This window comes from Sphingobium yanoikuyae (assembly GCF_034424525.1).
Classification (GTDB): domain Bacteria; phylum Pseudomonadota; class Alphaproteobacteria; order Sphingomonadales; family Sphingomonadaceae; genus Sphingobium; species Sphingobium yanoikuyae.
Genome location: NZ_CP139979.1, coordinates 4,739,287 through 4,795,912 on the forward strand (window position 1 = coordinate 4,739,287; position 56,626 = coordinate 4,795,912).

The window sequence follows — 56,626 nt, forward strand, 5'->3', positions numbered from 1 at the left end:
CTGCTAGTGCTGGGCGGCGCGCGATCGGGCAAGAGCCGCCATGCCCAGGCAGCGGCGGAAGCGCTGCCCGGCGCGCACGTCTTCATCGCCACGGCCGAGATTTGGGACGCGGAAATGGCCGACCGGATTGCCCGGCACCGGGCCGATCGCGGGCCGGAATGGGAAACAGTGGAGGCGCCGATCGAGCTGCCGGGCGCGATCGCGGCGGCGCGGGGCAAGACCGTGCTGGTCGATTGCCTGACATTGTGGGCCAGCAACATGCTGCTGGCGGATCGGGATGGCGAGGCCGCGGCCGACGCGCTCTGTGCCGCGATCCTGGCCCATGACGGGGCGATCATCCTGGTCGCCAATGAAGTGGGATTGGGCATCGTGCCCGACAATGCGCTGGCGCGGCGCTTTCGCGATCTGGCCGGCACGTTGAACCAGCGGGTCGCGGCGGTGGCGGGTCGGGTCGTTTTTGTCGCGGCGGGCCTGCCGCTCGCGCTCAAGGGGTGAAGGGGCGGCGAACCGCCCCCTCGCTCGATTAGTCGCGCAGCAGTTCGTTGATGCCGGTCTTCGACCGGGTTTGCGCATCGACGCGCTTGACGATCACGGCGCAGTAGAGGCTGGGGCCGGGCGTGCCGTCGGGCAGCGGCTTGCCGGGCAGCGAGCCGGGGACGACGACCGAGTAGGGCGGCACTTCACCCATGAACACTTCGCCGGTGGCGCGGTCGATGATCTTGGTCGACATGCCGATGAACACGCCCATCGACAGCACCGACCCCTTGCCGATGCGCACGCCCTCGACGACTTCCGACCGGGCGCCGATGAAGCAGTCATCCTCGATTATGACCGGGTCGGCCTGCAGCGGTTCCAGCACGCCGCCAATGCCGACGCCGCCCGACAGATGGACATTCTTGCCGATCTGGGCGCAGCTGCCGACCGTCACCCAGGTGTCGACCATCGTGCCTTCATCGACGAAGGCGCCGATGTTGACGAAGCTGGGCATCAGGATGACATTCTTGGCGATGTGCGATCCGGCGCGGGCGAAGCTGCCCGGCACAGCGCGGAAACCGGCGGCGCGGAAGGCGGCCTCGTCCCAGCCGGCGAACTTGCTGGGCACCTTGTCCCACCAGTGGCCGGCGCCCGGACCATTGTCGATCATGACATTGTCGTTGAGGCGGAAGGAAAGCAGCACGGCCTTCTTCGCCCACTGGTTGACCTGCCAGCCGGCTTCGGTCGGCTCGGCAACGCGCAGTTCGCCCTTGTCGAGCAAGGCCAGCGCCTTGTCGACCGCCTGGCGGACGTCGCCCTGGGTCGACAGGTTGATATTGGCCCGGTCCTCCCAGGCGGCGTCGATGATCGCGATCAGGTCTTGGCTCATGGTCTTTCCCCAAAAATATCCGCCAGGAACGGCGTCAGATGGTCGGTTTCAAAATCGATGAAATCGGGATGATGGTCGTGATTGCCGGCTTCCGATCCGTTATTGACCCAGATGGTGGTCATGCCGATCGCCTTGGCGGGCTTCAGATTGCGGGCCATGTCCTCGAAAAAGGCAGCGCGGGTCGGGTCGACGGCGTGGACGCTGCACAGTTCCGCATAGCCCGACGGATCGGGCTTGGGCACATAACGGCAGGCATGGATGTCGTGGATCAGCTCGAACGCGCCGGCAAGGCCCAGCCGGTCGAGCACGCGGCCGGCATAGGTCGCGTCGCCATTGGTGAAGATCAGCCGGCGGCCGGGCAGGGCGGCGATATGGGCGTTGAGGGCAGTGTCGACCGCCAGCCGCTCCATCGAGATGTCATGGACATAGTCGAGAAATTCGCGCGGCTCGATGCCATGATGGTGCATCAGCCCCGACAGGGTCGTGCCATGCTCCATGAAATAGCGTTTCTGGACGATCCGCGCCTCGGCCGGGTCGCAGCCCAGCAGGCCCTGAATATATTCGCCCATCTTCACGTCGATCAGCGCGAACAGGTCCGCCTTCGCCGGATAGAGCGTATTGTCCAGATCGAAGATCCAGGTGTCGACATGGGCCAGGTCCGCGCGCATGGCCGGGCCCTAATCCCCGGCGGGGATTAGGGCAAGGGCGCAAAGACCCCATGGATCGGCCGCATCAGCCGCAGCCGGGCGCTTCGCTGTCGTGATAGAAGTCCTGGACCGCAGCCCAGGCGTCCTCGGCCGTCTCGACCCAGGTCAGCAGGTTGAGGTCATTGTGCGAAATCACGCCCTCATCGGCCAGCGCCTCGAAATCCACCACCTTGTTCCAGAAATCCTTGCCGAACAGCAGGATCGGGATCGGCTTCATCTTGCCGGTCTGGATGAGCGTCAGCAGTTCGAACATCTCGTCGAACGTGCCGAAGCCGCCGGGGAAGACCGCGAGCGCGCGGGCGCGCAGCAGGAAATGCATCTTGCGCAGCGCGAAATAGTGGAACTGGAAGCTCAGCTCTGGCGTGACGAACAAATTGGGCGCCTGTTCATGCGGCAGCACGATGTTCATGCCGATCGTGGTCTGGCCGACATCGACCGCGCCGCGATTGGCCGCTTCCATGATCGAGGGACCGCCGCCCGAGCAGACGACGAAGTGGCGGCAACCCGCGGCGTTCACCGGATATTGCGCCGCGATCCGCGCCAGCTTGCGCGCTTCCTCATAATAGCGGGCCTTCTTGCCCAGATTTTCGGCAATCTTCTTCTGTTCGGGCGTGGTGGCCGCGTCGATGCGCGCCTGGACCTGATCGGGTTCGGGAATTCGGGCAGAGCCGTAGAAGACGAAGGTGGATTCGATCCGCGCCTCGTCCATCAGCAACTGGGGTTTGAGCAATTCGAGCTGGAACCGTACCGGGCGCAGATCCTCGCGCAGCAGGAACTCATTGTCCTGGAAGGCGAGCTTGTAAGCGGCGCTGCTGGTCTGGGGGGTTTCGATCGCCTTTCTGGCGTCGTCCGCTTCCTGGCGTGCGGGGCGGAATTTGCGTTCTTCAATTTCTTTCTTGGTCATTCCCAACAAGCTAGGCGCGGCAGGTGACAATGCCAAGACCGTTAGCGGGAAAATCCGCCAAGTTGGCTATTTCCGCTCAGCGGCAATAGCCGCCGCCTTTGTGATTCCCGCTCAGCGGCAGAAACCGCCGCGACCGCCCATGTCGAAATGGAAATGGTCATGATGGGCGGCGTTATAGTCGGGCGACAGCACCGTGTTGAACCGCTTGCAGGCGCTGGCATGGACCACTTCCAGAAACTGGCGGGTGCGCTTGTCGCCATGCCAGTCCTTCTCGACGCTGATCCGCCGCCCGTCGCTCAGGACGAAGGCGGATACATCGATCGCATTGCTGTGGGCATGTTCGCTGAGCTTGCCGCTGCCCGCGATCGGCCGGCAATTATAGGTGCCGAATGTCTCGATCTTCTCGATCTCCGCGCCCAGGATCAGCCGGGCGGCGGGCTGCACGGCATAGCGCGACCAGGCGGCGAAATTGGCGGCAAGGTTGCAGGTCATGGCGCCCAGGCCCGAGGTCGGCACACCGATGTCGAGCAGTTTGACGCTGCCGATCGCGCTGCATCCGCCACCGAAATTCTGATCGGGCAGGGGGGTGAAGGCGACCGACTGGGATTGCAGCTTGGCGAAGCATTGCCGGGTTTCGAGCGGCGGCGGCGCGGGCGGGGTGGTCGGGCGCGCGCTCTTCACCGGTTTGGATGCACGCGCGACTCGCCCCTTGGGCACCAGGTCGCCACTGCAGGCGGCCAGCATGCTCGCCATCGTCGCGGCCAGGGCCGCGCTGCGCCATACCGAATATTTCGTCGCCCGCTCTACCATCAATCCCGCATTTACCACGGCTTTCCGGGCCGATGGGTTAACGGCGCTGTCATTTCGTCGCATTTTGCTGCGGCTTGACTCTTTTTCGGAAATCTTTAGGGCGGCCGACGGGCCACGCGGTCCCAACGCCGCGCGTGCTCTCTGCAAGGAGACGCATTACATGACTGATCTGACTGCCGTTGACGCCACCATTGCGCCTGTCGCAAAGCCTGCCAACCGTCCGGCTCGCCCCTTTTTCTCTTCCGGTCCCTGCGCCAAGCCTCCGGGTTGGGATGCCGCCAAGCTGGCCACCGAGTCGCTCGGCCGTTCGCACCGCGCCAAGATCGGCAAGACCCGCCTCGCCTACAGCATCGACCTGATGCGCGAGCTGCTGAACCTGCCCGACACTCACCGCATCGGCATCGTGCCGGGTAGCGACACCGGCGCCTTCGAAATGGCGATGTGGACGATGCTGGGCGCCCGCCCGGTGACGACGCTGGCCTGGGAAAGCTTCGGCGAAGGCTGGGTGACGGACGCCGCCAAGCAGCTGAAGCTCGATCCCACCGTGATCCGTGCCGACTATGGCCAACTGCCCGATCTCACCACCGTCGACTTCTCGAACGACGTGCTCTTCACCTGGAACGGCACCACCTCGGGTGTGCGCGTGCCCAATGCCGACTGGATCCCGGCCGACCGCGAGGGCCTGACCTTCGCCGACGCCACCAGCGCGGTCTTCGCCTATGAGATCGACTGGACCAAGATCGACGTCGCCACCTTCTCCTGGCAGAAGGTTCTGGGCGGCGAGGGCGGCCATGGCGTGCTGATCCTTGGCCCCCGCGCGGTCGAGCGTCTGGAAAACCACACCCCGGCCTGGCCGCTGCCCAAGGTGTTCCGCCTGATGGCCAAGGGCAAGCTGGCCGAAGGCGTGTTCAAGGGCGAAACCATCAACACCCCGTCGATGCTGGCTGTCGAGGACGCGATCTTCGCGCTCGAATGGGGCAAGTCGCTGGGCGGCCTCAATGGCCTGATCGCGCGCAGCAACGCCAATGCGGCGGCGCTGGGCAAGATCGTCGCCGAACGCGACTGGCTCGGCCATCTCGCCGTCGACGAAGCCTCGCGCTCGACCACCAGCGTCTGCCTGACCGTCGAGGGTGCCGACGAAGCCTTCATCAAGGCCTTCGCCGGCCTGCTCGAGAAGGAAGGCGCGGCCTATGACGTCGCGGGCTATCGCGATGCCCCGGCCGGCCTGCGCATCTGGTGCGGCGCGACCGTCGAGACCGCCGATATCGAGGCGCTCGGCCCGTGGCTCGACTGGGCCTACGCCCAGACCAAGGCTGCCTAACTTCATTTAAATTCCGATCGCCCTGAGCGAAGTCGAAGGGCTCGGCCGACCGATAGGGAGGCCACTTCGCTTCGCTCAGTGGAGGGCTTCGACTTCGCTCAGCCCGAACGGTTACAGATATTCCAGAAGGATATTTCCATGCCCAAGGTTCTCATTTCCGACAAGATGGACCCCCGCGCCGCCGCGATCTTCCGCGAGCGTGGCGTCGAGGTCGACGTCATCACCGGCCAGACGCCGGAAGAACTGGCCGCGATGATCGGCGCCTATGATGGCCTTGCCATCCGCTCCTCGACCAAGGTGACCAAGGCGATCCTGGACGCCGCGACCAACCTCAAGGTCATCGGCCGCGCCGGCATCGGCGTCGACAATGTCGACATCCCGGCCGCCTCGGCCCAGGGCGTGATCGTGATGAACACGCCGTTCGGCAACTCGATCACCACCGCCGAACATGCCATTGCGATGATGTTCGCGCTGGCCCGCCAGATCCCCGAGGCCAATGCCCAGACGCAGCAGGGCCTGTGGCCCAAGAACGGCTTCATGGGCGTGGAAGTCACCGGCAAGGTGCTGGGCCTCATTGGCGCGGGCAATATCGGGTCGATCGTCGCCAGCCGCGCGCTGGGCCTCAAGATGAAGGTCGTTGCCTTCGACCCCTTCCTGACGCCGGAACGTGCCGTCGAAATGGGCGTGGAAAAGGCCGATCTCGACACGCTGCTGGCGAAGGCCGACTTCATCACGCTGCACACGCCGCTGACCGACCAGACCCGCAACATCCTGTCGAAGGAAAATCTGGCCAAGACCAAGAAGGGCGTGCGCATCGTCAACTGTGCCCGTGGCGGCCTGATCGACGAAGCGGCGCTGAAGGATGCGCTGGATTCGGGCCATGTCGCGGGCGCCGCGCTCGACGTGTTCCAGACCGAGCCGGCCAAGGAATCGCCGCTGTTCGGCACGCCGAACTTCATCTGCACCCCGCATCTGGGCGCATCGACCGACGAAGCGCAGGTCAATGTCGCGCTGCAGGTGGCTGAACAGCTCAGCGACTATCTGCTCGATGGCGGCATCACCAACGCGCTGAACGTGCCGAGCCTGTCGGCCGAGGAAGCACCCAAGCTCAAGCCCTATATGGCGCTGGCGGAAAAGCTGGGTAGCCTGATCGGCCAGCTCGAAGGCGATGCCATCACCGGCGTGGCAGTCGAGGTCGAGGGCCATGCCGCCGAGCTGAACCAGAAGCCGATCACCGCCGCGGTGCTGGCCGGCCTGATGCGCGTCTATTCGGACACGGTGAACATGGTCAACGCGCCCTTCCTGGCGAAGGAGCGTGGCCTGGACGTGCGTGAAGTGCGCCATGACCGCGAGGGCGACTATCAGACGCTGGTGCGCGTCACCGTTTCGACCGAAGCGGGCGACAAGTCGGTCGCCGGCACGCTGTTCGGCCATGCCCAGCCGCGTCTGGTCGAGCTGTTCGGCATCAAGGTCGAAGCCGATCTCGACGGCCACATGCTCTACATCGTCAACCAGGACGCGCCGGGCTTCATCGGTCGCCTGGGCTCGAAGCTGGGCGAGTCGGACGTCAATATCGGCACCTTCCACCTGGGCCGTCGCAACCAGGGCGGTGAAGCCGTGCTGCTGCTGTCGGTCGACGGCACCGTCACCGAACCGCTGCGCTGGGCGATCTGCAACCTCGCCGGCGTGAAGCAGGTGAAGTTGCTGCGCTTCGCCTAAGCTGACCTAAATATCTGCCGTTCGGTTCGAGCAGCCCTTCGACTGCCTGCAAGGCAGGCGCTCAGGACAGGCTTCGAGCTTGTCGAGAAGCGTTGTCGAGAACAGTTCTCGACAAGCTCGAACCGAACGGGGGTAGGGGATGGCCTAACCCCAAAATTCCGCTAAAGGGCCTGTCCCATGACCATGATCCCGCCCGGCCTTCTTCCTGAAGGACTTTCCGATCGCCTGCCGCCGCAGGCCGAAGCTTCCGCGCGCCTGGCGCGCCGCGTGCTCGATACGGTCGCGACCCATGGTTATGAACGGGTCATGCCGCCGCTGGCGGAGTTCGAGGATACGCTGACCCAGCGGCTCAAGTCGATGCGCGCGCAGGATCTGGTCCGCGCCGTCGATCCGGTGTCGCAGCGCACTTTGGCCTTCCGCCCCGACATGACCGCGCAGGTCGGTCGCATCGCCGCCACCCGCCTGCGCAGCGCGCCACGTCCGCTGCGCCTGTCCTATGCCGGGCCGGTGATCCGCCAGAAGGCGAGCCAACTGCGCCCCGAGCGCGAGAAGATGCAGCTGGGCGCCGAACTGATCGGCAGCGACAGCGCCGCCGCTGCGGTCGAGATCGTCAATATCGCGATCGAAGCGCTCACCGCAGCCGGCGTTACCGGCATCACCATCGATTTCACCTTGCCCGACCTGATCGACGCGCTGGCTGCTGGCCCGTTGCCGCTGGGGGCGGAGGAACTGGAAGCCGTGCGCGCCGAACTGGACGCCAAGGATGCCGGCGCGCTGGTGGCGATCAGCCCGGCCGCCGCCGCCTATCTGCCGCTGATCGAGGCGACCGGCCCCTTCCATGCCGCGATGGAACGGCTGGAGGCGTTCAGTGCGCAGCTGGGCGGCGCCATCGACAGCCGAATCGCGGGCCTGCGCGCCATTGCCAAGCCGATCGGCTGGGACATCACCCTGACCCTCGACCCGACCGAACGGCACGGTTTCGAATTCCAGAACTGGTTTGGCTTCTCCATCTTTGCCGAGGGTTTCATCGGTGAGATCGGCCGTGGCGGCAGCTATGCCATTGCTCGTGCTGGCGAAACGGATGAGCCCGCCATGGGCTTTTCGCTCTATCCCGATCCGCTGATCGACGCGGGCTTTGGCGACGAACGGCCCAAGCGCCTGTTCCTGCCGGTCGGCCATGATGTCGTGCGCGCGGCAGCGCTGCGGGCCGAGGGCTGGCACACGGTTGCGGCCCTGGCGGACGGCGAAGATGGCGCTGCCCAGCGCTGCTCGCACTGGCTGGATGGCAGCGAGCCCCGCGCCTACTGACCGAACAGGCGACGCAGCCAGGCGTCCACGATGCCGGTGCCGGCATAGTCGGCATCGCCCATCTCGCGGTTGATCTGCATATGGCCGCGCAGCCCGCGTCCGGGGAGCGCATGGATATCCACTGGCGTGCCGGCCTTGCGCAGCGCGGCGGCGAGCGCATTGGACTGGGCGGTGCCGTCGACCCGATCGACATGGAGCAGCAGGAAATCGGGGGCATTGGGCTTTGCCGCCTGCAAGGTCGGCGATAGCGCCTTCTGCCGCGCCGGATCGGTGCCGAACGCCTGTTCATAGGTTTTCGCCATGAATCGGCCGCCCTGCGCCATCTGCGTTGGCACGTCATAAGCCGCGCCATCCAGTGCGATGATGCCGCGCACGGCATCGGGCTTCAGCGCGGCCTTGGCGAAATAGCGCATATCGGTGCCGACCAGCGCGACGAGGTGCGCGCCGGCGCTATGGCCCATCAGAATGATACGGCCGGGGTCGATGCCCAGCGTTACCGCCTGGCTGCGCAGATGGGCGACCGCGTCTGCGACGTCCTGTGCCTGCTGCTCAACCGTGGCATCGGGAACCAGCCGGTAATTGATCGAGGCGAAGGCATAGCCCAGGCCGGTATAATGGGGGGCCTTGGCCGCGCCGGTGGCATTGTCCTTGCTGCCGCGTTTCCAGCCGCCGCCATGGACGAAGATAACCAGCGGTGCCTTCGTGCCCTTGCCCGGCCAGAAGTCGATCGCCTGTAGCGGATCGCGGCCATAGGTCATGGCCTGCGGTGCGGCGGCGGTCTGGGCCTGCGCGGCCAGCGGCGTGCCCGCGAGCAGGGAGAGAATCAGGATGGGAATCAGCCGTCTGCGCATATGGATCGTCCTTCGCTGCCCCTGCGACGCCATGATCGCGAGGGCGCATCGCGCCGTAAAGTCGGCACCTGGTATCAAAGTGTAATGTGTCTCCAACCTTGACGCATCGGCCATGCCCGGCTAACGCGCGCCCCGCACAGGGCGTACCCCGCCCATCCTATTCCACCGGCATGCCGAGTCCCGTCGAAGGGCATGGCCGGTCCGCGCGGCGGGCGGAGGAGTGTATCCATGGCAAATGTAACCGTGATCGGCGCCCAGTGGGGTGACGAAGGCAAGGGCAAGATCGTCGACTGGCTGTCGGAGCGCGCGGATGTCGTCGCCCGTTTCCAGGGCGGCCATAATGCCGGCCACACGCTGGTCGTCGGCGAGAAGGTCTACAAGCTCTCGCTGCTGCCGTCGGGCATCGTGCGCGGCACGCTGTCGGTAATCGGCAATGGCGTGGTGCTGGACCCCTGGCACTTCCGTGACGAGGTCGCGAAGCTGAAGGGCCAGGGCGTCGAGATCACACCGGAAAACCTGCAGATCGCCGAAACCTGCCCGCTGATCCTGCCCTTCCATCGCGACCTCGACGGTCTGCGCGAGGATGCGTCGGGCGCCGGCAAGATCGGCACCACCCGTCGCGGCATCGGCCCGGCCTATGAGGACAAGGTCGGCCGCCGCGCCATCCGCGTGTGCGATCTGGCCCATCTCGACGATCTCGACCTGCAGATTGATCGGCTGACCGCGCATCATGATGCGCTGCGCGCCGGCTTCGGTGAAGCGCCGATCGACCGCGCCCAGCTGATGGCCGACCTGACCGAGATCGCCGCCTTCATCCTGCCCTTCGTCAAGCCCGTCTGGCTGACGCTCAACAAGGCGAAATCGGAAGGCAAGCGCATCCTGTTCGAAGGCGCGCAGGGCACGCTGCTCGATATCGACCATGGCACCTATCCCTTCGTCACCTCGTCCAACACGGTGGCGGGCACGGCGGCGAGCGGCACCGGCCTTGGCCCCAATGGCGCCGGCTTCGTGCTGGGCATCGTCAAGGCCTATACCACCCGCGTCGGTTCCGGCCCGTTCCCGACCGAGCAGGAAAATGACGTCGGCCAGCGCCTGGGCGAGCGTGGCCATGAGTTCGGCACCGTCACCGGCCGCAAGCGCCGCTGTGGCTGGTTCGATGCGGTGCTGGTGCGCCAGTCGGTCGCGGTTTCGGGCGTGACCGGCATTGCGCTGACCAAGCTCGACGTGCTCGACGGCTTCGAGGAACTGAAGATCTGTGTCGGCTACAAGATCGGCGACCAGAGCTTTGATTATCTGCCTGCCCATGCGCAGGACCAGGCCAAGGCCGAGCCGATCTATGAAAGCATCGCTGGCTGGAGCGAAACCACGGCCGGCGCGCGCAGCTGGGCGGAGCTTCCGGCACAGGCGATCAAATATATCCGCCGTATCGAGGAACTGATCGGCTGCCCGGTCACGCTCGTGTCGACCAGCCCGGAACGCGACGACACCATCCTCGTCCGCGATCCCTTCGCGGATTAAGGGGCATGGCCGGCGAACGCTTCGAGCGGCACAAGCAGCCCTGGACCCAGGATGAGGTCCAGAAACTGCACACGCTCGCCAAGAAGGGCATGGCGCTGAAGGCGATCGCCAAGGCGCTGACCCGCAGCGAGGAATCGGTGAAGACCCGCGCCAAGCAGGACGGGCTGTCGATCGCCAAGCTGCGCTGAGAGATTGAGAGGCCGGGCGGAAACGTCCGGCCCTTCCTCATTTCGGGGCGTGGCGCTCGACCGGCAGGATGGCCCCGTCCTTGGCATAGGTCAGCGGGGCGATGGTGATCGAGCGCCGATGATCGCCACCGCCGGGCAACAGCCTGTCATGATAGAAGAGCCAGCTCTTGCCGCCCCGCTCGACGATCGCCTGATGATTGGTCGAGATCGGTAGATAGTCGAGGATCACCCCGCCATAAGCGAAGGGGCCGAGCGGCGAGGCGGCGGTGCCATAGATGATCTGGCCGGGCCAGCCGGTCGAGAAGCAAAAATAATAGCGGCCGTCATGGGCGTGGAGATAGGGCGCCTCGCCATATTTCTTCTTGGGGTCGCTGGCCGGCAGTCCGGTGACGACGACATCCATGATCGGACCATCGACATGGATCATGTCGGGCTTCAGCCGCACAACCTTGGGCACGCGGGTGCCGAAATAGAGATAGGCCTGTCCGTCCGTGTCGATGAAGACGGCGGGGTCGATCGGCTCGGCGCCGGCATTGGCGTCGCGCGCCTTGTCGATCAACGCGTCGCCGCGCGCGTCGCGATAAGGCCCCTGGGGGCGGTCGGCCACCGCAACGCCGATCCGGTCGCCGCCGATCGGCGCATAGAAATAATAGCGTCCGTTGCGTTGGGCGACTTCAGGGGCCCAGGCTTTGGCATCGGGGCGTGCCCATTGGAAGGTGGTGACGTCGAGGAAGGCGCCGTCATCCTGCCAGCTTTTCATGTCGGTCGAACTGTAGAGGCGCCAGCTTGTGCTGTCCCAGTAGCGGCCGGAATTGGATGCGTCGTCGGTGGCATAGAGATACCAGCGATCGTCGAACCAATGCGGCGACGGATCACCGGCAAAGCGCGGGCTGATCGGCTTGCCCGGTTCGACCTCGCCATTGGCCATCAGCAGGCCCATGCAGGCCAGCAGCGCCATCCTCTTCATCCGCATCCTCCCTGATCGATATCTGATATGATGATGGCGTTCCGCCATGTGAAATGCAATTTCGCATCATGAAATATTGAAAGATTAGAAGGCCGGCTGGACCCGATCGGGGCGGGATGCGACAAGTCTGTCGACATCCAGACAGGAGGCTCCGCATGGCACTCGACATCCTCGTCCTCTACGGTTCCTATAGGCGCAGCCGGCTCGGTATCCGGCTGGCCGACTATTTAATCCGCAGCTTTGAGGGGCTGGGGCACAAGGCGGAACTGGTCGATGCCAAGGCGGTCGGCCTGCCGATGCTCGACCTGCGCTATAGCGACTACCCGGCCGGCGAGGCGCCCCCCGCCATGGCGCATCTTGCCGAGCGTCTGTCCGCTGCCGATGCCTTCGTCTTCGTCGCGGGCGAATATAATCGCGGCATGCAGCCGGGTCTCAAGAATCTGGTCGACCATTATCTCAAGGAGTTCGACCGCCGGCCGGCCGCGATCGCCAGTTACTCGATGGGGCGTTTTGCCGGGGTGAACAGCCATGCCGACTGGACGGTGACGCTGTCCGCCATGGGCATGGCGGTGATGCCGGAGCGGCTGAGCGTCGGCCAGATCGGGCAGGTGCTGGACGAGCAGGCCCGGCCCCAGGGGGAGGGCGGCGCGGCGCTGGATCGGGGCTTTGCCGGTTTCGCCGACACGCTCATCTGGTGGGCGCAGGCGGCGAAGGCACGGCGCTGATCTCCTCGCGCGCCGATATCACCGTCGCGGCCACCAGGTCGCCGGTGACGTTGAGCGCGGTGCGGCACATGTCGAGCAGCCGGTCGACGCCCAGCACCAGCCCGATCCCCTCGGGCGGGATGCCGACCATCGCCAGGATCATCGCCACCACCGGCAGCGACCCGGCGGGCACGCCTGCCGTGCCGACCCCGCCCAATATGCAGACCAGCATCACCATCAACTGCTGGCCAAGGCTGAGGTCGACATGGAAGAATTGGGCGAGGAACAGGACGGTGATCCCCTCGAACATCGCCGTGCCATTCTGGTTGGCGGTGGCGCCGATGGTGAGGACGAAGCGGGCGATGCGGCGCGGCAGGTGCAGCTTCTCTTCCGCAACGCGGATGGCGGTTGGCAGGGTGGCGTTGGAGGAGGCGGTGGCAAAGGCCATGACGCTTGCTTCCTGCACGGCGGCGAAGAAGCGCAGCGGCGATCGGCGCGCCGGCAGGCCGATCAGCAGCGAATAGATGCCGAACATCTGGATCGCGAGCGCCAGCAGCACGACCCCGACATAGGCGGACAGGCGCAGCAGCAAGTCCCAGCCGAACTGGGCGGCGAGGTTGAACATGAAGCAGGCGATGGCGATCGGCGCCAGGCGGATGACGATCGATATGAGGCGCATCGTCACCGCGAACAGACCCTCCATCGCGTCGAGCAGCAGCTTCGTTTCCTTCGTCTGCACCAGCACCAGCCCGATGCCGAAGAAGAGGGCGAAGACCATCACCGCCAATATGTCATTGTCGGCCATCGCCGCGATCACATTGTCGGGGACGATCGCGATCAGCGCCTGCATGCCGGTGGGCGTGTCGGCACCGCGATCGAGGATCGCCTTGGCCCCCTGGCCCGCATCGGCCAGCAGTGCGCGCGCCTGCGCCGGATCGACGCCGCTGCCCGGTTGCAGCAGATTGACCAGCGCAAGGCTGATGACGACGGCTATGCCCGACACGATCAGCGTGTAGAGAAGAGTGCGCAGCCCCACCCGGCGCAGCGAGCGCATCTCGCCCATTTCGGCGATGCCGACGATCAGCGCGGAGACCAGCAGCGGGATCACCAGCATGAACAGCAGCCGCAGGAAGATTTGGCCGATCGGGCCGGTGAGATAGCGGGTGACCGCATCGATCCAGGGCGCGCCGGGGGTTACGGCATAGGCGACCAGCCCGGCGGCGAGGCCGATCAGGAAGCCGGCCAGCATCTGCCATTGTAGCGAGAAGGCCGCGCGCCGGCCCGCCAGTTCTTCTGTGCCCGAACCACTCATGACCTCTCCTCTTCCTCCCGACCAACGAGCCATGCGGAAGCGGGTTGCGCGGCCGGCAATATTTCGTTTCGTTAGGGCATCGACGGAGCATAGCCGCATGCTCGGGCGTTGGGCCGGTTCACCAGAAGGAGTCTTGCATGATCGTTGATGCCGTCCCCAGCATGCGCCGGATCGCATCGGAAGTGTGGAAACCGCTGACCGCGCTGTTCGTGTGGGACTGTGCGGTCACGGCCGCTTATTATCTGTTGCCGTTCAAGGCCCCTTCGCTGCCGCTCACCATTTTCGGTTCGGCCCTCGCCCTGTTCCTGGGCTTCCGGTCGAACAGCAGTTACCAGCGCTGGTGGGAAGGGCGCACATTGTGGGGGGCGATGATCAACGCCTCACGCAGCCTGGCGCGTTCTGCGCGCAATTTCCTGCCCGACCCGGAGGCCCGCGACCTCAAGCGCGAAATCGTCAAGCGCCAGATCGCCTATGTGAATGCGCTGCGCTGCCAGTTGCGGCGCCAGACGATCGGCGAGGATGTGACCAAATTCCTGCGCGAGGAGGACAAGGGCAAGGCGCTGGCGCGGGCCAATCCGGCCAATGGTCTGCTCGACAGCACCGGTCGGCGGATCGACATGGCGCGGCGGGAAGGCTGGATCGATACCATCCAGCAGACCCAGATGGAAAAGGTGCTGGTCGACATTGCCAATGCCCAGGGCGGGATGGAGCGACTGAAGAACACGCCGCTGCCCTTCCAATATCGACTGCTGCCGGTGGTCTTCACCCATCTTTTCTGCATTTTGCTGCCGATCGGGCTGGTCGAGACGCTGGGCCTGGCCACGCCACTGGGATCGACGGTGGCGGGGCTGATGTTCATGGCGGTGCTACGGATCGGCGATGATCTGACCGATCCCTTTGCCGACAGCGTGCATGACGTGCCGCTGACCGCGATGTGCCGGACGATCGAGATCGACCTGCTCCAGTCGATCGGCGATCCGGCGCCAGATCCTGTCACGCCGGTGCGTGGTGTCCTGTGGTAAGGTAACAAAAAGCCCCGCCGGCATGATGCAGGCGGGGCTTTTTCTTTGGCATTGAAGCGCGGGCTTATCCCTTGCGGTCTTCGTCGACCATGTCGGAGGCCAGTTCCAGCCCGGCCCGGCCATGGGACGGGGTATGGGCCGGCGCCTTGGGATGGGGCACGTCGACCGGCTCCTCCACCTCCAGCATACCTTCCCACTTGGTGATGACCGAGGTGGCAATGGCATTGCCCAGCACGTTGGTGGCGGTGCGGCCCATGTCCATGAAATGGTCGACCGCCAGGATGAAGGCGACGCCCTCGACCGGCAGGTCGAACTGGCCGAGCGTGGCGGCGACCACGACCAGCGAGGCGCGCGGCACGGCGGCGATGCCCTTGCTGGTGACCATCAGGACGAGCAGGATCGTGATCTGGGTCGCGATCGGCAGGTCGATGCCATAGGCCTGGGCGATGAAGATGGTCGCGAAGGTCGCATACATCATCGAGCCGTCGAGGTTGAAGCTGTAGCCCAGCGGCAGCACGAAGCTGTAGATGCGGCGCGGCACGCCGAACCGGTCGAGCTGTTCCAGCATCTTGGGATAGGCGGCTTCCGACGAGGCGGTCGAGAAGGCGATCAGGATCGGCTCGCGGACATAACGGATCAGCTTGAACATCCGCTTGCCGAGGAAAATCGCACCCGCGCCGAACAGCAGCACCCACAGGCAGATGAGGGCGATGTAGAATTCGCCGACCAGTGCGCCATAGGTCTTGAGCACGCCCAGGCCCTGCACCGTCACCGACGAGGCGAGGGCGCCGAACACGGCGAGCGGCGCGACCCGCATGACATAGCCGGTGACCTGCAGCATCAGTTCGACCAGCGCTTCGATCACGGTGATGATCGGCTTGCCCTTTTCGCCGATGGCGGTCAGCGCCACGCCGACGAACAGCGAGAAGACGACGATCTGCAGGATCTGGTTGTCCGCCATCGCGCCGATCATCGACGTCGGGAAGACGTGCAGGATGAAGTCGCGGAAGTTGAGCGCTTCGGTGTTGACGCCAGCATCCGCGCCCGACCGGACGAGGTTGAGGCCGGCACCCGGCTCGAAGAAATTGACGAAGATCAGGCCCAAGGTCAGCGAAATGAGGCTGGCGATGATGAACCAGGCGAGCGCGCGCCCGCCGATCCGCCCCAGTGCCGCGCTGTCGCCCATATGGGCGATGCCCGCGACCAGCGTGGAAAAGACCAGCGGTGCGATGATCATCTTGATCAGATGAAGGAAGATGTCGGCCAGAAGGTGAAAATAGCCCGCCACATCCTTGGCCAGCGCTTCATCCCCGCCGACCCAGAGATTGGCCACGAAGCCCACGATCACGCCCAGGACCATGCCTGTCAGGATGTAGGCCGTCAGTCGATTTCGCATTATATTCCTCTAGCCAGCGAGCGGTCCGCCCGCGCATTCATTCTGTTCTGCTGGGTGGTGACACCTAACAGGCGCCCGGCCAGCCCGCAATCGGGCAGGCTTGGACTGTGCGGGGATAGACGAATGAGCCACCATATTCCGCGCCCTGTTTTACGGCAGGACAATGGCATGGTGCTCGCTCAGGGGTAGAGAAGCCCCTCGTTCCAGGCATTTTCCTGGCGGGAGAAGACGCGCCGTTCATGCAGGCGATGCTCGCGATCCTGCCAGAACTCGATCCGTTCCGGGGTCAGGCGGAAGCCCGACCAGTGGGGTGGGCGCGGCACCGGGCCACCTTCGAACCGGGCGCGCACCTCTTCATAGCGATCCATGAAGACGGCGCGCGAGGGCAGCGGGCGGGACTGGTCGGAGGCCCAGGCGCCCAGCTGGCTGTCGCGGCTGCGGGTGGCGAAATAGGCGTCGGCGGTGGCGTCGTCGACCGGGCCGACACTGCCCTCGATCCGGATCTGGCGGCGCACCGACTTCCAGTGGAACAGCAGGGCGGCATGCGGATTGGCGAGCAGGTCGCCCGCCTTGCGCCCTTCGAAATTGGTGTAGAAGATGAAGCCGTCGGGGCCATGGCCCTTGAGCAGCACCATGCGGACCGACGGGCGGCCCTGTGCATCGGCCGTGGCCAGCGCCATGGCGTTGCTGTCATTGAGTTCGGTCTCGCGCGCCTGCGCATACCACTCGTCGAAAAGGGCGAAGGGATCGGTCATGCCCCTGCCTTAGATTCCCGGCACCGCACTGTCGATACGGATGCGCCGCAGCTTGAACGAGGCCCGGCCTTCGGCCACATAGGGGCGATATGGCCGTGATGCGGCAAATACCGGTTTCAGCATAACAGGATGATAGATGGCGGATCCCTATTCCACTCTGGGTGTGGCGCGCAGCGCGAGCGAAGCGGAGATCAAGTCCGCCTATCGCAAGCTGGCCAAGCAATATCACCCCGACAAGAATCAGGATAATCCCAAGGCGGCAGAGAAATTCTCGGCCGTGACCAACGCCTATGACCTGCTGTCGGACAAGGACAAGCGAGCCCGCTTCGACCGGGGCGAGATCGATGCCGATGGCAATCCGACCGCGCCCTTCGGCTTTGGTGGCGGTGGCGGCGGGCGTGGCCGTCCCGGTGGGTTCGAGTTCAACGAGGGCGGCGCCGATTTCGGCGATATTTTCGAAGGCCTGTTCGGCGGTGCGGGCCGTCGCGCCGGGGGAGGCGGCGGCTTCGGCGGCTTTGGTCGCGGCGCGCCGCCCGCCAAGGGGGCCAATGTCGCCTATCGGCTGGCGGTGCAGTTCGTTGATGCGGCGACGCTGGCGCCGCAGCGCATCACCCTGCAGGACGGCAAGACGATCGACCTGAAGCTGCCCGCCGGGGTCGAGACCGGCACGCAGATGCGCCTGACCGGCAAGGGGCAGCCGGGCGCGGGCGGTGCGGGCGACGCGATCGTCACCATCGAGGTGAAGTTGCATCCCTTCTTCAAGCGCGACGGCGACAATGTGCTGCTCGATTTGCCGATCACCATCAACGAGGCGGTGAAGGGCGGCAAGGTGAAGGTGCCGACCGTCGATGGCCCGGTGATGCTGGGCGTGCCGGCCGGCACCACATCGGGCAAGACGCTGCGCCTGCGCGGCAAGGGCTTTACCGGCAAGGACGGCCAGCGCGGCGACCAGCTTGTGACCTTGCTGATCGACGTGCCTGCCGATGATCCGGTGATCCTCCAGCTGGTTGAGGATTGGCAGGATGGTCGCGCGGTGCGGACCCATCTGGGCGTCTAGGACGTTCGGCAAGGGTGCCGCTGCCTTCCCCCTATAGTCCGGAGTCGCGCCGCCATATGGCGGCGCAGGCGCAGGAGAAATTCCATCGCCAGATCGATCGGGTCCGGCCGGGATCGCGCAGCTTCGAGATCGCCAAGCGGGTGATGGTAGGCGTCTATAGCGACGGGTTCATCCATGCGGGGAACCTGGCCTATCTCTCGCTGATGACGCTGTTTCCCTTCTTCATCGTCGCCGCCGCCGTCGCCAGCGTCTTTGGCCGCACGTCGGACGGGCTGTCGGCGGTGAATGCCTTTCTCTATACCGTGCCGCGCGGCGTTGCCGATGTCGTGCGCCAGCCGATCAGCGATGTGTTACAGGCGCGTTCCGGCAATCTGCTCTGGTTCGGCGGTCTGGTGGGGCTCTGGACCGTGGGCAGCCTGATTGAGACGATCCGCGACATATTGCGCCGCGCCTATGGGACGAAGAGCACCAAGCCCTTCTGGCGTTATCGGCTGGCGTCGGTCGGGATCACGCTGGTCAGCGTGCTGGCGGTGATGTTCGCCTTTTCGATGCAGGTGATGATAACGGCGGTGGACCAGCTGCTCCACCGGCTGCTGCCCTTCGCGGATGAGGCGATCGCCTGGGTTTCCTCGGCCAAGCTGGTGCCGATGGCGATATTATGCGTCGCGCTCCACTCGCTCTATGTCTCGCTGACCCCGTCGCTCTACCGTGACAAGCGCTTTCCCAAATGGCCCGGCGCCGTCGCCACCGCGCTGTGGTGGTATGCCGTCACTCTGCTATTGCCGGTCACATTGTCGATGCTGGGCGGCTATGACCGGACCTATGGCAGTCTGGCCGGTGTCATGATCACCCTCATTTTTTTCTTTCTCGTGGGGCTTGGCGTGGTAATTGGCGCCGAATTGAATGCGGCACTGGCGGAATTTCCGGAAGACGAAGCAGCCGGCACCGTGCAGGACAAAGGGAACGGAACGACGATATGACAGGCTTGATGGCGGGAAAGCGCGGGCTCATCATGGGGCTGGCGAACGACAAGTCGCTGGCTTGGGGTATTTCGCAGCAACTGCATGCGCAGGGCGCGGAACTGGCCTTCTCCTACCAGGGCGAGGCGCTGGCCAAGCGCGTCAAGCCGCTGGCGGAACAGCTGGGTTCGGACTTCCTGATCGACTGCGACGTATCCGACATGGCGAAGCTGGACGAGGCCTTTGCCGAGATCGAGGCGCGCTGGGGCAAGCTGGACTTCGTCGTCCATGCGATCGGCTTTTCCGACAAGAATGAGCTACGCGGCCTCTATGCCGACACCAGCCTCGACAATTTCCTGATGACCATGAACATCTCGGTCTACAGCTTCGTCGCCGTCGCGGCCCGCGCGCGCAAGCTGATGAAGGAAGGCGGCAGCCTGCTGACGCTGAGCTATTATGGCGCGGAAAAGGTCATCCCCCATTACAACGTCATGGGCGTGGCCAAGGCGGCGCTGGAAACCAGCGTCAAATATCTGGCGATGGACCTGGGCCCGGAAAATATCCGCGTCAACGCGATCTCGGCCGGACCGATCAAGACGCTGGCCGCCAGCGGCATCGGTGATTTCCGCTACATCATGAAGTGGAACGAGCTGAACTCGCCGCTGCGTCGCAACGTGACGATCGACGATGTCGGCGGTGCCGGCCTTTACCTGCTGTCGGACCTCGCTTCGGGCGTGACGGGTGAGATCCACCATGTCGACGCGGGCTATAATGTCATCGGCATGAAGGCCGAAGACGCGCCCGACATCGCGCTGGACAAGTAAGAACGACGCGACCGGATTGGAACGGATATGAGCTTCAACACATTCGGTCGCGTCTTCCGCTTCTCGACCTGGGGCGAGAGCCATGGGCCGGCGATCGGCGCGATGGTCGATGGCTGCCCTCCGGGCCTGGCATTGAGCGAGGCGGACATCCAGCCCTGGCTCGACCTGCGCAAGCCGGGCACGTCGAAGTTCACGACCCAGCGGCGCGAACCCGATGAGGTGCGCATCCTGTCGGGCGTGTTCGAGGGCAAGACCACCGGCACGCCGATCAGCCTGATGATCGAGAATACCGACCAGCGATCGAAGGATTATTCGGAAGTCGCCAAGGCCTATCGCCCCGGCCATGCCGACTATACCTATGACGCCAAATATGGCTTTCGCGACTATCGTGGCGGTGGGCGCTCCTCGGCGCGCGAAACCGCCAGCCGGGTTGCGGCCGGTGCGGTGGCGCGGCTGGTCATCCCGGAAGTCGATATCTTCGCTTATGTAAGCGAGATCGGCGGCGACGCGATCGACTATGGCAATTTCGACGCGGCGCAGATCGGCCAGAATCCCTTCTTCTGCCCTGACGCCGAAGCCGCGGTGCGCTGGGAAGCGCTGGTCGATGGCGCGCGCAAGGATGGCTCGTCGCTGGGCGCAGTGGTCGAATGCGTGGCCAGCGGCGTGCCGGTCGGCTGGGGCGCGCCGCTCTATGCCAAGCTGGACAGCGAACTGGCGAGCGCGATGATGAGCATCAACGCGGTCAAGGGTGTGGAGATTGGCGACGGCTTCGCCGCTGCCCGGCTGCGCGGCGAGCAGAATGCCGATCCGATGCGGCCCGGCGCCGATGGCCCGGTCTTCCTGGCCAATCATGCCGGTGGCATCGCTGGGGGCATTTCGACCGGCCAGCCGGTCAAGGTGCGGATCGCCTTCAAGCCGACCAGTTCGATCCTGATTCCGGTCGAGACGGTGACCCGCGAAGGCGATGCGTCGGACATCATCACCAAGGGCCGTCATGACCCATGCGTCGGCATTCGCGGCGTGCCGGTGGTCGAAGCGATGATGGCGCTGGTGCTGGCCGACCAGAAGCTGTTGCACCGCGCCCAGTGCGGGGCCGACTGACGCGCCGAACCGCGCCAATCGCGCGCCGAATATGCAAAAGATGCGAGACGACTCACCCATGTTACGCTAGGATGACATGGTCACCCGCGGGAGGGTGAGCGGCAGAGCGTAAGCCTGGGGAGCGTCAGCACGCTATGCGTGGATTGACGGTCAAAACGTCCCCTGACGCCGCGACACGGGCCAGCCATGCAACCATGGCTGGCCCATTTCGTTTCACCTCCGTTAGAGACGCGATCACGCGATCGAACGGGGGCAAGACGAGATGCATTTCATCACCGCGCTATTGGGCATTTACCGCGCGGAAATCGGCCTGGTCATTCTCGCCTGCATGTTCGTCGCCTTCGTGCGCGAACGCTATTCTCCGACCGTCGTTTCCGTGCTGGGTGCCTGTGCCTTCGCGCTGCTCGGCCTGCTCGACGAGAAATCGCTCTTCTCCGTCTTTTCGAACAGCGCGCCGCTGACCGTGGGCGCGATGTTCGTGCTGTCGGGCGCGCTTATCCGCACCGGCACGATCAACCGCATCGCCGATCTGGTCATGGTGCGGGCGCAGAAGCATCCGCGGCTGGCGCTGGTGGAGGTTGCGGTGGGCACGGTGCTGCTGTCCGCCTTCCTCAACAACACGCCGGTCGTCGTGCTGCTGATCCCGATCATGTTCCGGCTGGCGCAGGCGACCGCCTATCCGGTCAAGAAGCTGCTGATCCCGATGAATGCGGTGGCGGTGATGGGCGGCTGCGTTACCCTGATCGGCACATCGACCAACCTGATCGTCGCGGGCATCGCGGCCGAACAGGGCATGCAGCCCTTCGGCATTTTCGATATCACTCCCTATGGCCTGGCCGGCACCATTGCCGGCGTCATCGGCCTGGCCTGCCTCAGTTTCCTGCTGCCCAGCGACCCGCCCTCGATTGCCGGCGAGAATGGCGGCAATGTGCAGGAATATCTGACCGAACTGGTCGTGACGCCGGACAGCGAGGTGGTCGGGCGGGAGATTGGCGAGTTGTCCGTGCTCGGCCGCTCGGTCACCTTGATCGGGCTCAAGCGGGCGGGCGAGATACGACGCCACGACCTGGAGCAGGAGGAACTGCATATCGGCGACCGGCTGATCGTCCGCGCCGATGGCACGGCGATCATGACCCTGCGCGAATCGGGCGATTTCGAACTGGGCATTGCCGCCGATTCCGAAACCTCCGCGCGCGAGGGCACGGTGATCGAAGCGATGGTCGCGCCCAGTCATCCCTCGATCGGCGAGCGGTTGATCGACATTCCCTTCCTCCATGCCCTGCGCGTCCGGTTGATCGGCATCCATCGCGCCCGCCATCTGCCCGGCCCGGACCTGGCCGATACGCGGGTGCGCGGCGCGGACCGGCTGCTGGTGGCGGGCAGCGATGACGCGATGCGTTCGCTGAAGGACAATCCCAATCTGATCGGCGTCGACATCAGCCGGACGCGCGCCTTCCGCCCGCGCAAGGCATGGATCGCGATCCTGGCGATGGCCGCGGTGGTGATCCTGTCGGCGCTCGACGTGATCGGCATCGGCCTGGCCGCCTTCATCGCGGTGGGCGTGATCCTGGTCACCCGCTGCATCGATGCGGAGGAAGCCTGGGCGGCGATCGACGGCGATGTGCTGATCCTGATCTTTGCCATGCTGGCGGTCGGCCTGGCGCTGGAACAGGCGGGCAGCGTCGCGCTGATGGTCGGCTGGATCACGCCGCTGATGCAGGTCGCACCGCAATGGAGCCTGGTCTTCATCGTCTATTTTGCGGCGCTGATCCTGTCGGAACTGCTCAGCAACAATGCGGTCGCGGCGCTGCTGACCCCGCTCACCATCGCGCTGGCGCATCAGCTGGGAACCGATCCGCGTCCGTTGGTGATTGCTCTGATGATCGGCGCATCGGCCTGTTTCGCGACGCCGATCGGCTATCAGACCAATGCGCTTGTCTATGCTGCGGGCGATTATCGCTTCGCCGATTTCGTGCGCATCGGCGTGCCGCTCAACTTGATCGTCGGGGTTGCGGTTTGTTCGGCGTTGGTCATTTTGGGCTAGCGTCGCGCCGTCTATCGCCGTTCGCCCTGAGCGAAGTCGAAGGGCTCACCCGACCGACGGGAGGGCACTTCGCTCCGCTCAGTGGATGGCTTCGACTTCGCTCAGCCCGAACGGGATTTTAAACGTACCTGCCAAGGGACCAATTGCCCGCATCCGGCCCTGTCGGCACAGATGCGGGCCCGGCATGAAGGCGGCGATCCATCAGGAGTATCGCCATGACCCGCCTTCGCTTCACCCAGGTCGACGCCTTTGCCGACGCGCCCTTCACCGGCAATCCGGCGGCGGTGATGCCGCTCGACGCCTGGCTCGACGATGCGGTGCTGCAGGCGATCGCGGCGGAAAACAACCTGTCGGAAACCGCCTTCACCGTGCCGACGCCGGACGATGCGGAGGCCGATTATGCGCTGCGCTGGTTCACCCCGGAGGTCGAGGTGAAGCTGTGCGGCCATGCCACGCTGGCGAGCGGGCATGTGCTGATGCAGGGCGATACCATCCGTTTTCGCACGCGCCATGCCGGGGTGCTGACCGTGACCCGTGCGGGCGAGGGCTATGAACTGTCGTTGCCGGCCTGGACCAGCGCGCCCAGGCCGCTGCCGGAGCTGGCGGCGGGGATGGGCGGGGACATCGTCGAGACACGCTGGCGCGAGGGTGGCTATGCGATCTTCGTCTATCGCGACGCCGATGCGATCCGTGCGCTGGAGCCTGATTTCGCGACCCTGCGCAAGCTGGGCGACAATCTGCTGATGGCGACCGCGCCGGGCGACGACAGCGACATCATCAGTCGCGTCTTCGTGCCTGGCGGCGGGATCGACGAAGATCCGGTGACCGGATCGGCCCATGGCCTGCTGACGCCCTATTGGGCCGAGCGGCTCGGAAAGGATGCGATCAGCGCCTATCAGGCGTCGGCGCGGGGTGGGCGGCTCGGCTGCCGGCTGGAGGGCGACCGGGTGGTGATGACCGGCGCCTGTCGCACGGTGATCGAGGGCATATTCACCCTTTAACCGGGGAAGAGGCCGATCAGCCGGGCCAGTTGCGCCTTCACGGCGGCGCGCTGTTCCTTCTTGGGCGACATGCCGATCCGCACGATTGTCAGCCGCTGGCCGGGCGCGACCAATATATATTGGCCATTATGGCCGACGCAGCCGAACAGGCTGGCCGAGGCGAGGCCGGGCATCAGCGCACTCTCGCGGCTGTCCCGGTTGAGCCAGAGATGGGCGCCATAGGCCGCATTCCGGGGCGAGGGCGCGCGCATATAGTCGACCCATTTTTCCGGCACGATCTGATGGCCGTTGGGGGAGCGGCCATGGTTGCGCAGCAATTCGCCGAAGCGGCCATAGTCGCGCGCGGTCATGTGCATGATCGATCCGCCGATCAGCGCGCCATTGGCGTCATATTCCGGGGTCAGGCTGGACAGCTTGCCCGGTGCCTTCAGCCGGCCGTCGATGAACATCTGCATCGCCCGGCGGCGGACGTCGGGATGGGGGCTGTTGGTCAGCATCCGGGTCATCAGGTCCGACAGGATCATCGTGCTGCCGGTGGAGTAGGAAAATGTCTCGCCGGGAACATGCGCGAGCGGCTTGGATTCGGCATAGGCCGCCATGTCCTGCGCGCCGTCCATGAACAGCATGCGCACGGTGTCGCCGTCGGTGATCGGTTCGCCATCCTCGGCATGGTCGAGGCCCGAGGTCATCGACAGCAACTGGCGCAGGGTGATGCGGCCGCGCGGATCGCCCGGCTGGCTCCAGGCCGCGACCGGCACTGGCGAATCGAGCGCCAACCGTCCGTCCGACACCATCAGCCCGACCAGCACCGCGGTCACGCTCTTGGCCATCGACCAGGACAGCAATTTCGTGTCGGGGGTGATGCCGGGGGCATAGCGTTCGGCAATCACCTTGCCATCGCGCATGACCAGCAGGGCGCGGGTTTCGCCCATCTCCTTGTCGTCGAACAGCGGATCGATCGCGCCGCGCAGCGCGCTCGCGCTGACCACCGCGTCGGTGGACACGCTATAGACGGGCTCGGGCGCATGGGCCGCGCGCCCCGCCAGCGTGCCGGCGAGGACGAGCGCCACCAGCCCGGCACCCATGGCAAGGCGCTTTACGATTCGCTTCTCGATCTGCATAAGCCGGCGCCCTTAGCATGGAGGCGGGAAGAAGGACCATGGCGGTTCGTGGTAAATGGTGGATCGTCGCCGGACTGATCCTCTTCGCGCTGCTGGCGGCGCTGGCGTGGAACTGGTCGACCCTGCGTGCCCGCGCGCAGCTCGGATCGGCCTATGGTGCGCGGCTGACCTGCTCCTGCCGCTATGTCGAGGGTCGCGCCATGGGCAGCTGCCAGGGCGACAAGGAGCCGGGCATGGCGATGGTGCGGCTGACCGACAAGCCGGAGGAGCGGGCGGTCGAGGCGCATGTCCCGCTGCTGGCGTCGCGCACCGCGCGCTTCAAGCCGGGCTGGGGCTGTCTGCTCGACCCGGCAGGCTAAGCGCGTGTTTGAGAAATCGCGAAAGAGCGATTTCTGATACGGCACCAGCCCGCTCCCCCACCCGGCCACCCATAGAATACTGCCGTTGGGTGGCCGGGTGGGGGAGCGGGCTGGTGCCGGAATGCGCCATCTGGTGCATCTCAAACAGACACTCCGCGCTACTGGCACCTGTGGCCCTGACTCGCTAAGGCCGGTCCATGCCCCGCGACATTCCCACGCTGCTCCACGATATTTTCGGCTTCACGACGTTCCGCGGGGTGCAGGAACAGGTGGTCGGCCGGGTCATGGCGGGGCAGCCGACCCTGGCGATCATGCCGACCGGCGCGGGCAAGTCGCTCTGCTACCAGCTGCCGGCCGTGGCGCTCGATGGCTGTTGCGTCGTGGTCTCGCCGCTGATCGCGCTGATGCATGACCAGCTGCGCGCGGCGACCGCTGTGGGCATCCGCGCCGCCAGCCTGACCAGTGTCGATGCCGACTGGCGCGAGACGCAGGACCGGCTGCGCAATGGCGAGTTGGACCTGCTCTATGTCGCGCCGGAACGGGCGAGCGGCGAAGGGTTCCGCAATCTGCTGCGCTCGGCGAAGGTCGCCCTGTTTGCGATCGACGAGGCGCATTGCGTGTCCGAATGGGGGCATGATTTCCGCCCCGACTATCGGTTGCTGCGGCCGCTGCTCGATGAATTTCCCGATGTCCCGCGGCTGGCGCTGACGGCGACGGCGGACGCGCATACGCGCAAGGACATATTGGTCCAGCTCGGCATTCCTGAGGATGGCCTCATCATCTCGGGCTTCGATCGGCCCAATATCCGCTATGCCGTCCATCCGCGCGATGGACTGACCCGGCAGCTTGCCGATCTGCTCGCCGCCAATCCGGGGCCGGGCGTGGTCTATGCGCCGACCCGCGCCGCGACCGAGAAGCTGGCCGAGACGCTGGGGCGCGGTGGCCGGGCGGTGCGTGCCTATCATGCCGGCATGGACCCGGCCCAGCGCGCCGCCAACCAGGCCGCCTTCATCGCCAGCGAGGATATGGTGATGGTCGCCACCGTCGCCTTCGGCATGGGGATCGACAAGCCTGACGTGCGCTTCGTCGCCCATGCCGGCCTGCCCAAGTCGATCGAGGGCTATTATCAGGAATCGGGCCGCGCCGGCCGCGATGGTGAGCCGGCGATCGCGCATCTCTTCTGGGGGGCGGAGGATTTCGCCCGTGCCCGCCAGCGCATCATGGAGCTGGAACCGGCGCGCCAGCAGGGCGAGCGGGCGCGGATCGCGGCGCTGGGGGCGCTGGTGGAAACCGCGACCTGCCGCCGGGCGATCCTGCTGCGGCACTTTGGCGAGAATCCGCCGGCGACCTGCGGCAATTGCGACAATTGCCTGACTCCGCCGGCCAGTGTCGACGCGACAGAGACCGCGCGCAAATATCTGTCGGCGGTCTATCGCACCGGCCAGAGCTTTGGCGCGGGCCATATCGAGGCGGTGCTGAGCGGCGCCGTCACCGACAAGATTCGCGAGCGCGGACATGACAAGATTTCCGTCTATGCGATCGTCGATGGCGATGAGACGACGCTGCTGCGGCCGGTGTCGCGGGCGCTGCTGGTGCGGGACGCGCTGGAGACGACGGAGCATGGCGGGCTGATGCTCGGCCCCAATGCCCGGCCGATCCTGCGCGGCGAGGAGGAAGTGCGCATCCTGGTGCCGCCGCGGCGCGAGCGGAAGAAGCGCAATGCCCGCAATGGCAGCGATGCCAATCCGGTCGGCGATCCGCTGTTCGATGCGCTGCGCACCTGTCGCCGCGAACTGGCGCAGGATGCCGGGGTGCCGCCCTATGTCATCTTCCATGATTCGACGCTGCGCGAGATGGCCGAGCAGCGGCCGGCGACCATCCATGAGCTGGGCATGGTGAGCGGCGTCGGGCAGAAGAAGCTGGACGCCTATGGCGACGCCTTCCTGGCGGCGATCCGGCCCTATCTGTAGCGGATGAGCGTGTGGCCCCGTTTCTCGATAGGCTCGAAACGAACGGATGGCGGGGCATCGATGCCGGTTGGGCGTGCAGACGCTTGAATCCTGTGGCGGGCGGGCGCATGGCGGGGGCGAAGGAGATTTGCCTATGTTCCGCCAGCTGACCGACCGCCTCTATGTCTCGCCCCAGATCAGCGTCGATCAGGTGGAGACCGCCAAGGCGCTGGGCGTGACCATGATCATCAACAACCGTCCCGATGACGAGGAACCGGGCCAGACCAACGGTGCCGCGGTCGAGGCAGCGGCGATCGACGCCGGCGTCGCCTATGCCGCCGTGCCGGTCGCCCATGGCGGCTTCGCCCCCTGGCAGCTCGACGGCATGGCCGCCGCGATCGAGCAGGCGGGCGAGGGCAAGATCCTGGCCTATTGCCGGTCGGGCACGCGCAGCACCCTGCTGTGGGCGCTGACCCGCGCGCGGGCCGGTGACGATGCCGACGCGCTGTCGGCGCAGGCGACGGCTGCGGGCTATGATCTTGGCCCGGTGCGCCAGATCATGGATGCGTTGAAGCCCGCCTGAAAATAGGATTTCGTCCGCTTAACTTCGCATATTTCCCGCACATTTCGACATTTCCTTACGCAAGTAGGAAATCATGTTGCGAGGGGACGCCGGACGATGGGAAAGAGCCGGGCGCAGCCTAACATGGGCCCGGCTCTGTAGGACAGGGCGGGGGAGCGGGCCGGAACCGGCTTTCTCAAGCGGACGCTCAGCCGCACTCCACCGTGACATGTTCCATGCGCGGCAGGCTGCGCACTCGTTCGCGGACCTTCGGCCCGTCGGCGCCGGGCGCCAGGCTGATGATCGCGGCATGGGCGTGCGGGCCGATGCGCCAGACATGGAGGTCGCGGATGGTGGCGCCTTCGGCTTCGACCAGGCCGCGCACCCTGGCATCAGCGCGGGTTCGGCGGTGTCGAGCAGGATGGCGGCGGTGTCCTTCATCAGGCCCCAGGCCCAGCGGGCGATGACCACCGCGCCGAGCAGGCCGACCGCCGGGTCGAGCCACCACCAGCCGAGATAGCGGCCAGCCAGCAGCGCGGCGATCGCCAGCACCGACGTCAGCGCGTCGGTCAGCACATGGACATAGGCGGCGCGCAGATTATTGTCGGCATGGCCCCCCTTGTGGTCGTGATCATGGTCGTCATGCGCGTGGCTATGCCCATGATCATGGCTGTGGTCGTGGCCGAGCAGCAGGGCGCTGACCAGATTGATGACCAGGCCGATGATCGCGACCAGGGTCGCCTCGCCAAAGGCGACCTGCACCGGCTCGAACAGGCGCATGCCCGATTCGACCGCGATGAACAGCGCGGTCAGCAGCAGCAGCAGCGCGGAGGCGAAGCCGGACAGGTCGCCGACCTTGCCGGTGCCGAAGGTGTAGCGCGGATTGCGGGCATGGCGCCTGGCATAGCTATAGGCGGCGGCGGCCACCGCCAGCGCGCCGGCATGAGTCGCCATGTGGAAGCCATCGGCCAGCAGCGCCATCGACCCGGTGATCCAGCCAAAGGCGATTTCCACCACCATGGTCGCGGCGGTCAGCCAGACGACCCACAGCGTGCGCCTGGCATTCTTGTCATGCCCGGCGCTCAGATAGATATGGTCGAAATAATGGCGTTCCTCGCCATCCTGGTCGGTCGGCGGCGGGGCGGCCGGGGCGGGATGATGCGCATGGTCATGGTCGCATCCGGCGCCATGATGATGGTGCGCATGGGCGTGATCGTCGTGCATCGTCATTTCCCGTAGCGGCGGATCAGCGCCAGCATTTCTTCGGTGGCGGCCGTGCGCGCTTCGTCGGTCAGGCCGGGGCGGGCGACATGTTCGCGCATATGCTGCTCGATGAGCTCCTCCATCAGGCTGCCGACCGCGCCGCGCACCGAGGCGACCAGCTGCAATGTTTCCGAGCAGCCGGCATCGCCCGCCAGCTGGCGCTCGACGGCGCTGACCTGCCCCGCAATGCGGCGCACCCGCGCCAGCAATTTGTCCCGATCCGCGATGATGTGCATAGGATACCCCCCTATACTATGTGGATAAGTTGAGCAAGGCGTGGGGGGATGGAGCGGGGGCGCCAGTTGGAGCCGAGAATCGACGCGACAGTCGAAGTTCACAGTGTCGTGCGGGTAAATTCGGGCCAATGCGCCGGCCAAGCGCCTGCCACGCGCCAATGAAGCGACAGGCGCGCGACAACCGGGTCAGGATGACGCGCCTTCGACGCGACAGGGAGAGGACAACGAGGCGACAGGAAAACGACATTTGCGCGCCGGTCGGGCGACAGCGGCTTGGCGGCGAGGGCTGGAAAGTGGAGCGGGTGTCCATCGCCCAGGGTAGATCAGAGAAAGGCCGGGTAGGAAAGCGGGATGCCGGGCCAGGCCCGGCATGACGGACGGGAGGATGGCAACTAACGACCAGACGCAGGCACTTGATCATTGCTATCCGCATCCCGAAACCTGCCGCTCATCAAAATGGCAGGTCGAACGCCGAATAGCCAAATCTGGTGGAAAGCAGTCATTGAGTGATGGGCAGCATCCGACTACCCTTAGTCGTAATGACGACCGCAGAACTATCATCGACCGTCCATGACGCGATCCAGCATTTTTGCGCCGATGGTGATGCACTCGCCTCTGCTGGAAGGTATGAAGAAGCCATCGCCGAATATAATCGAGCATGGGAGATCGTTCCCGAACCAAAGAGCCAATGGAATGCGTCCACTTGGATTTTGGCGGCAATCGGTGACGCGGCGTTTCTCGCAAACTACAACACCTCAGCGAAAGAGGCGCTGGAATACGCGATGGTTTGTCCCGACGCGGTAGGCAATCCATTCCTTCATCTTAGACTGGGTCAGGTGCTACTCGATATGGGTGAGCATGATCGCGCTGCCGACGAGTTGATGCGGGCTTATATGGGTGCTGGAGCGGAATTGTTTGCCACCGAAGATCAACGATACCTGTCCTTTCTTCGCACCAGAGCGGCGCTAGACTGAACGACCGACTTGGGGTGAATGTTGCCGAACGATTTTTCTTCGCGCAGCGTCAGCTATGGTCGATTATCTCCTCCAAACCGGACCATCGCCTATCCACCCCAGTCAGACAGTTGGCCGCGTCCACAACCTGGCAGACCGCGCTGCCCCTGCCGGCCAGCGCCGCGCCCGTCCCGGCACCTGTCGTCCCGCGCGGATCACCCAGCCCAGCTTCTCGCGCGCCGGCGTCACCACGCGATGGTCCCAGGCATGCTCGCCCCGCCGCGCGACTTCGCGCGCGATGTCGCCATAGATGCCCGCCGCCGCCAGCACTGCCCAGGCCGCCCGCGCCGGCAGCGCGCCGGTGCCATGGCGCGCGCTGTCCTCATAGGCCGCCGCCATGTCGGCCAGCCGCCGGCCCAATATCGCCAGCTTCGGCCGCAGCCAGGGCTTCATATGCTCGCCGGGCGGCATGTCCATTTCCACCAGCCATTCGACCGGCAGGTAGCAGCGGTCGGCCAGTTCATCCTCGCTGATGTCGCGGGCGATATTGGCGAGCTGGAAGGCGATGCCCAGGTCACAGGCGCGGTCCAGCGTCGCCTCATTATCGGGATCGACCCCCATCAGCACCGCCATCATGCAGCCCACGGCGCCCGCGACATGATAGCAATAGCGCAGCATGTCTGCCTCGCTGCGCGGCCGCCAGTCGCGCGCATCGAGCGCAAAGCCCTCCAGCAGGTCATGGGCATAACGGTGCGGGATCGCGCATTCGCGCATGACGACGCCAAAGCCGTCAAAGGCCGGGTCGCCGGTCGGCTCGCCGCGCAGCGCCGCATCGGTCAGCACCCGCAGGGTCGACAGCCGCGCCTGCCCGTCGGCGACGCCGCGCATCGTCCCGCCATGGTCCTGCCCATCGGCGATATCGTCGCATTTGCGGCACCAGGCATAGAGCAGCCAGGCCCGCTCGCGCGTCACCGGGTCGAACAGCTTCGACGCCATGGCAAAGCTCTTCGAGCCCCGTGCAATGCTGTCGCGGGCATGGGCGATCAGGGCGGGGCGATTCCATTCTCCCCTCCCGCCTGCGGGAGGGGCCGGGGGAGGGCCTGTTAAGTCCATGAAGCGGACATGCCCTCCCCTAACCCCTCCCGCAAGCGGGAGGGGAATATTATTTCAGAGCCGTGCGGCCTTCATCGCAAAGATCGTCTCATGCGGCTGATAGGCGACCATCTGGTCCAGCAGCCCCTCGATGCTGTCATCATGGATCATGATGCCGGCATGCTGCGGCCGGATGAAGCCGGCTTCCACCATCTGCCGGTTGAAGCCGATCAACTGGTCATAGAAGCCTGCGACATTGAGCAGGCCGACCGGCTTGTTGTGATAGCCCAGCTGCGCCCAGCTGATCGCTTCCCACAGCTCGTCCATCGTGCCGACGCCGCCCGGAATCGTGACGAAACCGTCCGACAGGTCGGTGAAGAGCTGCTTGCGCTGGTGCATGGTCTGGACGACGTGCAATTCGGTGCAGCCGCGATGCGCGACTTCGGCGCCGACCAGCGCCTCGGGGATCACGCCGATCACCTCGCCGCCCGCTTCCAGCGCCGCATCCGCCACCGCGCCCATCAGGCCCAGCCGCCCGCCGCCATAGACGACGCCGATTCCGCGCTGTGCCAGGGTGCGGCCGACATGGCGCGCCGCGTCGATATAGGTGAGGTCGGCCGGCGTCGCCGAACCACAATAAACAGCCAGTCTTTTCATCATCTTCCAGTCCCGAAGCGCCGCGCGCTCCTCAAGCCATGTCCTGCAGCATCAGCGCCGCGGTCGCCTTGGCGCTGCCCACCACGCCGGGGATGCCCGCGCCGGGATGGGTGCCGGCCCCTACCAGATAAAGGTTGGGAATGACATCGTCGCGATTATGGGCGCGGAACCAGGCGCTCTGGGTCAACAGCGGCTCCACGCTGAAGCCGCTGCCCAGATGGGCATTGAGGTCGCGGCCAAAGTCGCTCGGCGCATAATGGAACTGGGTCACGATGCGCGATCGTATGTCGGGGATCAGCCGATGCTGAATCTCGTCCAGGATGCGCTCGGCATAGGCCGGCGCGAAGCGGTCCCAGTCGATCGGCAGCTTGCCCATGTGCGGCACCGGGGCGAGCGCATAGAAGGTCGAATAGCCTTCCGGCGCCATCGACGGGTCGGTGACGGTCGGGTGGTGCAGATAGAGCGAGAAATCGGCCGGCAGCACGCCATGGCTGTAGATATCGGTCAGCAGCCCCTCATAGCGCGGGCCGAACAGGATCATATGGTGGGGAATACCCGGCCAGCTGCCCTTGATGCCGAAATGCAGCACGAACAGGCTGGGCGACCATTTCTTGTGCTGCAGCTTTTCCGCCTGCTTCTGCCCGCGCGGGTGATGGCCCAGAAGATCGCGATAGCTGTGCATCAAATCGCCATTGCTGGCGATCGCGTCCGCCTCCCCGCGCCAGCCCGACGCGGTGCGCACCGCCACGGCCCGGTCGCCATGGGTCTCGATCTCGACCACCGCGTCGCCCAGCCGCAGCACGCCGCCCAGCCGCTCGAAATGGGTCGCCATGCCCTGCACCAGCCGGTTGGTGCCGCCCTTGGCGAACCACACGCCGCCATCCTTCTCCAGCTTGTGGATCAGGGCATAGATGCCGCTGGTCGTCATCGGATTGCCGCCGACCAGCAGGCTGTGGAAGGACAGCGCCTGGCGCAGCTTCTCGTCCTTCACATGGCTCGACACGATCGAATAGACCGATCGCCAGGCCTGATATTTGGCAAGGCTCGGCCCCGCCCGCACCATCGAGGCGAAGTCGAGGAAGGCGACCGAGCCGAGCTTGCGATAGCCCTCCTCATAGACGCCGTCGGCATAGTCGAGGAACCGCTCATAGCCCGCGACATCCTCGGGATTGAGCTTGGCGATCTGCGCGCGCAGCGCCACCTCGTCGTTGGAATAGTCGAAATTGGTGCCGTCGCGCCAGTTGAGCCGGTAGAAGGGCGACACCGGCACCAGGCTGACATCCTGCGCCATGTCGTTCCCCGACAGGCGCCACAATTCGGCCAGGCAGGCCGGATCGGTGATGACCGTCGGCCCCGCGTCGAAGGTGAAGCCGTCCTTCTCCCACATATAGGCGCGGCCACCGGGGCGGTCGCGCGCCTCGATCAGGGTGGTTGCCACCCCGGCCGACTGCAGACGGATGGCCAGCGCTAGGCCGCCAAAGCCCGCGCCAATGACAATCGCTTTCCGCTCCATCAGGCGGGTGGGTTCAGCAATGCGTGCATGGCATCCCTTATGCGCACCGGGGGACGCCCGCACAAGATGCGGATGCGATCGGCGATGGTCGATCGCCCGGCGTAAAAGCGCTGGATCAGCCCCGGCCGCAGCCGATAGAACCGGGCAAAGATGCGCCAGCGCTGGTCCGGCGCCGCAGCACCGAAGAGCATCCGGCCAAGCAGCCGATAATAAAGCCCCTTCTTCCAGTGCGTCGCAGCATAGGTCCGCGTCGCCGCCGGCAGGCCCTTCAGCGGCTGCTCCACCAGCCAGGTCGCGAATCGCACCGCATCGGGCAGCGAATAGCCGGTCATCGGCTGGAACAGCCCCGCCTTCACCCCGGCCCGCGCGACCGGGTCATCGACCGGCCAGTAGCGGTCGAAATCGCCGCCATGCACCACCGGCAGCACCCCGCTCTCGCTGTGGATAACTTCCTCCACCTGCCAACCCTGCGCCTGCGCATAGGCGGCGATCCGCTCCGCGATCCCTTCCGCGTCCAGCGCCGGCCCGTCGCTATAATAAGTATCCTCGACAAAGATCGTCCGGGCGTCGCGCGGCAGCAGATAGACGAAGCGATAGCCGTCGATCTGCGCCACCGTCGCGTCCATAATCACCGGCCACGCGATTCCGTGCGGCTGTGCCAGCCGCAGCGTCTGCCCGACGAATTTCTGCCAACCACAGCGCAGCGCCGACAGATCGCCCGCGCCGCGCGCATCGATCATCGCAGGCGCGCTGATCCGCCGCCCATCCTCCAGCACCAGAAATTGCCGGCCGATCGTCGCCACCCGAGCACCGGTCAGCAGGCGATTGCCCAGCGCCGCCCGCACATGCGCGTCGAAACGGGGGGAGGCGATGCTGTTATAGGGGGTGTCGAGCTGCCGCCGATAGCCGGGAAAGCGCACTTCATGCCCCTGCGACCAGCGGCTGCTGACCAGCGGATCGACCAGCCAGCGGTCGCGCGCATCCACATCCCCGTCGAAGAAGGACCAGATATGATTGCCGCCGACATGATCGGCCTGCTCGATCAACAGGATGCGCGTACCCGGCCGCCGCTCGGCAAAGGCAAGCGCGATCAGCCCCCCGGCAAGGCCCCCGCCGATAATCGCAAGATCGCATTCCAGATCAGCCACCAACCCCTGTTAGCGACGCCGACGCCAAAGGCAAAGCCGGACGGTCCGGCTGGGATGGGTGGTTTCCTGCCATTCCCCTCCCGTAAACGGGAGGGGTAGCGAGACTTGCGCGCGCAGCGCGTTAGTCGCAGCGGGGTGGGCTATCGCGACGTCCAGCCCACCCCCTTGATGGGAGTCACGCGCCTCCCATCAACCCCTCCCGCCTGCGGGAGGGGGAACAGGTCCGCTTCTGGTCGTACCCGGCCCATTGAACTCGACCCGCTGCCTGCCCTGGGGATAAAAATAGGGCCGGTACTTTCGTACCGACCCCAAGGCATGTTCGCAGGAGGAACAAGGTGAGGCGGGCGGGCCGTGTCCCGGTCGGGCGGCCCGCCCTGCCAATCTCAGTAGTTGTAGGCGCGCTCGCCATGCTCGCCGAGGTCGAGGCCTTCATATTCGACCTCCTGGCTGACCCGCAGGCCGGTGATGGCCTTGGCGATGAAGATGGCGATGGCGGTGCCGATCGAGGCCCAGATGATGGTCACGACAACCGCTTCGATCTGGACGAGCAGCTTGGCGCCGATTTCATAGTCCGCCGCGCCGGGGCCGCCGAGGGCGGGCGAGTAGACGATGGCGGTACCGATGGCGCCGATCATGCCGCCGATGCCGTGGATGCCGAAGGCGTCCAGGCTGTCGTCATAGCCAAGCTTGGGCTTGAGCACGGTGACGGCATAGAAGCAGACGATCGAGGCAACAGCGCCCAGCACGATCGCACCGAACGGGCCCGAGTTGCCGGCGGCCGGGGTGACCGCGACGAGGCCGGCGATGACGCCCGAGCAGAAGCCCAGGGCCGACGCCTTGTGGCCATTGACGCGTTCGATCAGCATCCAGAACAGGCCGCCCGATGCGGTGGCGACGAAGGTGTTGATCATGGCGAGCGCGGCCGAACCATTGGCTTCCAGCGCCGAGCCGGCGTTGAAGCCGAACCAGCCGGCCCACAGCAGGCCGGTGCCGACCGCAGTCAGCGTCAGGCTGTGTGGCGCCATCGGTTCCTTGGGATAGCCGATACGCTTGCCCAGGATGATCGCGGCGACCAGCGCCGAGACGCCGGCGTTGATGTGAACGACGGTGCCGCCCGCGAAATCGAGCGCGCCGGCCTTGAAGAAATAGCCCGAAGCCGCCCAGACCATGTGCGCGATCGGGAAATAGACGATCGTCAGCCAGATGGCGGCGAACACCATCACGGCCGAGAATTTGATGCGTTCGACCACCGAACCCAGCACCAGCGCAACGGTGATCGCGGCGAAGGTCATCTGGAAGCAGACGAAGACATATTCCGGAATCTCGACGCCGGCGGTGAAGGTCGCGGCCTGCGAAGCGGGCGTGATGCCCTTCAGGAACGCCTTGTCGAAGGTCGAGACGACGTTGGAGAGGCCGCTGGTATAATCGGGGCCGAAGGCCATCGAATAACCGTACATGACCCAGATCAGCATGGCGAGGCAGGCGGCGGCGCCGATCTGCGTCATCACCGACAGCATGTTCTTGCTGCGGGCAAGGCCGCCATAGAACAGGGCGAGGCCCGGCAGGATCATCAGGAAGACGAGGATGGTGGACGTCATCATCCAGGCAACGTCGCCCTTGTCCACGGTCGCGGCCGGCGCGGCCGCGTCCTGTGCCCAAGCGGGCAGCGCGGCGAACAGCGAAAGGCCGGTGGCCCCCAGCGCGCCGCAGAGTTTCTTCGAAAAGGTCATTATTCCCCCCTTCTTACAGCGCGGTTTCGCCGGTTTCGCCGGTGCGGATGCGCACGGCCTGGCCGACATCGAGGACGAAGATCTTGCCATCGCCGATCGCGCCCGAATTGGCGGCGGCCTGCGTCGCTTCCACCACGCGCGGCGCGAGGTCGTCGTCGCAGACCACCTCGATCTTGATCTTGGGAACCATGTTGGTGGAATATTCGGCGCCGCGATAGATTTCGGTCTGGCCCTTCTGGCGACCAAAGCCCTTCACTTCGCTGACCGTCATACCGGCGATGCCAAGCGAGGAAAGAGCCTCGCGGACATCGTCAAGCTTGAACGGCTTGATGATAGCCATGACAAGTTTCATGTCGCCCCCTTATTTGGTGTGCGGCGACATACCAGCAAGAGGCGTGCCAATTTGCTAATGACGCATTAACGCGGGATTTCCACTAGGGGAGATTGTTGCGCCGCCGAAAAAATGTGCAGATGCACGGCCATGCCTAAAAAATAGGCATGTTCCCGCCTACCATTGCGATCCTTCGGCGACCGCTGCCGCTTCGGCGGGCAGGGTGGTGCGACCAAGGGCAGTGTTGCGATGGGGGAAACGGCCGAAGCGCGCGATGGTTGCATGATGCTGGCGGGCGAAATCGAGCGACCGGGCGTCGCCGGTCCCTTCGAACAGGGAGAGCGACAGTTCCTGATCGGCCAGATCCTCGCTATGCTGGAAGGGCATGTAGAAGAAGAGCCGGCCCGCCCCGCCAATCTGGATGTCATAGCCCAGCGCGATGGCGCCGCGCGCCACCTCGCGAGCGATCGGGTCGGTGGCAAAGGCCTGGGCCTTGCCGCGGAACATGTTGCGGGGCAGCTGGTCGAACAGCAGCACGGCGGCCAGCGCATCGTCGGCGCGGTCAAGGAAGCTTTCGGCCGGAAGCGTCCGCTTCTCGCTCCACAGGACGGCGAAGCGGTCGATGCAATGCTGGTCCAGTGCCGGATCATGGCTGTACCAGCCTTCATCGCCAACCTGGTTGAACCAGAAGTCGAGCAGGGCCGCCGCCCAGTCGGCGGTCACGGCGTCATGGCTGTCGGTCAGCATGTTCATACGCAAAATACGTGTTGATCGCCGCCCGGTTCCTCGGCCCATGGCGGCGGCGGGTCGGGTGACCGCGCCGCCATGGCAGGAGCCGCCATGGCAGGAATGGGATCAGGCGGCGGTACCGCCGACAGTCAGCCCATCCATCAGCAGGGTCGGCTGGCCGACACCGGCCGGCACGCTCTGCCCACCCTTGCCGCACATGCCGATGCCTTCGTCGAGCGCCCAATCGTTGCCGATGCCGATCACCTTGGTCAGCGCGGTCGGGCCGTCGCCGATCAGGGTCGCGCCCTTGATCGGATCACCGATCTTGCCATTTTCGACCTTGTAGGCCTCGGTGCAGGAGAAGACGAACTTGCCCGAGACGATGTCGACCTGGCCGCCGCCAAAGCTCTTGGCGAAGATGCCCGACTTGACGCGCGACAGCAGCTCTTCCGGATTGTCCTGGCCACCCTTGATGAAGGTGTTGGTCATGCGCGGCATCGGCGCATGGGCATAGGATTCGCGGCGACCATTGCCGGTCGGCGCGACGCCCATCAGCCGGGCGTTGAGGCGATCCTGCATATAGCCCTTGAGGATGCCGTCCTCGATCAGGATATTTTCCTGCGTCGGCGTGCCTTCATCATCGATCGAGAGCGAGCCGCGGCGATCGAGGATGCTGCCATCGTCGACCACGGTGACGCCCGGCGCAGCGACGCGCTGGCCGATCCGGCCGGAAAAGGCGCTGGTGCCCTTGCGGTTGAAATCGCCTTCCAGGCCATGGCCGATCGCTTCATGGACCAGCACGCCCGGCCAGCCGGGGCCGAGCAGCACGGTCATTTCGCCGGCGGGGGCGGCGACCGAGCGGAGATTGACCTGGGCCTGGGCCAGCGCCTCGTCGATGGCGCGGTTCCAGATCTTGGGGTCCATCACATGATCATAGAGATAGCGGCCGCCAATGCCGAACACGCCGGTTTCGCGCCGGCCATTTTCCTCCAGGATGACCGAGACGTTGAGGCGGACGAGCGGGCGGATGTCGCTGGCGGTGAAACCGTCGGCGCGGACGATCTCGATCACCGACCAACTGCCGGCTAGGCTCACCGAAACCTGGGCGACGCGCGGGTCGCGGGCGCGGGCGGCGGCGTCGATCGCGGCGCACAAGGTCACCTTCTCGGCGAAGGGCACCAGCTCCAGCGGATTGGCGTCGGTATAGAGGTGGCGATTGGTGCGCTGGGGCGGCGGGGCGGGCTGGCCCTTGGCCGGATCGAGCAGGGTCAGCGTCTGCGCCGCCTTGGCGATGGCCGCTTCGCTGAGGTCATTGGCATGGGCAAAGCCGGTCATCTCGCCCGAAACGCCGCGCAGGCCGAAGCCCGCATCGGTCGAATAATCGGCGGTCTTGAGGCGACCATCGTCGAAGCCGAAGCTCTCGCTGGCGCGATATTGGAGGTAGAGCTCGCCATCGTCGCAGGCCGAAAGCGCCTGTGCGGTCAGGCGGCGCGCGCCATCGGGATCGAGCAGGCCCGGACGATAGAGCAGGCCGCGGGCATCAGTGAATTGCGAAGCGAGATCGGTCATGCCGCCCGATATAGGCGCGGCATGACGGATGCCCAATGGAAATTTTAGAGAGCCTTAGAGGCTAGCGCCCGAGGCGATGTCCGGCTTGTTGCCGATTTCACCATTGTCGGCAACGCCGCCGGCCAGCACGAAGCGGCGATCGCAATAGCCGCAATCGACATAGCCATGCTCGTCAATTTCCAGGAAGACGCGCGGATGGCCAAGGGCGGCGGGAATGTCACCCGAACCGTCGCAGGAGACGCGGGACTTGGTGACTCGGATGATTTCGGGCGGCTGGATCATGGGAGGCGGAATTAGCAGCGGTGACGCGGCGCCGCAATATCTGGCAGCGCGTGATTACATCAGCGGATAGCGGGGCTGGGTGCAGCCGGCGTCGGCGGGGGACTTTGCCGCGATCCTTGCGCTTGAAGCCTTGGCTTGCCAGTCGGCACAATTGCCGACCGCCATCACCGCGAAGGGCGACAGCATCAGCAATATCGGCGCGACGGAGCCGCCAAGGAAGAAGCTGATCGGCATGGTGGCAAGGATGCCGGAACCATGCTTGCTGCAGGATGAATGTTACGGGTGCGGATCGGGGCTGGTTTTGCCTGGATGGCTAAGCCCTTCGCCGTCGCTCGGGAGTTTCGCCGGAAGCCGTCGGCCGGACGTCCCATATCCGATGCCCTCGCAGCATAGCTGCTCGGAGTTTTGCGGCCGCCCGTCCCCCGGACGGGCTCTAAAGGCCGCAAAACTGGTGGGCGATGACGGGCTCGAACCGCCGACATTCTCGGTGTAAACGAGACGCTCTACCAACTGAGCTAATCGCCCCCATGGGGTGCGGGCGCTTCTAGATTTTTTTGGGCGCGGGTCAAGCGGCCTTTATCCGATGGGGTAGATCAGTGCGCGCGATAGCGATGGCTGGCGCCGAACCAGCGGATCAACTGGTCAGCCGCGTCGTCGGCGAGCGCGATGAAGATGCGGCGACCGTCATGCGGATCGGCACGGCGTTCGACCAGGGCCTTGTCCGTCAATGTGCGAATCCAGCGCAGCGCCGTGGTCGGCGGCACGGCGGAGGCGATGCAGAGGCTGGAGACCGAGACATGGGCCTGTTCCAGCCGGGCGGCGAGCAGGTCGAGCATCATGTCCCAGGCCGGATCGGCGAACAGGTCGCCCGGCAGGAAATCGGCGCGCAGCCGGCGGGCGCGCAGCAGGTCGCGGACCTGGGCGGCGGTGACGGAGGCGGTTTCCGCCATGGTGGCCGCTCCGATCGTGGCCATGGCCGGCATGGCGGTATAGCCGCCCTGGCGGTCGGCGATGCGCGCGGGCATGTCGAACGCGGGGAGCGTAGGGCGCGGCCGATCGGTCAGGGCCTCGATCGTGCGAGCGAGGCGGCTGACTTCCTCGCTCAGCCGCTGCAACCGGTTGCCGTCGCTTTCATGGGTGGCGTCGTGCAGATTATGGGGGAGCGCGTCGCTGTGCGCGGCGGCGAGCAGGGCGGCGGCGATGTCGCCATTGTCGGGACTGCACAGCAACTGGGTCTGCGGACTGCGCATGCAGGCATAGGCCGTGTCGAGTGTCTCGATCCCGGCGAGCAGGACCACCGCCATGCGATTCTGAATCGCGATCGTCTCGACCTGGACGATCAGCCGTTCGAGCAACGGATCAGGCTGGTGGCAGAGCAGCAGCACGACGTCGCAGCCCACCTGCATGTCGAGCCGGGCGGCGGCCTGGCCGAGCGGCACGGTGCCGAGCAGGCGCAGGCCGGCGGCATCGGCCAGCATGGCGGCATCGTCGAACCATTCGTCATCGGCAACGATCAGCAGCCCACGCCGGTCATCCGGCGCGGCATAGGGGCTATCATGATCGGTCGAGAAGGGATCGGCCATCACCACGCAATCTCCCGTGCCTGTTATGTTCCGCAGCTTAGCCGCTTGCCCACCGGGCGCAGCCGGCGCTGACTCCATAATGGCGCAAATGCACGGGGCTGTCGTGATGGCCGTCACGCACCCACGATATCGGGGGGAATGCGGAAACGAAAAGGGCGCCGGCTGATGCGGGCGCCCTGTTCTGCCTATTCGATCCGAAATGGACTCATTTCGTCGCAGGTCAGACCGCGGTGCGGCGGGCGAAGTCGATATAGAGTTCGCGCAGCCGGGTCGCGACCGGGCCGGGCGTGCCGTCACCGACCGGCTGGCCGTCGATTTTGACGATCGAGAGGCAGAAGGTCGAGGCGCTGGTCATGAAGGCTTCCTTGGCGGCGAGCGCTTCGGCGAGGGTGAAGGGGCGGCGGATGACGGCGATGCCGCTTTCTTCCGCAAGGGCGGTGAGCGCCGCGCCGGTGCAGCCGGCCAGCACCGACTGGCTGTAGGGGCGGGTGACGATGCCTTCGTCGGTGACGATGAAGGCGGTGGAGGAGGCGCCTTCGGTGATGAAGCCATCCTCGATCATCCAGGCTTCCTGCGCGCCGGCTTCCTTGGCCGCCATCTTGGCCATGGCCTGGGCGAGCAGGCCCACGCTCTTGATGTCGCGCCGCGCCCAGCGCAGGTCGGCCATGGTGGCGACCGCGACGCCGGTCCTGGCGGCGGGCACATCAAGGAAGGTCTTGTCCTGGACGAACATGAACAGGGTCGGTTGTAACCCGGCTGGCGGGATGAAGTCGCGGGTGACATCGGCGCCGCGGGTGATCTGGAGATAGACCAGTCCTTCGCCAAGGCCATTATGGGCGACCAGCGCCTTCTGCGCCGCCTCGATCTCGTCCAGGGTCAGCGGCAGGGTGATGCCGATTTCGGTGCAGGAACGTTCCAGCCGGGCGAGATGGCTGGCGCTGTCGACCAGCCGGCCATCGATCACGGCCGCCACCTCATAAATGCCGTCGGCGAACAGGAAGCCGCGATCGAGCGGGGAGATGCGGACGTCTTCGAGCGGCAGAAACTGGCCGTTGAGATAGGCGACGGACATGGCGGCGGGCGATCCTTGGTCTGGTGATTTACGCCGCCGCTTTTGCCGCCGCGGCGGCTGGGGTCAAGGCAGCGAAATAGGATTTGCTCCGCTTAACTTCGCATATTTCCCGCACATTGTGACATTATCTTGCGCTGCCTTGATCCTATCGGAAAGTCAGGGGATGGCAGCGCCGATGATAGGGGAAAGGGCCGCTGTAGGACAGGCTCAGGCGGCCTTGCCCTTGAGCGCCTTTTGCCGGCGGCGCTGGACCGAGGAGCCGATGCCCATGGATTCGCGATATTTGGCGACGGTGCGGCGGGCGATGTCCATGCCCTTGGCGCGCAGCAGGTCGACCAATGTGTCGTCGGAGAGGATGGCATGGGCCTCCTCCGCGCCGATCAGTGCCTTGATATGGCTCTTCACGGCCTCGGCCGAGACGGCGCCGTCGCCATCCGCCGCCGCGACGCCGCTGGTGAAGAAATATTTGAGTTCATAGAGGCCGCGCGGGCAGGAGAGATATTTGTTCGAGGTGACGCGGCTGACGGTCGATTCATGCATTTCGATCGCGTCGGCGACCGCGCGCAGCGTCAGCGGCTTGAGATAAGCGACGCCGTTGCGGAAGAAATCCTCCTGCTGGCGGACGATCTCGCTCGCCACCTTGATGATCGTCTTCTGCCGCTGGTCGAGCGCCTTCACCAGCCAGTTGGCGCTGGCGAGGCAGTCGGCCAGCCAGGCCTTGCTCGCCTTGTCCTGCGGGCCGCCGGCCAGTTCGACATAATAGGTGCGGTTGACCAGCACGCGCGGCAGGGTGGCGCTGTTGACCTCTATGCCCCAGCCCTCGCGGGTGCGGCTGACGAACAGGTCGGGCGTGATCGGTGTCGCGCTGTCGCTGGCGAAGCGCAGGCCGGGCTTGGGATCATAGCCGCGCAGTTCGCGGATCATGTCGGCCAGATCCTCCTCATCCACGCCGCAGATACGGCGCAGCTGGGGCAGGGCGCCCTTGGCCAGCAGGTCGAGATTGGCGAGCAGCCGCTGGATGCAGGGATCGTAGCGGTTCGCTTCCTTGGCCTGGAGGGCGAGGCATTCGGCAAGCGAGCGGGCGCCCACGCCGGTGGGGTCGAAGCTGTGGATAACTTCGAGCACGCCCTCGACCGTGAAGAGTGGAACGCCCAGGCCATGGGCGGTCTGGAGCAGATTGGCCTCCAGATAGCCCGCTTCGCTGATCTGGCCGATCAACTGGGTGGCGATCAGCAGCTCCATGCCCGACAGCGTGCTGCGGGCCTGGTCCATCAGATGTTCCTGCAGGCTGGGCGCGGCATTGGCGAAACTGTCGAAATCGACCGCTTCGCCCGAACCGCTGCCGCCGCCCAGCATGTCGAGCGAGCTTGAGCCGCTGCCCGCGGCCATGCGGTCGGCCGGGCCATCGTCGATGAAGGTTTCCGCGCCATGATCGACATCGAGCGGACTGTCGGCGCCGCCCAGGCCCTGGGCGATCAGATCGTCGCTGGCGCCGGTTTCGGCGGCCAGGGTCGGCGCCTCCACCTCGCGGTCGACGCCGCTGCCGTCCCGGCCGCCGTCATCGGCGGCACCCTGTTCGAGCAGCGGGTTCTTTTCCAGTTCGCCCGCGACGAACGCCTCGATCTCCAGATTGGACAGCGCCAGCAGCTTGATCGCCTGCTGGAGCTGCGGCGTCATCACCAGAGACTGGCTCTGGCGGATGTCGAGGCGTGGCCCGAGCGCCATCAGCCGGGCCGTCCTGCATCAGCGAGGGGGCGCCGGCCGATCATGTCAGAGCTGGAAATTCTCGCCCAGATAGAGGCGGCGAACATCGGGATGGGCGACCAGTTCGGTCGGGCTGCCGGCGAACAGCACCTGGCCGCTGTAGATGATGCAGGCGCGGTCGACGATTTCCAGCGTCTCGCGCACATTATGGTCGGTGATGAGGACGCCGATGCCGCGCGTCTTGAGCTGCTTCACCAGGTCGCGAATGTCGGCGATCGACAGCGGATCGATGCCGGCGAACGGCTCGTCGAGCAGCACGATCGAGGGATCGGCGGCCAGCGCGCGGGCGATTTCGCAGCGGCGCCGTTCGCCGCCCGACAGCGCCATGGCGGCGGAATCGCGCAGGCGCGTGAGACCGAATTCGTCGAGCAGCTGTTCCAGCTTCTCGGCACGGGCGGCCTTGTTGGGTTCGGCCATTTCCAGCACGGCGCCGATATTCTGTTCGACCGTCAGGCCCCGGAAGATCGAGGTTTCCTGCGGGAGATAGCCCAGGCCCAGGATCGCGCGGCGATACATGGGCAGGCCGGTAATATCCTGGCCGTCGAGGATGATGCGGCCCTGATCGGGACGGACGAGGCCCATGACCGAATAGAAGCAGGTCGTCTTGCCCGCGCCATTGGGGCCGAGCAGGCCGACGACCTCGCCCTTGCCCACGGTCAGCGACACGTCGGACAGGACGACGCGCTTGTCATAGCTTTTCGCGATCGAGATGACGGACAGGCCCTCGCCCACTTCCTGCGGGGCGAGCGGTCGCGCTGAAGCGGCCCTGTCCTGGATCGTCACATCGTCCATCACTTCAATCCTTGTGCCGCCAAATCGGGGTGCGGCGGACATGGGTCCGCCTGCGGCAATTGGCAAGCTTTGTGCATGGGATCGCCGCCGGGGCAAGGGGAAAATGCGATGGAGAAGAGGGGGATGGGCGTGCCATCCCCCTGATGCACGGGTCATTCCACCATGATGCGCGGGTTGGGCAGGACGACGCCGACATCGCTGGCATAGGCATCCCACGCCTTTTCCAGCGCCGCCCGGCGCGCCGGTTCGCGGGCGGACAGGTCGGTGGTTTCACCCGGATCGGTGGCGATGTTGAACAGATGCCACTGGCCATCGCCGGCATCGGTGATCTTCCAGTCGCCCTGACGCAATGCGCGTGAGCCGAACAATTCGGTGCCGATCGCCTCGCTGGCGGGATGGACCGTCGGCGCCGTGCCGGCAAGCCAGGGCGCCCAGCTGGTGCCGCGGATCGGCTGGACGGCGCGGCCCTGGAACGTCCCCTTGGGCGGGGCGATGCCGGCCAGATCGATCAGCGTGGGGGCGACGTCCATGACGTTGAGATAGTCATGGGCGATGCTGCCGGGCTTCTTTACCGCTGGTCCGGAGAGGAAGGCGGTGGTGCGGGTGCCGCCCTCGGTCGCGAACGCCTTGTAGAGCCAGGATGGCGTGGTTGCCGCCTGCGCCCAGCCGGGGCCATAGCTGATATAGCTGCTGTCCTTGCCGCGATTGTCATAGCTGTTGTCGGCCGCCTCGGCGCGGGCGCGGAAGCGGGGATTCCTGGCATGGACCAGATCCATCCCCTCGGCGCCATTGTCGGCGAGGAAGAGGATGACGGTGTTGTCATATTCGCCGCTGGCCTTGAGCGCATCGATCACCCGGCCGACATTCTGGTCGAGCCGGTCGACCATCGCGGCATAGATTTCCATCGTCCGCGACGCGGTCTTCTTTTCGTCCGGGGTCAGCTGCGCCCAGGGCTTGCTGTTTTCAAGGGGATGCTGCGCGGCGCTGGCCGGGACCAGGCCGAGCGCGACCTGCTTCTTCAGCCGCTCGGCGCGCAACGCTTCATAGCCCGCCTCATAGCGACCCTTATATTTGGCGATGGTTTCGGCCGGGGCCTGCAGCGGCCAGTGCGGCGCGGTGAAGGCGAGATAGGCGAAGAAGGGCTTGTCGTCCTTCGTCGTCTTGATCTGGTCGATCAGCTTGGTGGCGAAGGCGTCGGAGGAATAATAGTCGCTGGGCAGGCTTTCGAGCGTGCGGCCATCCTCGCGATAGGTGGTGAAGCCGGGCTTGGGCGTGGCCGAAATGTCGGTGCCATAATGATTGCCCGCCCCCTGCAGCAGCGCGAAGCTGTGCTGGAACCCGCGGGCATGGGGATCCTGCTGCGGCGTGAGGCCCAGATGCCATTTGCCCGAAAAGAGGGTGCGATAGCCGCCGGCGGTCAGGACTTCGGGCAGGGCGGCGATGTCGGTGCGCAGATAGCCTTCATGGCCGGGCTTGCCGACCTGATTGGGGGCCTGCATTTCCGCCATGGTGCCAAGGCCGGCGCGATGATTGTCGGTGCCCGACAGCAGCATCGAGCGGGTCGGCGAGCAGGTCGGCGCGGTGTGGAAGCCGGTGAGGCGCACGCCCGACAAAGCGAGCCGGTCGAGATTGGGGGTGGATATCTCGCTGCCAAAGGCGCCGAGATCGGAATAGCCCAGGTCGTCGGCGACGATCACCAGGAAATTGGGACGCTTTTCCTGCGCCGCCGCGGGCGTGGTGAGGGCGGTGGCCAGCGCCAGGCTGGCAAGGACAGTGCGGAGCTTCATGGGGTCTTCCGTGAAAAGGGGCCGCGCCCGAAAAGGAACGCGGCCCAGTGTGCCGAAGGGATTTACCTGAGTTCGGGGGCAGGTTGGGGGGTGAGCAAGCCCTGCTCAGGCGGCTTCGGCAATCTTGCCATCTTCCTTCTTGATGATGCGGCTGTTGCGGCCGTCGATCGAGACGGGGACGGTGCCGGCGATGGTGGCGCGGCGCAGCTGGCGATGCTGGGTGCCGAAATCGGCGATGGCGCGATGCTGGGTGGCGCGATTGTCCCAGATGGCGACGTCACCCGGCTGCCAGCGCCAGCGCACGGTGTTTTCCGGCCGGGTCACGGTATCCTGGAAGGTAGCGAAGAGGCGCTGGCTGTCGGCCTGGCTGAGGCCGACGAACTGCTTGAAGAAATGGCCCAGGATCAGCGAGCGTTCGCCGCTTTCGGGATGGACATGAACCAGCGGATGTTCGGTTTCATAGACGGTCGAGGCGAAGACTTCGCGATAGCGCTTCACCGCTTCCTCGTTCGCATTGGTGACGACCGAGGCATAGTCATAAAGGTTGGAATGGACCGCCCACAGGCTGTTGGCGAGCTGGCGCAGCGGTTCGGGCAGTTCCTCATAAGCGGCTGCCGTATTGGCCCAGAGCGTGTCACCGCCGGCCTGCGGGATGACGATGGCGCGCAGGATCGAGGATTCGGGATAGGCAGGGACGAAGGTGACGTCGGTGTGCCAGCTCGACGCGGCGCGGCCCTCCTTCGAATCCAGTTCCAGCAGATATTTGGAGCCGGGCACGACCGGAACGGTTGGGTGGGCGACGGGCTTGCCGAAGCGTTCGGCAAAGGCTTCCTGGCCGGCATCGTCGAGATGATGCTGGGCGCGGAAGAAGATCACCTTGTGGCGGACGAGTGCGGCGCGGATCGCGGCGATGGTGGCGTCGTCAAGGTCGCCGCCCAGCGCGACGCCGCGGATCTCCGCGCCGATGCGGCCGGCGACGGGAACGACATCGAGCGGACCGTCGGCATCGGCGGCGTTGAGGAAGCTCTGGGTCAGGATGGTCATGGCAGGTCTCCTTGAATTTATGCGTGGACGGTCAGGCGGGGATCGCGTCGCGCTGATCGAGGGCGCGGCGGATTTCGGCATGGGCGGCTTCGTCGAGCGGGAAGCGCCAGATGATGAGGGTGGCGATGATGTGGGCCAGGGCCGGGCCGAGGGCGAAGACGGTCTTCAATCCTTCGAGCGCGGTGGGATCGTTGTGCGGGCCGGCGGCAAAGCCGAGCCAGGCGATGAGCGGCAGGGCGATGCCGATGCCGATCGCCGGGCCGAGCTTGGCCGAGAGGGCAAAGACCGAGAAGAAGAGGCCGGTGCGGTCATGGCCGGTGCGCAGCCGGTGGGCGTCGGCCACATCGGCGACCATGGCGCGCAGCATCAGGTTGCCCGAGCCCTGGGTCAGCCCCTGGGCGATGGTGAGGGCGAGCAGCAGCGGCAGGCCGCCGGGGAAGACGAAGAGCAGGCCGATATTGATCGCCGCCTGGGCGATTTCGCCGCTGATCGCGGCCTGGCGCTTGCCGATGCGGGTGCCGATGCGCAGCCAGATTGGTGCGGCGGCGACGCCGAAGATGAACTGGAGCAGATAGAGGCCGCTCGCCCAGGCGGGCAGGCCCATATACCAGACCGCGAAGAAGACGATCAGGCTGGCGCGGATCGACTGGCCGGCGGTGACCACCGCGTCGGAGGCGAGGACGCGCAGCAGCAGCCGGTCGGAGAAGATGACGCTGGTGGCGCGCCAGAAGCTCTGGCGGACCGGCGGGGTGGCGGGCACCGGCGGTTCGGGCACGGAAAAGAGGGTGAGGACGAGGCTGGGGATCAGGGTGGCGATGATGAAGCCGCCGACCAATTGCAGCTTAAGCGTGCCATTGCCCGGTTCGACCTGGTCGAGGATGGTCGGCAGCACCAGCACGGCGAGCAGGCCGATGGCGCGCAGCAGCGCCTGATAGCTGACGACGCGGGTGCGGCCATGATAATGGCGTGACAGCTCGCCGGCCCAGGCGGAGGCCGGGATCTCGATCATCGACCAGCCGAGATAGAAGAAGAAGAGGGCGGCGCCGAGATAGGCGGGCGTCACCAGCGCGGCGGGCGGGAAGAAGAGCAGGGCGGAGGACAGGCCGAACAGCAGGCCGCCGGCTGCGATCCACGGGCGGCGCCGGCCGAAGCGGCTGCGGGTGCGGTCGCTGAGTGCGCCAACCAGCGGATCGGCGCTGACATCCCAGATGCGGCCCAGCAGGAAGATGAAGCCGATGGTCGCGAGCGAGAGGCCGAACTGGGTGGCGTAGAGCTGGGGCACGAACAGGGCGAGCGGCAGGCCGGCGCCGGCGATCGGCACCGCGATCGAGGCGAAGCCGGTGAGGCGCAGGCGCGAGGGCTCGCCCTCCCCGACGCGGGCGGGTTCCGGCCGGGTGATGCTCCGGTCATCCAGATAGTCTGCGTAGGGAAGGGTAGCCACGATCTTGCCTCCGTATTGGGGGTCAGAATTTGCTGCGCAGGGTGACGCCGATGGTGCGGGGATCGCCGACGGTGGCGGTGACGAGGCCGGTGTTCGCGACCGAGAGCGTGTCGACATAATCCTTGTCGAACAGGTTCTTGGCCCAGAGCGACAGGTCGATCAGGCCATCGTCCAGCCGCACGCCGATGCGCGCATTGGCGACGCCGTAGCTGGGCACCAGCGAGTAGCGGCTGTCCGACACGGCGGTGTAGTATGAGGAGCGCCAGCTATAGTCGGCGCGGCCATAGAATTGCGCGTCGCCCCATTTGGTGGTGCCGAGCGGAATGGCGAAGTCGCCGCCCGCGCTCCACGACCATTCGGGGACGCCCGACAGCGGCTTGCCGCTCAGGTCGGTCACGGCCGAGCCGCCGGTGGTCGGGTTCAGTGCCTCGACCGGGGTGGGGCCGTTCTTGAAGTCGACATAATAGGCGTCGGTATAAGCGAGCGAGGCGTTGAGGTTGACATAGCGGCTGAGCGCCAGCGCACCGTCCAGTTCGAAGCCGCGCGCGCGCGCCTCGGGAATGTTGGTGATATAATTGCGGGTGCTGTTGGTGCCGACAATCTGTTCGGTGATCGCGGTCTGATAGTCGAAGATATTGGTCCAGAAGGCGGCGGCGTTGAGCGTTGCCTTGCCGCCCCAGAACTGGCTCTTCACGCCGGCTTCGTAATTGTCGACCTTCTCGCCGCCGACATCGGGGCTGACCCCGGCCGGGATGTTGGTGAGGTTGAGGCCGCCCGACTTGTTGCCGCGCGAATAGGTGGCATAGATCAGCATATCCGGCGTCACCTTGTAGGACAGGGTGGCCAGGCCCGAGAGGCTGTTGTCGGTGAAGCCGGTCGAGTAGCTGGTGACGGGGTTGAGGCTGTTGCGCAGCGCGATCGCGGCGGTGCGCTGGGCCGCGGTCAGGCTGGAAAGATCATTCCCCTCCGCCCACCACTGGCTGTAGCTGCCCTGCTTCTTTTCATGCGTGTAGCGCAGGCCGAGCGTCAGCGAGAGGCTGTCGGGGATGATGGCGTAGCTGGCCTGGCCGAACAGCGCGGCGCTCTTGGTTTCCGGATTGGAGCTGGAGCGGGCGACGAAGCCGTTGACCGCCGCATTGCTGACCACCGGATCGGCATTGGGGAAGAGCCAGAGCGGCGCGTCTACGCCATAGCCGGCGGCGCCCGAGCCGTTGATGATCTGCCAGAAATAATAGGCGCCCAGCACATAGGAGAGGCGGGTGTCGCCATTGGAGGCGACGCGAAATTCCTGGCTGAACTGGCGCTGGTTATTTTCCTGGTGGTTGAGCGTGTTGACCGAGAGCGAGGTGGCGTCGCTGTCGTTGCGGGGATACCAGTTCCAGGCGCGATAGGCGGTGATGGAGCTGAGCGTGACCGGGCCGACATCCCAGTCGGCCTTGCCCGAAATGCCCCACTGATTCATGTTCGCCTGGAACTGGCCGTCGACATCGACCTTGCGGGCGAAGGGATCGGTGGCGAGCGGCGTGTAGCCGGCGCGGGCGGCGCGGATCGCGAAATTGTTCGCGATCGTGTTGCCGTCATCATAGGTGGTGAAGACGGTGCTGGGCAGGCGGACGCAGCAGTTGAGCGTCTGCTTGGCATAGTCACCGATCAGGCGCAGGCTGAAGCCCTCACCCTGGGTCAGCAGCAGCTGGCCGCGCGCGGTGAAATTGTCGTAATCGTGAATTTTCTTGCCGTTATGGACATTGGTCAGGAAGCCATCGCGATGGGTGTCGGCAATGCTGACGCGCACCGCTGCCCAGTCGGTGAGGCCTCCGGTGACCGAGCCGCGCACCTGATGGAAACCATAGTCGCCCAGCGTCGCTTCCACCTGGCCGCCGAAATCGAAGCTCGGCTGGCGGGTGGTGATGTTGATGGCGCCGGCGGTGGTGTTCTTGCCGAACAGCGTGCCCTGTGGCCCGCGCAGCACCTCGATCCGTTCGAGATCGACCAGATCGAACTGGCTGGCGCCGACCCGGCCATAATAGACATCGTCGATATAGACGCCGACGCCATTTTCGAGGCCGTCATTGGTCAGCGCGACGTTGGAGCCGAGGCCGCGAATATTGATGTTGGTGTTGCGGGGGTTGAAGCTGAACAGCTGGAGGCTGGGCGCGACCTGCTGCACGGCGGCGAGCGTATAGTCGCCGCGCTGTTCGACCAGATCGCCGCCGACGACCGAGAGGGCGACCGGCACGTCCTGCGCCTTTTCGGCGCGGCGGCGGGCGGTGACCAGGATGGGGGCGCCATAATCGCCTTCATCGACGGCGGCTTCGGGCGCGGGGGCAGGCGCCGCGGCGGCGGGTTCGTCGGCGGCATGAGCGGCGCCCGGCAACAGGCCGATAGCGACGCCGGCGAGCAGCAGGCGACGGAGGGACAGGCCGTGCCGGGGTCGGCTGGGCGCGAAGACTTGGGACATGAAGAGGCTTACTCCCTGAATTTCTTGTCTGTTCTGCTTGTGGGCTGCGGACGCAGGGCATCGTCGCGCACGGCATTCAGGCCGTAGAGCGCGGCGGCCGCCTGGAGCAGCGACACGGAATAGGCTGGGTGCGGCGACGCGCGTCGGCCGCGAGCTTCCACGGGCATGCGATCCCCCTTTCCCGCACGACGCATCGGCGGAGGACGGGCGGATGGAGGCGCGCTGAGAAGCAGCGCGCTGCGTGGCGGGCGTCAGGCCCTAGATTTCAGATGGATGGCACATCGTTTCATTCCCCATTCTGTTGGGGGGAACACGAAGCTGGCGTCGTCGCCCGAGCATCGTGCGCTTTAGCTGTTGGTGACGCGGAGCAAGCTGCATCCCGATCAAAAGCCGCGGGTCCGATGCCGATGTCGTCATCCGGGCGGGGACCAGTCCGCTCCGTTTCAGGCAATCTCTACTTATAAGATAGAGTGTCTGGCTCAACCAAGTTTTGCTTGGCCGTGCCCAAATTGCGCTGTGCCGGTCCATCCGCCCGTTCGAGCATGGCGTCGCGCCGGGCGAGGGTGATGAGGCGCAGGCCCGATTCGGCGGCGCGATCGAGCGCGAGGCTGGTGGGGGCGGAGAGGGTGACGAGCAGCGGGCAGGCGGCGAGCGCGGCCTTTTCCACCAGTTCATAGGAGCAGCGCGAGGAGAGGAGGGCGAAGCCGCCATCCCAGCCAAGGCCGGCGCGGGCCATGGCGCCGATCAGCTTGTCGAAGGCGTTGTGGCGGCCGACATCCTCGCGCGCGAGGCGCAGCGTGCCGTCGGGCGCGGCGAGGGCGGCGGCATGGAGCGCGCCGGTGCGCTGATTGCCCGGCTGGCGCGCGTCGAGCGCATCGAGGGCGCGGAACAGGGCATCGTCGCTGGCCTGGGTGACGGCGGTGACGCGCGGCAGCGGGCGCAGCGCCTGTTCCAGATTCTCTATGCCGCACAGGCCACAGGAGGATTCGGCGACGCGGTGGCGGACGCGCGCGAGGATGCGGTCATGGCAATCGGCGATCAGGCGGATGCGCAGCAACAGGCCCTGGGGCGCTTCGTGAATGTCGATGTCGATGATGTCGGCGGCACTATCGATCAGCCGTTCGGACAAGGCGAAGCCGGTGGCGAGATCGTCGAGATCGGCCGGGGTCGCCATCAGCACGGCATAGCCGATGCCATTATATTCGAGCGCGACCGGGCATTCGACCGCGACCGCGCGGGTGACGGACGCGCGGCCGCCGTCCGGGGTGATCCGGGTGAAGCGGACGGGCCGGTCGGCGTCGCTCATCGGGCCGCGCGCACCATGACGGGAATCGACTTGTAGGCGGGGGTGCCGCTGGCCGGATCATAATCGTCGAGCGGGACGAGATTGTTCGCCTCGGGATAATAAGCCGCGAGCGATCCGCGCGCGATGGCGTGCATGACGATGGTGAAGCCGCGCAGTTCGCGCCCGGCCGGCGTCGTCACGTCCACCTTGTCGCCATGGGCGAGGCCCATCTCCGCCAGATCGATCTCGTTCGCGAAGATTATGTCGCGCCGGCCATGGATGCCGCGATAGCGATCATCATAGCTGTAGATGGTCGTATTATACTGGTCATGGCTGCGGATGGTGGTGAGCAGCAGCGGCAGCGCGCCCTCGTCCGGCGCGGCCGGGTGGGTGATGAACTGCGCCTTGCCGCTGGGCGTGTTCCAGATCCGTTCGCTGGGGCCGATGGTCAGGCGGAAACCGCCCGGTTCGCGCACCCGGATGTTGAAGTCGCGGAAGTCGGGATAGACCGCCTCGATCCCGTCGCGGATGCGGTCATAATCGGCGACCATGCCGTCCCAGTCGGTGCGGCTGGCGGGCATGGCGGCCTTGGCCAGACCCGCAACGATCGCCGGTTCGGAGCGGACATGGGGCGAGGGGGGCTTCAGCTTGCCGCGCGAGGCGTGGACCATCGACATGCTGTCCTCCACCGTCACCCATTGCGGGCCGGCGGCCTGCAGATCCAGTTCGGTGCGGCCAAGGCAGGGCAGGACCAATGTCTCGCGCGCGGTCAGCAGGCAGGTGCGGTTGAACTTGGTGAGGATGTTGACCGACAGGTCGAGCCGTCGCACGGCGGCGAAGCAGGCGTCGGGATCGGGCATGGCGACGGCGAGATTGCCGCCGAGCGAAATCAGCGCTTTCGATTCGCCGGCATGCATGGCGGCGAGCGCCTCGACCGCATTATGGCCATGTTTGCGCGGCGACTGGATGGAAAAGGCGGTGTCGAGCCGTTGCAGCATCGCCTCGGTCGGCAGTTCGGTGATGCCGACGGTGCGGTCGCCCTGCACATTGCTGTGGCCGCGCAGCGGGCATATGCCGGCACCCGGCTTGCCGAAATTGCCGCGCAGCAGCAGCAGGTTGGCCAGCGCCTGCACATTCTGCGTGCCGTGGCGATGCTGGGTGATGCCCATGCCATAGCAGATGATGACCCGATCGGCCCTGGCATAGACATGGGCCAAGCTCTCGATCGCTTCGCGGGTGAGGCCGGACAGGCGCTCGATCCACGGCCATTGGGCCGCCTCGATATCGGCGCGCAGGGCGTCGAAGCCTTCGGTGTGCTGGGCAATGAAGGCGTGGTCGAGCGTGCCGGGCTGCCGTGCCTCGATCGCCAGCAGCGCCTTCATCATGCCCTTGAGCATCGCCATGTCGCCGCCGATCCGCACCTGATGATAGGCGGACGCGAGCGGGGTGGCGCCAGGCGAGAGCATTTCGGTGGGATGCTGGGGCGACTTGAAGCGTTCCAGCCCGCGTTCGCGCATCGGGTTGGCGACGATGATCGGCACGCCGCGCTTGGAGGCAGCGGCTAGCGTGCTCAGCATGCGGGGATGGTTGGTGCCCGGATTATGGCCGATGCAGAAGATCGCGTCGGCATGGTCGAAATCCTCCAGCGTCACCGTGCCCTTGCCGATGCCGATCGACTTGGGGAGGCCGGTGCTGGTCGCCTCATGACACATGTTCGAGCAGTCGGGGAAATTGTTGGTGCCGAACTCGCGGGCGAACAGCTGGTAGAGGAAGGCGGATTCGTTCGAGGCGCGGCCCGAGCAGTAGAATTCGGCCTGGTCGGCATGGTCGAGCGCCTGGAGCGCGGCGCCGGCGCGGGCAAAGGCCTCGTCCCAGCTGATCGGCACGAAATGGTCGGTCGCCGCATCATAGCGCAGCGGTTCGGTCAGGCGTCCGGTATCTTCGAGCTTGTGGTCGGTCCAGTCCCACAATTCGCTGACGCTGTGGCGGGCGAAGAAATCGGGATCGACGCGCTTGACCGTCGCTTCCCAGGTGACCGCCTTGGCGCCATTCTCGCAGAATTCGAACGAAGAAGTGTGCTTGGGGTCGGGCCAGGCGCAACCGGGGCAATCGAAGCCGTCGGGCTGGTTCATCTGGAGCAGGGCGCGGGTGTCGGGGCTGGCGCGCATCTGTTCGGCGACCGTCTTTGCCACCGCGCGCAGCGCGCCCCAGCCACCGGCCGGGCCGTCATAGCTGGAGACGCCTTCCACCGTGTCGGGGATCAGGTCTTCGGCGGCTTTGTCCATGGTCGTTTGTCCCACATCATCGCGGTGCCCCGCGTGGGATATAGGAAAATTCGGCTGGAGAACCAAGGCCGGGCAGGCAGGATGGGGCGTGCCCGCAGGGGGCTGTCATCATCATCTGCAGCTATCGGGAAAGTGATGGTGCGGTCGAGAAGACTCGAACTTCCACGGCCTTTCGGCCACAACGACCTCAACGTTGCGCGTCTACCAATTCCGCCACGACCGCACATCAACAGGGAAACCGGCGGGGCCGGTGCCTTGGTAGGAGGCGGCCCTTAGCAAAGGCTTTTGGGTCATGCAACCAGTGATCGGCATCAACGTTATCTTTGTTTGGCAGAAAGTCGGTTGCGAAAGGGGGCTGGCCCCATGTCGTTGCATTTCTGGGTGGGATCGGGCGGCGCGCTGGTGGCCGCCGCCGTGATGGGGCTGGGCCTGGGCGCCTATGTCACCAGCCCGCAAAAGCCGGTGCGGCCTGCGCTGGAGGCGGAACTGGATAGCGGCGACATGGCGACGGCGCAGACTCTGCCGGAGGCCGAGCGCGGACCGGCGTTCGTGACCTGCACCGGATGCGGGCCGACGCTGGAGGAACGGCGGATGCAGGCCGACATGGCGGGGCTGGATGCCGATGGCATGATCGGCGAATCGCGCGATCCGGCGGTGCGCGACTATCTGGCGGAAGAGGAACAGCCGGTCGAATCGGCGGCGCTGGGGTATCCGCCGCTGCCGCAGCCGACGGTGCGGGTGGATCGCCTGCCGCCGCGGATCGAGCGATTCGCGGCGGGCGAGGCTCAACCGGGACCGGCGCTGAGGCCGGTCGCGGCGACGACGGCGTCGCCCCCGCCGGTCCCCGCAGAACCGGCAGAGGCGGGCTTGCCGCAGTAATTATTCGGCAGCGACCGGGGTCGATGCGTCGCTCAGCGGATGGGCCAGGCGATTGACCATTTCCTTCGGGCAGACCTGCCAGATGTAGCGGCGCCAGCGATCCCAATCCTCCAGGATGGTGTTCGACCATTTGCTGTCGGTCGCGACCGCATGTTCAGCAATCAGCGCCTTCAGCTCGCCTTCCCAATGGGCACTGTCCAGACGCTGCCAGACGATGCTTTCCGGGTTGGCGCGGCTCGGGAAGCTGCCATCCTCGTCGAGGATGAAGGCCATGCCGCCGGTCATGCCCGCGCCGAAATTGGCGCCGGTCTTGCCCAGGATGACGGCGGTGCCGCCGGTCATATATTCGCAGCCATTGGCGCCGCAGCCTTCGACCACCACCTTCGCGCCCGAATTGCGGACCGCGAAGCGCTCGCCGGCCTGGCCCGCCGCGAACAGCTTGCCGCTGGTCGCGCCGTAGAGGACGGTGTTGCCAAGGATGGTGTTGTCCTTCGACGAGAGCGGCGAGGAGACGGTGGTGCGCACCTTGATGATGCCGCCCGAAAGCCCCTTGCCGACATAGTCGTTGGCGTCGCCGAACACTTCCAGGGTGATGCCCTTGCAGAGGAAGGCGCCGAGCGACTGGCCGGCCGAACCGCGCAGCCGCACGGTCAGATGGCCGTCCGCCAGCGTGGACATGCCGAACTTTTCGGTCACGGCCGAGGAGAGGCGGGTGCCGACGGCGCGGTGCGTGTTGCGCACCGTGTAGGTCAGCTGCATCTTCTCGCCGCGCTCGAACACGGCGCGGGCATCCTTCATCATCTGCGCGTCGAGGCTGTCGGGCACTTCATTGCGCCACTGCGGCAGGCTGAAGCGGCGATGCTCGTCGGGGGCGTCGACCTTGGCCAGGATCGGGTTGAGGTCGAGATCGT

General features: G+C 65.8%; 52 protein-coding genes, 2 tRNA genes and 1 pseudogene (2 of these 55 running past the window's edge). 19 read left to right on the plus strand and 36 right to left on the minus strand.

What is annotated here, in order from left to right:
• On the plus strand, nt 1-495 hold the 3' portion of the coding sequence (gene cobU, locus U0025_RS22035; RefSeq protein WP_004209735.1) for a bifunctional adenosylcobinamide kinase/adenosylcobinamide-phosphate guanylyltransferase. 12 nt of this gene lie to the left of the window's left edge; only the last 495 of its 507 coding nucleotides appear in the window; the start codon falls outside the window, past its left edge; the stop codon is at nt 493-495.
• A 28-nt stretch (nt 496-523) separates the two neighbouring features.
• On the opposite strand, the gene dapD is transcribed toward cobU, so the two are convergent.
• The 4 genes from dapD to U0025_RS22055 all read right to left on the minus strand — a co-directional run bounded on the left by dapD (nt 524) and on the right by U0025_RS22055 (nt 3,784).
• Nucleotides 524-1,363 (minus strand): 2,3,4,5-tetrahydropyridine-2,6-dicarboxylate N-succinyltransferase, encoded by an 840-nt coding sequence (dapD, locus tag U0025_RS22040; RefSeq protein WP_004209737.1) that lies wholly within the window; start codon nt 1,361-1,363, stop codon nt 524-526.
• A complete protein-coding gene (locus U0025_RS22045) occupies nt 1,360-2,031 on the minus strand; it encodes a pyrimidine 5'-nucleotidase (protein WP_004209739.1) in 672 nt (223 codons plus the stop codon). The genes dapD and U0025_RS22045 overlap by 4 nt, the downstream gene beginning before the upstream one ends.
• Before the next feature lie 64 nt (nt 2,032-2,095).
• Nucleotides 2,096-2,974 carry an LOG family protein gene (locus tag U0025_RS22050; protein ID WP_004209740.1) on the minus strand — a complete coding sequence of 293 codons (879 nt, stop codon included), beginning with the start codon at nt 2,972-2,974 and terminating at the stop codon, nt 2,096-2,098.
• A 111-nt stretch (nt 2,975-3,085) separates the two neighbouring features.
• A complete protein-coding gene (locus U0025_RS22055; protein ID WP_037490824.1) occupies nt 3,086-3,784 on the minus strand; it encodes an extensin family protein in 699 nt (232 codons plus the stop codon).
• A gap of 160 nt (nt 3,785-3,944) precedes the next feature.
• Here U0025_RS22055 and U0025_RS22060 point away from each other — a divergent pair, with 160 nt between their 5' ends.
• From U0025_RS22060 to U0025_RS22070, 3 genes are all read left to right on the plus strand, one after another.
• Nucleotides 3,945-5,105: a phosphoserine transaminase gene (locus tag U0025_RS22060; protein ID WP_004209742.1), complete on the plus strand. Its 1,161-nt coding sequence runs from the start codon at nt 3,945-3,947 to the stop codon at nt 5,103-5,105.
• A gap of 138 nt (nt 5,106-5,243) precedes the next feature.
• Nucleotides 5,244-6,824 carry a phosphoglycerate dehydrogenase gene (gene serA, locus U0025_RS22065; RefSeq protein WP_004209743.1) on the plus strand — a complete coding sequence of 527 codons (1,581 nt, stop codon included), beginning with the start codon at nt 5,244-5,246 and terminating at the stop codon, nt 6,822-6,824.
• A 177-nt stretch (nt 6,825-7,001) separates the two neighbouring features.
• Nucleotides 7,002-8,132, plus strand: coding sequence for an ATP phosphoribosyltransferase regulatory subunit (locus tag U0025_RS22070; protein WP_004209744.1), 1,131 nt, complete (start codon nt 7,002-7,004; stop codon nt 8,130-8,132).
• Here the strand turns inward: U0025_RS22070 and U0025_RS22075 are convergent.
• Entirely contained in the window at nt 8,126-8,983 is an 858-nt protein-coding gene (locus tag U0025_RS22075; protein WP_004209745.1) for an alpha/beta hydrolase, read from the minus strand. The genes U0025_RS22070 and U0025_RS22075 overlap by 7 nt on opposite strands.
• 228 nt (nt 8,984-9,211) lie before the next feature.
• Between U0025_RS22075 and U0025_RS22080 the strand changes: the two genes are divergently transcribed.
• The gene (locus U0025_RS22080; RefSeq protein WP_004209746.1) at nt 9,212-10,501 is read left to right on the plus strand and encodes an adenylosuccinate synthase; all 1,290 of its coding nucleotides are present in this window, start codon (nt 9,212-9,214) and stop codon (nt 10,499-10,501) included.
• A gap of 5 nt (nt 10,502-10,506) precedes the next feature.
• Nucleotides 10,507-10,689, plus strand: coding sequence for a hypothetical protein (locus U0025_RS22085; RefSeq protein ID WP_004209747.1), 183 nt, complete (start codon nt 10,507-10,509; stop codon nt 10,687-10,689).
• 37 nt (nt 10,690-10,726) lie between these two features.
• Here the strand turns inward: U0025_RS22085 and U0025_RS22090 are convergent, their stop codons facing one another.
• A complete protein-coding gene (locus U0025_RS22090) occupies nt 10,727-11,656 on the minus strand; it encodes a family 43 glycosylhydrolase (RefSeq protein WP_004209748.1) in 930 nt (309 codons plus the stop codon).
• 155 nt (nt 11,657-11,811) lie between these two features.
• On the opposite strand from U0025_RS22090, the gene U0025_RS22095 reads away from it, so the two are divergent.
• Nucleotides 11,812-12,381, plus strand: coding sequence for an NADPH-dependent FMN reductase (locus U0025_RS22095; protein WP_004209750.1), 570 nt, complete (start codon nt 11,812-11,814; stop codon nt 12,379-12,381).
• Here the strand turns inward: U0025_RS22095 and U0025_RS22100 are convergent.
• Nucleotides 12,344-13,672, minus strand: coding sequence for a dicarboxylate/amino acid:cation symporter (locus U0025_RS22100; RefSeq protein ID WP_004209751.1), 1,329 nt, complete (start codon nt 13,670-13,672; stop codon nt 12,344-12,346). The genes U0025_RS22095 and U0025_RS22100 overlap by 38 nt on opposite strands.
• 137 nt (nt 13,673-13,809) lie before the next feature.
• Between U0025_RS22100 and U0025_RS22105 the strand changes: the two genes are divergently transcribed.
• Nucleotides 13,810-14,694, plus strand: coding sequence for a bestrophin family protein (locus U0025_RS22105; RefSeq protein ID WP_004209752.1), 885 nt, complete (start codon nt 13,810-13,812; stop codon nt 14,692-14,694).
• A 64-nt stretch (nt 14,695-14,758) separates the two neighbouring features.
• Here U0025_RS22105 and U0025_RS22110 read toward each other — a convergent pair whose 3' ends face one another.
• The gene (locus tag U0025_RS22110; protein WP_004209753.1) at nt 14,759-16,090 is read right to left on the minus strand and encodes a dicarboxylate/amino acid:cation symporter; all 1,332 of its coding nucleotides are present in this window, start codon (nt 16,088-16,090) and stop codon (nt 14,759-14,761) included.
• 179 nt (nt 16,091-16,269) lie between these two features.
• The gene (gene pdxH / locus U0025_RS22115) at nt 16,270-16,845 is read right to left on the minus strand and encodes a pyridoxamine 5'-phosphate oxidase (RefSeq protein WP_004209754.1); all 576 of its coding nucleotides are present in this window, start codon (nt 16,843-16,845) and stop codon (nt 16,270-16,272) included.
• 136 nt (nt 16,846-16,981) lie between these two features.
• Between pdxH and U0025_RS22120 the strand changes: the two genes are divergently transcribed.
• The 6 genes from U0025_RS22120 (at nt 16,982) to U0025_RS22145 (ending at nt 23,831) form a co-directional block, all read left to right on the plus strand.
• Nucleotides 16,982-17,902: a DnaJ C-terminal domain-containing protein gene (locus U0025_RS22120; protein WP_004209755.1), complete on the plus strand. Its 921-nt coding sequence runs from the start codon at nt 16,982-16,984 to the stop codon at nt 17,900-17,902.
• A gap of 56 nt (nt 17,903-17,958) precedes the next feature.
• Entirely contained in the window at nt 17,959-18,882 is a 924-nt protein-coding gene (locus U0025_RS22125; protein WP_004209756.1) for a YihY/virulence factor BrkB family protein, read from the plus strand.
• A complete protein-coding gene (gene fabI / locus U0025_RS22130) occupies nt 18,879-19,685 on the plus strand; it encodes an enoyl-ACP reductase FabI (protein ID WP_004209757.1) in 807 nt (268 codons plus the stop codon). Before U0025_RS22125 ends, fabI begins: the two co-directional genes overlap by 4 nt.
• Nucleotides 19,686-19,712: 27 nt before the next feature.
• Entirely contained in the window at nt 19,713-20,786 is a 1,074-nt protein-coding gene (gene aroC, locus U0025_RS22135) for a chorismate synthase (RefSeq protein ID WP_004209758.1), read from the plus strand.
• Between the two features lie 262 nt (nt 20,787-21,048).
• Nucleotides 21,049-22,830, plus strand: coding sequence for an SLC13 family permease (locus U0025_RS22140; protein ID WP_004209760.1), 1,782 nt, complete (start codon nt 21,049-21,051; stop codon nt 22,828-22,830).
• A 215-nt stretch (nt 22,831-23,045) separates the two neighbouring features.
• The gene (locus tag U0025_RS22145) at nt 23,046-23,831 is read left to right on the plus strand and encodes a PhzF family phenazine biosynthesis protein (RefSeq protein ID WP_004209761.1); all 786 of its coding nucleotides are present in this window, start codon (nt 23,046-23,048) and stop codon (nt 23,829-23,831) included.
• On the opposite strand, the gene U0025_RS22150 is transcribed toward U0025_RS22145, so the two are convergent.
• Nucleotides 23,828-24,952: a serine hydrolase domain-containing protein gene (locus U0025_RS22150; RefSeq protein WP_004209762.1), complete on the minus strand. Its 1,125-nt coding sequence runs from the start codon at nt 24,950-24,952 to the stop codon at nt 23,828-23,830. The genes U0025_RS22145 and U0025_RS22150 overlap by 4 nt on opposite strands.
• 38 nt (nt 24,953-24,990) lie before the next feature.
• Here U0025_RS22150 and U0025_RS22155 point away from each other — a divergent pair, with 38 nt between their 5' ends.
• The 3 genes from U0025_RS22155 (at nt 24,991) to U0025_RS22165 (ending at nt 27,843) form a co-directional block, all read left to right on the plus strand.
• Entirely contained in the window at nt 24,991-25,311 is a 321-nt protein-coding gene (locus tag U0025_RS22155; protein WP_004209764.1) for a hypothetical protein, read from the plus strand.
• A gap of 197 nt (nt 25,312-25,508) precedes the next feature.
• Nucleotides 25,509-27,281 (plus strand): DNA helicase RecQ, encoded by a 1,773-nt coding sequence (recQ, locus tag U0025_RS22160; protein WP_004209767.1) that lies wholly within the window; start codon nt 25,509-25,511, stop codon nt 27,279-27,281.
• Nucleotides 27,282-27,414: 133 nt separating this feature from the next.
• Complete coding sequence (locus U0025_RS22165) at nt 27,415-27,843, plus strand: protein tyrosine phosphatase family protein (protein ID WP_004209769.1); 429 nt, start codon at nt 27,415-27,417, stop codon at nt 27,841-27,843.
• Between the two features lie 187 nt (nt 27,844-28,030).
• On the opposite strand, the pseudogene dmeF reads toward U0025_RS22165, so the two are convergent.
• Nucleotides 28,031-29,052: pseudogene (gene dmeF / locus U0025_RS22170) on the minus strand (CDF family Co(II)/Ni(II) efflux transporter DmeF).
• On the minus strand, nt 29,049-29,321 hold the full coding sequence (locus U0025_RS22175; protein ID WP_004209772.1) for a metal/formaldehyde-sensitive transcriptional repressor: 273 nt from the start codon (nt 29,319-29,321) through the stop codon (nt 29,049-29,051). The pseudogene dmeF and the gene U0025_RS22175 overlap by 4 nt, the downstream one beginning before the upstream one ends.
• 506 nt (nt 29,322-29,827) lie before the next feature.
• Between U0025_RS22175 and U0025_RS22180 the strand changes: the two genes are divergently transcribed.
• Nucleotides 29,828-30,295 carry a tetratricopeptide repeat protein gene (locus U0025_RS22180; RefSeq protein WP_217653167.1) on the plus strand — a complete coding sequence of 156 codons (468 nt, stop codon included), beginning with the start codon at nt 29,828-29,830 and terminating at the stop codon, nt 30,293-30,295.
• 102 nt (nt 30,296-30,397) lie between these two features.
• Here U0025_RS22180 and U0025_RS22185 read toward each other — a convergent pair whose 3' ends face one another.
• The 23 genes from U0025_RS22185 to U0025_RS22295 form a co-directional block, all read right to left on the minus strand.
• Entirely contained in the window at nt 30,398-31,387 is a 990-nt protein-coding gene (locus U0025_RS22185) for a phytoene/squalene synthase family protein (protein ID WP_004209774.1), read from the minus strand.
• Between the two features lie 54 nt (nt 31,388-31,441).
• On the minus strand, nt 31,442-32,023 hold the full coding sequence (locus U0025_RS22190; protein WP_004209776.1) for an LOG family protein: 582 nt from the start codon (nt 32,021-32,023) through the stop codon (nt 31,442-31,444).
• A gap of 31 nt (nt 32,024-32,054) precedes the next feature.
• A complete protein-coding gene (locus tag U0025_RS22195) occupies nt 32,055-33,536 on the minus strand; it encodes a phytoene desaturase (RefSeq protein WP_004209778.1) in 1,482 nt (493 codons plus the stop codon).
• Complete coding sequence (gene crtY / locus U0025_RS22200) at nt 33,536-34,684, minus strand: lycopene beta-cyclase CrtY (protein WP_004209780.1); 1,149 nt, start codon at nt 34,682-34,684, stop codon at nt 33,536-33,538. The genes U0025_RS22195 and crtY overlap by 1 nt, the downstream gene beginning before the upstream one ends.
• A 383-nt stretch (nt 34,685-35,067) precedes the next feature.
• A complete protein-coding gene (locus tag U0025_RS22205) occupies nt 35,068-36,414 on the minus strand; it encodes an ammonium transporter (RefSeq protein ID WP_004209781.1) in 1,347 nt (448 codons plus the stop codon).
• Nucleotides 36,415-36,427: 13 nt separating this feature from the next.
• Entirely contained in the window at nt 36,428-36,766 is a 339-nt protein-coding gene (locus tag U0025_RS22210; RefSeq protein ID WP_004209785.1) for a P-II family nitrogen regulator, read from the minus strand.
• Nucleotides 36,767-36,922: 156 nt separating this feature from the next.
• A complete protein-coding gene (locus U0025_RS22215) occupies nt 36,923-37,498 on the minus strand; it encodes a DUF924 family protein (protein ID WP_004209786.1) in 576 nt (191 codons plus the stop codon).
• 102 nt (nt 37,499-37,600) lie between these two features.
• Nucleotides 37,601-39,043, minus strand: a complete 1,443-nt coding sequence (gene tldD, locus U0025_RS22220; protein WP_004209788.1) for a metalloprotease TldD — start codon at nt 39,041-39,043, stop codon at nt 37,601-37,603.
• 54 nt (nt 39,044-39,097) lie between these two features.
• Entirely contained in the window at nt 39,098-39,325 is a 228-nt protein-coding gene (locus U0025_RS22225; protein ID WP_004209790.1) for a zinc-finger domain-containing protein, read from the minus strand.
• Between the two features lie 54 nt (nt 39,326-39,379).
• On the minus strand, nt 39,380-39,559 hold the full coding sequence (locus tag U0025_RS22230) for a hypothetical protein (protein ID WP_004209792.1): 180 nt from the start codon (nt 39,557-39,559) through the stop codon (nt 39,380-39,382).
• Between the two features lie 215 nt (nt 39,560-39,774).
• Nucleotides 39,775-39,850: transfer RNA gene (locus tag U0025_RS22235), tRNA-Val, on the minus strand.
• A gap of 68 nt (nt 39,851-39,918) precedes the next feature.
• Nucleotides 39,919-40,908 carry a helix-turn-helix domain-containing protein gene (locus tag U0025_RS22240; protein ID WP_004209793.1) on the minus strand — a complete coding sequence of 330 codons (990 nt, stop codon included), beginning with the start codon at nt 40,906-40,908 and terminating at the stop codon, nt 39,919-39,921.
• A 220-nt stretch (nt 40,909-41,128) separates the two neighbouring features.
• Nucleotides 41,129-41,980: a D-amino-acid transaminase gene (locus U0025_RS22245; RefSeq protein WP_004209795.1), complete on the minus strand. Its 852-nt coding sequence runs from the start codon at nt 41,978-41,980 to the stop codon at nt 41,129-41,131.
• Nucleotides 41,981-42,187: 207 nt separating this feature from the next.
• Nucleotides 42,188-43,705: an RNA polymerase factor sigma-54 gene (gene rpoN, locus U0025_RS22250; RefSeq protein WP_004209797.1), complete on the minus strand. Its 1,518-nt coding sequence runs from the start codon at nt 43,703-43,705 to the stop codon at nt 42,188-42,190.
• Between the two features lie 45 nt (nt 43,706-43,750).
• Entirely contained in the window at nt 43,751-44,536 is a 786-nt protein-coding gene (lptB, locus tag U0025_RS22255) for an LPS export ABC transporter ATP-binding protein (RefSeq protein WP_010336951.1), read from the minus strand.
• Nucleotides 44,537-44,688: 152 nt separating this feature from the next.
• Complete coding sequence (locus tag U0025_RS22260) at nt 44,689-46,323, minus strand: arylsulfatase (protein ID WP_004209800.1); 1,635 nt, start codon at nt 46,321-46,323, stop codon at nt 44,689-44,691.
• 105 nt (nt 46,324-46,428) lie between these two features.
• A complete protein-coding gene (locus U0025_RS22265; protein WP_004209801.1) occupies nt 46,429-47,367 on the minus strand; it encodes a TauD/TfdA dioxygenase family protein in 939 nt (312 codons plus the stop codon).
• Between the two features lie 31 nt (nt 47,368-47,398).
• Complete coding sequence (locus U0025_RS22270) at nt 47,399-48,808, minus strand: MFS transporter (protein WP_004209802.1); 1,410 nt, start codon at nt 48,806-48,808, stop codon at nt 47,399-47,401.
• 22 nt (nt 48,809-48,830) lie between these two features.
• Entirely contained in the window at nt 48,831-51,266 is a 2,436-nt protein-coding gene (locus U0025_RS22275; RefSeq protein ID WP_004209803.1) for a TonB-dependent receptor, read from the minus strand.
• 8 nt (nt 51,267-51,274) lie between these two features.
• Nucleotides 51,275-51,433, minus strand: coding sequence for a hypothetical protein (locus U0025_RS22280; RefSeq protein ID WP_004209804.1), 159 nt, complete (start codon nt 51,431-51,433; stop codon nt 51,275-51,277).
• A gap of 287 nt (nt 51,434-51,720) precedes the next feature.
• A complete protein-coding gene (gene fdhD, locus U0025_RS22285) occupies nt 51,721-52,572 on the minus strand; it encodes a formate dehydrogenase accessory sulfurtransferase FdhD (protein ID WP_004209806.1) in 852 nt (283 codons plus the stop codon).
• Nucleotides 52,569-54,836, minus strand: a complete 2,268-nt coding sequence (locus tag U0025_RS22290; RefSeq protein WP_004209807.1) for an FdhF/YdeP family oxidoreductase — start codon at nt 54,834-54,836, stop codon at nt 52,569-52,571. The genes fdhD and U0025_RS22290 overlap by 4 nt, the downstream gene beginning before the upstream one ends.
• A 136-nt stretch (nt 54,837-54,972) precedes the next feature.
• Nucleotides 54,973-55,059 (minus strand) — tRNA-Leu (locus tag U0025_RS22295).
• A 140-nt stretch (nt 55,060-55,199) separates the two neighbouring features.
• On the opposite strand from U0025_RS22295, the gene U0025_RS22300 reads away from it, so the two are divergent.
• Nucleotides 55,200-55,715 (plus strand): hypothetical protein, encoded by a 516-nt coding sequence (locus U0025_RS22300; RefSeq protein ID WP_004209808.1) that lies wholly within the window; start codon nt 55,200-55,202, stop codon nt 55,713-55,715.
• Here U0025_RS22300 and gltB read toward each other — a convergent pair whose 3' ends face one another.
• Nucleotides 55,716-56,626 carry the 3' portion of a glutamate synthase large subunit gene (gene gltB / locus U0025_RS22305; protein ID WP_004209810.1) on the minus strand. 3,625 nt of this gene lie beyond the right edge of the window, so the window shows 911 of its 4,536 coding nt (coding positions 3,626-4,536); its start codon lies off the right edge, out of view — the gene reads right to left on this strand; its stop codon occupies nt 55,716-55,718. It lies immediately after the preceding gene.

What these genes read in the sequence shown, in the direction of transcription:
- aroC (WP_004209758.1), top strand. Translation starts at nt 19,713, where the DNA reads ATGAGCTTCAACACATTCGGTCGCGTCTTCCGCTTCTCGACCTGGGGC.
- U0025_RS22175 (WP_004209772.1), bottom strand. Translation starts at nt 29,321, where the DNA reads ATGCACATCATCGCGGATCGGGACAAATTGCTGGCGCGGGTGCGCCGC.
- U0025_RS22300 (WP_004209808.1), top strand. Translation starts at nt 55,200, where the DNA reads ATGTCGTTGCATTTCTGGGTGGGATCGGGCGGCGCGCTGGTGGCCGCC.
- U0025_RS22260 (WP_004209800.1), bottom strand. Translation starts at nt 46,323, where the DNA reads ATGAAGCTCCGCACTGTCCTTGCCAGCCTGGCGCTGGCCACCGCCCTC.
- tldD (WP_004209788.1), bottom strand. Translation starts at nt 39,043, where the DNA reads ATGACCGATCTCGCTTCGCAATTCACTGATGCCCGCGGCCTGCTCTAT.
- pdxH (WP_004209754.1), bottom strand. Translation starts at nt 16,845, where the DNA reads ATGACCGATCCCTTCGCCCTTTTCGACGAGTGGTATGCGCAGGCGCGC.
- U0025_RS22245 (WP_004209795.1), bottom strand. Translation starts at nt 41,980, where the DNA reads ATGTCCGTCGCCTATCTCAACGGCCAGTTTCTGCCGCTCGAAGACGTC.
- U0025_RS22155 (WP_004209764.1), top strand. Translation starts at nt 24,991, where the DNA reads ATGGCGGTTCGTGGTAAATGGTGGATCGTCGCCGGACTGATCCTCTTC.
- U0025_RS22275 (WP_004209803.1), bottom strand. Translation starts at nt 51,266, where the DNA reads ATGTCCCAAGTCTTCGCGCCCAGCCGACCCCGGCACGGCCTGTCCCTC.
- U0025_RS22150 (WP_004209762.1), bottom strand. Translation starts at nt 24,952, where the DNA reads ATGCAGATCGAGAAGCGAATCGTAAAGCGCCTTGCCATGGGTGCCGGG.
- U0025_RS22215 (WP_004209786.1), bottom strand. Translation starts at nt 37,498, where the DNA reads ATGAACATGCTGACCGACAGCCATGACGCCGTGACCGCCGACTGGGCG.
- U0025_RS22290 (WP_004209807.1), bottom strand. Translation starts at nt 54,836, where the DNA reads ATGGACAAAGCCGCCGAAGACCTGATCCCCGACACGGTGGAAGGCGTC.
- U0025_RS22090 (WP_004209748.1), bottom strand. Translation starts at nt 11,656, where the DNA reads ATGAAGAGGATGGCGCTGCTGGCCTGCATGGGCCTGCTGATGGCCAAT.
- dapD (WP_004209737.1), bottom strand. Translation starts at nt 1,363, where the DNA reads ATGAGCCAAGACCTGATCGCGATCATCGACGCCGCCTGGGAGGACCGG.
- U0025_RS22225 (WP_004209790.1), bottom strand. Translation starts at nt 39,325, where the DNA reads ATGATCCAGCCGCCCGAAATCATCCGAGTCACCAAGTCCCGCGTCTCC.
- rpoN (WP_004209797.1), bottom strand. Translation starts at nt 43,705, where the DNA reads ATGGCGCTCGGGCCACGCCTCGACATCCGCCAGAGCCAGTCTCTGGTG.
- U0025_RS22195 (WP_004209778.1), bottom strand. Translation starts at nt 33,536, where the DNA reads ATGGAGCGGAAAGCGATTGTCATTGGCGCGGGCTTTGGCGGCCTAGCG.
- serA (WP_004209743.1), top strand. Translation starts at nt 5,244, where the DNA reads ATGCCCAAGGTTCTCATTTCCGACAAGATGGACCCCCGCGCCGCCGCG.
- U0025_RS22120 (WP_004209755.1), top strand. Translation starts at nt 16,982, where the DNA reads ATGGCGGATCCCTATTCCACTCTGGGTGTGGCGCGCAGCGCGAGCGAA.
- U0025_RS22050 (WP_004209740.1), bottom strand. Translation starts at nt 2,974, where the DNA reads ATGACCAAGAAAGAAATTGAAGAACGCAAATTCCGCCCCGCACGCCAG.
- fabI (WP_004209757.1), top strand. Translation starts at nt 18,879, where the DNA reads ATGACAGGCTTGATGGCGGGAAAGCGCGGGCTCATCATGGGGCTGGCG.
- U0025_RS22210 (WP_004209785.1), bottom strand. Translation starts at nt 36,766, where the DNA reads ATGAAACTTGTCATGGCTATCATCAAGCCGTTCAAGCTTGACGATGTC.
- U0025_RS22110 (WP_004209753.1), bottom strand. Translation starts at nt 16,090, where the DNA reads ATGCGAAATCGACTGACGGCCTACATCCTGACAGGCATGGTCCTGGGC.
- lptB (WP_010336951.1), bottom strand. Translation starts at nt 44,536, where the DNA reads ATGGACGATGTGACGATCCAGGACAGGGCCGCTTCAGCGCGACCGCTC.
- U0025_RS22100 (WP_004209751.1), bottom strand. Translation starts at nt 13,672, where the DNA reads ATGAGTGGTTCGGGCACAGAAGAACTGGCGGGCCGGCGCGCGGCCTTC.
- U0025_RS22125 (WP_004209756.1), top strand. Translation starts at nt 17,959, where the DNA reads ATGGCGGCGCAGGCGCAGGAGAAATTCCATCGCCAGATCGATCGGGTC.
- U0025_RS22060 (WP_004209742.1), top strand. Translation starts at nt 3,945, where the DNA reads ATGACTGATCTGACTGCCGTTGACGCCACCATTGCGCCTGTCGCAAAG.
- U0025_RS22085 (WP_004209747.1), top strand. Translation starts at nt 10,507, where the DNA reads ATGGCCGGCGAACGCTTCGAGCGGCACAAGCAGCCCTGGACCCAGGAT.
- U0025_RS22185 (WP_004209774.1), bottom strand. Translation starts at nt 31,387, where the DNA reads ATGGACTTAACAGGCCCTCCCCCGGCCCCTCCCGCAGGCGGGAGGGGA.
- U0025_RS22205 (WP_004209781.1), bottom strand. Translation starts at nt 36,414, where the DNA reads ATGACCTTTTCGAAGAAACTCTGCGGCGCGCTGGGGGCCACCGGCCTT.
- U0025_RS22165 (WP_004209769.1), top strand. Translation starts at nt 27,415, where the DNA reads ATGTTCCGCCAGCTGACCGACCGCCTCTATGTCTCGCCCCAGATCAGC.
- U0025_RS22265 (WP_004209801.1), bottom strand. Translation starts at nt 47,367, where the DNA reads ATGACCATCCTGACCCAGAGCTTCCTCAACGCCGCCGATGCCGACGGT.
- U0025_RS22105 (WP_004209752.1), top strand. Translation starts at nt 13,810, where the DNA reads ATGATCGTTGATGCCGTCCCCAGCATGCGCCGGATCGCATCGGAAGTG.
- U0025_RS22055 (WP_037490824.1), bottom strand. Translation starts at nt 3,784, where the DNA reads ATGGTAGAGCGGGCGACGAAATATTCGGTATGGCGCAGCGCGGCCCTG.
- U0025_RS22045 (WP_004209739.1), bottom strand. Translation starts at nt 2,031, where the DNA reads ATGCGCGCGGACCTGGCCCATGTCGACACCTGGATCTTCGATCTGGAC.
- recQ (WP_004209767.1), top strand. Translation starts at nt 25,509, where the DNA reads ATGCCCCGCGACATTCCCACGCTGCTCCACGATATTTTCGGCTTCACG.
- U0025_RS22140 (WP_004209760.1), top strand. Translation starts at nt 21,049, where the DNA reads ATGCATTTCATCACCGCGCTATTGGGCATTTACCGCGCGGAAATCGGC.
- U0025_RS22240 (WP_004209793.1), bottom strand. Translation starts at nt 40,908, where the DNA reads ATGGCCGATCCCTTCTCGACCGATCATGATAGCCCCTATGCCGCGCCG.
- U0025_RS22080 (WP_004209746.1), top strand. Translation starts at nt 9,212, where the DNA reads ATGGCAAATGTAACCGTGATCGGCGCCCAGTGGGGTGACGAAGGCAAG.
- U0025_RS22075 (WP_004209745.1), bottom strand. Translation starts at nt 8,983, where the DNA reads ATGCGCAGACGGCTGATTCCCATCCTGATTCTCTCCCTGCTCGCGGGC.
- U0025_RS22280 (WP_004209804.1), bottom strand. Translation starts at nt 51,433, where the DNA reads ATGCCCGTGGAAGCTCGCGGCCGACGCGCGTCGCCGCACCCAGCCTAT.
- U0025_RS22230 (WP_004209792.1), bottom strand. Translation starts at nt 39,559, where the DNA reads ATGCCGATCAGCTTCTTCCTTGGCGGCTCCGTCGCGCCGATATTGCTG.
- U0025_RS22190 (WP_004209776.1), bottom strand. Translation starts at nt 32,023, where the DNA reads ATGAAAAGACTGGCTGTTTATTGTGGTTCGGCGACGCCGGCCGACCTC.
- U0025_RS22145 (WP_004209761.1), top strand. Translation starts at nt 23,046, where the DNA reads ATGACCCGCCTTCGCTTCACCCAGGTCGACGCCTTTGCCGACGCGCCC.
- U0025_RS22070 (WP_004209744.1), top strand. Translation starts at nt 7,002, where the DNA reads ATGACCATGATCCCGCCCGGCCTTCTTCCTGAAGGACTTTCCGATCGC.
- fdhD (WP_004209806.1), bottom strand. Translation starts at nt 52,572, where the DNA reads ATGAGCGACGCCGACCGGCCCGTCCGCTTCACCCGGATCACCCCGGAC.
- U0025_RS22095 (WP_004209750.1), top strand. Translation starts at nt 11,812, where the DNA reads ATGGCACTCGACATCCTCGTCCTCTACGGTTCCTATAGGCGCAGCCGG.